Consider the following 57,369-nt stretch of genomic DNA (forward strand, 5'->3'; position numbering starts at 1 on the left):
GTTGCCGCCATCCTTGTTGCCGCCCTAGTCTCACTCTTTGAGGGCCCGGGCACACTCCCCCACCAGCTCGGGGCCTCGATAGATAAAGCCCGAATAGAGCTGCACCAGGTCCGCCCCCGCCTCGCGCTTGGCCAGCGCCGCCTCGCCGCTGTCGATGCCGCCAACGCCGATGATCGGCATCTCCGGCAGGCGACGACGCAGTTCGCGAATCACCGTGTTCGAGGCCTCGAAGACCGGTCGCCCGGAGAGCCCACCCTGCTCGTCGCCGTGCGCCAGCCCCGCCACCGCCTCCCGGGCGATGGTGGTATTGGTGGCGATCACCGCATCGATGGCGTTGTCGGCCAGGGCCTTGGCCACCAGCCCCACCTCGTCGACGCTCATGTCCGGAGCGATCTTCACCGCCAGCGGCACCCGACGGCCACTCGCCTCGTCCAGGCGCCGCCCCTCCTCACGCAGGGCGCCCAGCAGGGCATCCAACTGTTCGCCGAACTGCAGGTTGCGCAGCCCCGGCGTATTGGGCGAGGAGATATTGACGGTGATGTAGTGGGCATGGGCATGCACCTTGCCCAGGCAGGTCAGGTAGTCGTCCACCGCCTTCTCCACCGGGGTGGTGAGGTTCTTGCCGATATTGATGCCGATCACCCCGTCATAGCGGCTCGCCTTGACTCGCGCCACCAGGTGATCGACGCCGGCGTTATTGAACCCCATGCGATTGATGATGGCGCCGGCCTCGGGCAGGCGGAAAAGCCGCGGCCGGGGATTACCGTCCTGGGGCCTGGGGGTCACGGTGCCCACCTCGACGAAGCCGAAGCCCAAGGCTCCCAGGGCATCCAGGTGATCGGCATTCTTGTCGAGGCCCGCGGCCAGGCCCACCCGATTGGGAAAACGCAGCCCCATCAGCTCCACCGGGTCATCCACCCGTGTCCCGGCGAGGCGCCGGGCCAGCCCCAGGCCATTGGCCAGATCGAGCCCCTTGAGGGCCAGGCCATGGGCGGTTTCCGGATCGAGACGAAAGAGCAGCGAGCGGGCCAGGGCGTACATGGGAATCCTCGGGTGGATGAGCGGCGCCGCATTATAGCCCAAGGGACCCGAAAACGACGAACCCCGCCAGGGGGCGGGGTTCGTCGGGGTGGTGAACGATGACCGTCAGTCGTGACGACTCTCGGCCAGGTCGACCAGCTCACGGATGGCCACGGCGAACAGCGGGAAGCTAACCTGGCTGCCGGAGCGCACCTCACCGAGCAGGCCACACCAGCGACGATAGAGGCTATCGTGGCGCTGTACCCACTGCTCGACCCGGGCCTCCATCTCCCGCGGCGCATCCTCCAGTTGCAGCACCGCCACGGTGAGGGCCAGCTGCTGACGATCCAGGTCGTCGCGGAAGGTCTCGCGGGCCTGGGCCTGCCAGCCATCGCGGACCTCCAGGGCATTGATCTGCTCGATCATCCACGGCAGCTCGAGGCGGTGACCCACCTCGTAGTAGGCCTCGGCAACCCGCTGGATCTTCTCACCGGAGAGCTTGGCCGCCTCGATGATGCCGAGGCCGGCATAGAGGCTGTTGGCCGCCGCCACGGCACTGGCCAGGGCCTCGGGCACGCCGGCCGCCACCAGCTCGTCGCGGCGCGCCTGCCAGGCGGCCAGTTCATCGCCGCGCAGCCGCTTGCCGAGGCTCTCCTGGAGCTGGGCCAGGCGCGGTGCGAAGTGGGCGATGCTGTCCTTGGTGGTCATGCCGCTGCGCTGACGCAGGAACCAGCGGGTGGCGCGACGCAGCAGACGCATCAGGTCGATCATCATGGCGTACTGGACGCGGCTCGGCACCTGGTTGTCCAGGGCCTCCACCTGCTCCCAGAGGCCGCTCAGATTGAAGCTGTCCCGGGCGATGATATAGGCGCGGGCGATATCGGCGCGCTTGGCCCCGGTGGTATCCATCAACCGGCGTACGAAGACGATGCCCATATGATCCACCAGATCATTGGCGATCTGGGTGGCGACGATCTCGCGCTTCAGCTTGTGCTCGTACATGCTCTCCTTGAAGCGCTCCACCAGAACCGTCGGGAAGATCCGCTCCAGGTGCTGCTGGATATAGGGATCATCCGGCACCTCGGAATCGATCAGGTCCCCCTTGAGAACCATCTTGGAATAGGAGATCAGCACCGACAGCTCCGGCAGGGTCAGCCCCTCGTCGGCATTGGAGCGCTCCAGCAGGGTCTCGTCATCGGGCAGGAACTCCAGTTCCCGATCCAGTTGGCCGTTCGCTTCCAGCTCGGAGATAAAGCGCCGGTAGGGCCCCATGCCCTCCTTGGAGAGGATCTCGGCCAGGGAGAGCGCCTGGGTCTGCTGGTAGTTGTCGCGCAACACCAGACGCGAGACGTCCTCGGTCATCTCCGCCAACAGCTGATTGCGCTGCTTGTCGGTCATGTCGCCGCTCTTGACGATATCGTCGAGCAGGATCTTGATATTGACCTCGTGGTCGGAGCAGTTGACCCCGCCGGCGTTGTCGATGAAGTCGGTATTGACGCGTACCCCGGCCTTGGCGGCCTCCATGCGACCACGCTGGGTCAGGCCCAGGTTGCCGCCTTCGCCCACCACCCGGCAGCGCAGCTCGCCGCCATTGATGCGCAGGGCGTCGTTGGCCTTGTCGCCCACCTCGGCATCGCTCTCGCTGGCAGCCTTCACATAAGTACCGATGCCGCCGTTCCAGATCAGGTCCACTGGCGACTTGAGCATGGCGCGGATCAGGTCATTGGGTGCCAGCTTGTCTTCCGCGATGCCGAAGACCGCCTTCATTTCCGGGGTGATGGCGATGGACTTGGCGCTGCGCTTGAAGATGCCGCCGCCCTTGGAGATCAGGCTGGCGTCGTAATCTTCCCAGCTCGAGCGGGGCAGCGCGAAGAGGCGCTGACGCTCGGCGAAGGAGCTGGCCGCATCCGGGCTCGGGTCGACGAAGATATGCAGGTGGTTGAAGGCGCCCACCAGGCGAATCTTGTCGGAGAGCAGCATGCCGTTGCCGAAGACGTCGCCGCCCATGTCGCCGATGCCCACCACGCTGAACTCGTCGGCCTGGGTATTGACGCCCAGTTCGCGGAAGTGGCGCTTCACCGACTCCCAGGCGCCCTTGGCGGTGATGCCCATCTTCTTGTGGTCATAGCCATTGGCCCCGCCGGAGGCGAAGGCATCGCCCAGCCAGTGGCCATACTCGGCGGAGATCTCGTTGGCGATGTCCGAGAAGGTCGCGGTGCCCTTGTCGGCGGCCACCACCAGGTAGGGGTCGTCGTCATCGTGACGCACCACGTCCACGGGGGGCACGATCTCGGCGCCATCCAGGTTGTCGGTGACATCCAGCAGGGCGCGGATAAAGGTCTTGTAACAGGCGATGCCCTCGGCCTGGATGGCATCCCGGTCGCCCTCGGGCAGGCGCTTGCAGACGAAGCCGCCCTTGGCCCCCACCGGCACGATCACCGAGTTCTTGACCTGCTGGGCCTTGACCAGGCCGAGCACCTCGGTGCGGAAGTCCTCGCGGCGATCCGACCAGCGCAGCCCGCCCCGGGCGACCTTGCCACCGCGCAGGTGAACGCCCTCGACCCGCGGCGAGTAGACGAAGATCTCGAAGGCCGGACGCGGCTTGGGCATGTCCGGCACCTGGCTGGGATCCAGCTTGTAGGCGATGTACTCCTTGTAGTCGCCGTCGGCGCCGCGCTGATAATAGTTGGTGCGCAGGGTGGCCTGTATCAGGGCGATATAGCGACGCAGCAGCAGGTCGTCATTGAGGCTGGCCACGTCGTCCAGCAGTGCCTGGAGACGTGCCACGCAGGCCTCGCTCTCGCGCTCCCGCACTGCTTCCTGCTGCTCCGGGTCGAAGCGCAGTTCGAACAGGCTCACCAGCTCACGGGTGATCTCCGGGTAGCTGGCCAGGGTATTGGCGATATAGAACTGCGACAGGCCGAAGCGAATCTGTTTCAGGTAGCGGGCATAGGCGCGCAGCATGGCCACCTCGCGCCAGCTCAGGTTGGCGCCGATCACCAGGCGGTTGAAGGCGTCATTGTCGGCCTGCCCGTCCCAGATGCGCTTGAAGGCCTCGACGAAGGGCTCACGCATCTCCTGGAGATTGACCACTTCGCTGCCGTGATGCTCCAGGTTGAAGTCATGGATCCAGTAGTCGCCCTTGGGCGAGGCGATCTCGTAGGGGCGCTCGCCGATCACCCGCAGTCCCAGATTTTCCATCACCGGCAGCACGTCGGAAAGCGGGATCGGCTGGTCCTTGTGGAACAGCTTGAGGTTGACCCCGTCGACGTCCTCCTCCACCAGGCGATAGAGGGAAAGGGAGAGCGGTGCACCGCCCTCCACCTCACCGAGGTGATGGATATCGTAGACGGCGGTACGCGCGGAAAAATCCTCCCGATAGCTGGCCGGGAAAGCATCACGGTAGTCGTCCATCAGGCGGTTGGCCTGCTCCTCACCGAAGCCCTCCACCATGGCGGCCTGGAGGTCATCGTTCCAGCTGCGCGCCAGTTGGGTCACCTTCTGCTCCAGGCGCTCCAGATCATAGCCGACCGGCTCATCGCCATTGAAGCGCAGGATCAGCTGGATACGCGCCAGCACCGACTCGGAGAGGTGAGTATTGAAGTCGCCGAAGGTGGCGTCCAGCTCCTCGCAGAGCATGGTCTGGATGCGCACCCGCAGGTCGGTGGAGAAGACATCCCGCGGCACGAAGACCAGGCAGGAGTAGAACTTACCGAAGCGGTCCTCGCGGACGAAGAGGCGCACCCGGCGCCGCTCGCGGATATTGAGGATGCCCAGGGTGGTCCGGGTCAGCTCCTCGATACTGATCTGGAAGAGGTCGTCGCGGGGATAGACGTTGAGAATCTGGCGCAGCTGATGGCCATCGTGCGCCTTGGGATTGACCCCGGCGGCCTTCATCACCGCCCCGATCTTGCGTCGCAGCACCGGAATATGCCGCGGCGAGTCGTTGTAGACGGTGGCAGTAAACAGGCCCAGGAAACGGCGCTCACCGATCACCTTGCCCTGATCGTCGTAGCGATCGATGGAAATGTAATCCGGATAGGAGGGACGGTGCACCCGGGCATGGTAGGCACTCTTGGCGAAGGAGAGCAGCTCCGGGATCAGCACATAGTGATCGTCCTCGACGCCCTGATCGTTATGGATACGCTCCTGATAGCGAGGCGCATCGAGCCTGAAGACCCCCAGCTCGCTGCCCTTGCGCTTGGTCAGTTGCTCCTGCCCCTTCTTGCTGACCACCTCGTACTCGTCGCAGCCGAGGAAGGTGAAGTTGTCGTCCAGCAGCCACTCCAGGAAGGCGATGGCCTCCTGGTGATCGGCGGGATCGACCTGCTCGGGACGCGTCGCCTTGAGCTCCTCGAGGGCCGCACGCACCTGGTCGCGCATCGGCTCGAAGTCACCGACCGCGGTGCGCACGTCACGCAGCACCTCTTGCAGACCGGCCTCGATATCGGCCAGCAGCTCGGGATCGGAGTGGCGATCGATCTCGATGACGATCAGCGATTCGCGCCCTTCGGGGGCCTTGGCATCCTGAGGGTGCGCCAATCGCTTGACCTGATGCTTGGCGTCCCGTTCCACCGCCAGCACCAGGTTATGGATGGCATGCAGGGTAATGCCGCGGCGATTGAGCTCGATACGCACCGAGTCCACCAGGAAGGGCATGTCCTGGTGCAACACCCCGACCACGGTATGCAGGGACTGCCAGCCATGCTCCTGATAGTCGGGGTTGAAGACCCGCACCTTGGGAGCCTTGACGTCGTGCTCCTGGACGAAGTGCCAGGTCGACAGGGTCGCGCCGTAAAGGTCGTCGAGGCGCCGCTCGGCCAGGTCGGCGAAGGGCACATTGGCATAGAAGAGTTCGGCGAAATCGGCGATCACCGCCACCTTGTCTTCGGGGAGACGCTTGGTGAGCTGCTCCTTCAACTGAGCGAGAAATTCCTGTTTGCCATCGATCACGACGTGTTGCATCCATCACCTCGGCTGCTGTCGGCCTGGGGCCGTCGAATTAGGGTGAAACGCGGCATGCACCGCGTTTACCGAAGGGTACTGTAGCACCCGCCCCGCCCCTATCGAGTTGCACGTTTTCTCATGGAGCATGTCAGTTGCGCATCATGGCGACGGGCCTCTGCCCTTGACTTTAGTCGTCGATGCGCTCGAGCAGCACGCCACACTCACAATGGTGGGTCCACGGAAACTGATCGAAGAGCGCCATGCGGCGGATGCGGTGGGTTCGGCAGAGCCGCTCCAGATTCTGCTCCAGGGTGTCCGGGTTACAGGAAATATAGACGATGCGTTCATAGCCGCTGAGCTGGTCGCAACTGGCCTCGTCGAGGCCGGCCCGGGGCGGGTCCACCAGCACGGTGGAGAAGTCGTAATCGGCCAGGCCCATCTCGGTGACCCGGCGCCCGCCCTTGTCGCCCTTGAGGGCGGCGCTGAACTCCTCCGCCGACATGCGCCCCACGCTGGCGTTGGCGATGCCGTTGGCTTCCAGGTTGATGCGGGCCGAGGCCACCGAGGTACGCGAGATCTCGGTGGCCAGCACCCGCCGGAAATTCTCGGCCAGGGCGATGGTGAAATTGCCGTTACCACAGTAGAGCTCCACCAGGTCGCGGGCCTGGCTGCCACGGGTCACGTCCCGGGCCCAGCCGAGCATGGCGCGGCAGATCTCGGCATTGGGCTGGGTAAAGCTGTTCTCCACCTGCTGGTAGACGAAGTCGCGCCCCTCCACCGTGAGCCGCTCCCAGACATGGTCGCGCTCGAGCACCAGGCGCTGCTTGCGGGAGCGGCCGATGATCATCACGCCCAGGGTCTCCTGAAGGCGCCGCGCCTCGGCCTCCCAGGCCTCGTCCAGGGGGCGGTGATAGATCAGGGTCAGCAGCGCCTCGCCGCTGAGGGTGGTGAGAAATTCCACCTGGAACAGCTTGCGACGCAGCAGCGGCTCATCGCGAATGGCATCCAGCAGCGCCGGCATCAAGGCATTGATGCGCCGGCTGGCCACGGGGAAGTCGTCCAGGCGAACCACCGTTTTCTTCTTGGGGTCCTCGGGATCCACCTCGAACATGGCATAGAAGAGGTCATCGCCCTCATGCCAGAGGCGGAACTCGCAGCGCATGCGGTAGTGGCTGGACGGCGAGGCATGGACCTCCAGCTCGGGAGGCGCGAAACGCGCGAACTGCGCGGTGATGCGTTGACGCTTGGCCTCGAGCTGGTCGGCATAGCGCTCGGGGTCGACGACGGGTACGGCCACGGGGCCTCCTTTAACGGTGAAATCAAGATGGCGAGACGCTTAGCGTGCAGCGGCTTCGCTCGGATCGAGGCATTGCGGCGCGGCGAAGCCGACACCGGCCAGGGCGGCGGCGAGCCCCGGTGCCTCGGCGGTGACCCAGGCCGGCCCTGGCCCCTCGATGATCTGGGGCGCGGGCACCACCTGGGCGACCCGGCGGGCGATGGCCTCGCCAGAGTCGACCCAGGTCACCGGCCGCGGCGCCGCCCGGTTCAGGGCGTCCCGCAACAGCGGAAAGTGGGTGCAACCCAGCACCAGGGTGTCGAGTTCGGGATCCTCCCAGAGCGGGGCCAGGCAGGCGGCGATGACCTCCCGGTCCAGGGGCGCCCCGGCCAGATGGCGCTCGGCCTGCACCACCAGGGCATCGGCGGCCAGGCGGTGTACCCGACAGCCGGCGGCAAAATCGCGAATCAGGCCCAGAGTATAGGGGCGATCGATGGTGGCGGAGGTCGCCAGCAGGGCGATATGACCGCTATGGCTCAGGGCAGCGGCCGGCTTGATGGCCGGCACCGTGCCCACCACCGGGACCGATAGCGCTTCGCGCAACGCCGCCAGGGCCAGGGTACTGGCGGTGTTACAGGCCACCACCAGGGCGCTGGGTCGGGCGGCAGCCACGGCCGCCCGGCAGACCGCGACGATGCGCGCCACCAGCCAGGCGTCGGGCTTGGTGCCGTAGGGCAGCATGGCATTGTCACAGACATAGGCCAGGGCCGCCGTGGGCAGGCGGCGGCGAATCGCCGCCGCCACCGAGAGGCCACCGACCCCGGAGTCGAAGATCAGGATGGGACCGCTCACCCTCGCCCTCCCGCCGCTGATGCCTCGAAATAGGCCAGCAAGGCATCCACCAGGACCCGCAGGCGCGCCGGCATCAGCCGCCGCTCGGCATAGATCAGATGCACCTGCATGGGGGGCGGCGAATAGGCCTCCAGCAAGCGCACCAGACGCCCGCGACGCACCTCCGGCTCGCCGAGGAAAGTTGGCTTGAGCACCAGCCCCATACCGCGGGCCGCGGCCTCGATCAGCGCCCGCCCGTTATTGCAGGTCAGTACCGGCCGGAAGCGGACCCGTTCCAGGCGCCCCTCCACCAGGAAATGCCAGCCGGCGCCGCCCCGCTGCAGGCTGTAGTGCAGGCAGCGGTGACGGCTCAGATCGCGGGGGTGCTCGGGCATACCATGGCGCTCCAGGTAGCCGGGGGCGCCATAGAGATGAATCGGCATCGACATTAGCGGCCGGGCGATCAGGCTGGAGTCCTCCAGCTCGCCGATACGCACCACCAGATCGAAGTCTTCCGCCAGGGGATCGACGCGACGGTCTTCCAGCACCACCTCGAGCTCGACCGCCGGATGCGCCTCCTCGAAGGCCTGGAGAGCCGGCATCAGCTCGCGCACCCCGAAATCCAGGGGCGCCGAGAGGCGCAGGCGGCCGCGAATCTCGCCGCGCTGTTCGCCGAGGCTCGCCTCCAGTTCCTGGAGCTCGTCCAGCAGCCGACCGGCACCCTGCAGGTAGCGTTCGCCCTCGGCGGTCAGTTGCAGGCGACGCGTGGTGCGGGTCAGCAGTCGCACGCCGAGCTCGCCCTCCAGGCGTGCCACCTGCTTGCTGACCATGGCATTGGAGAGGTCCAGCTTGCGGGCGCCCCCGGCGAAGCTGCCCGCTTCCACCACGGCGCGAAAGATTTGCATGGCCTGGAGTCGATCCATCGGCGAGTTTCCCCTCCCCCCGGTTGGCATAGGGTTGGCATAGGGGAGGCATTCTACCCCAGCCGAGGCCGGGACTTAACGGCGTATTGCTCGGCCACGACAAACGCCCAGGCCAAGGCCTGGGCGTTTCGGCAACGAATCGTGGTATCAGCCCACCGGCTCGGGCGCACCGCGACATTCGGCATCATAAAGAGGCTCGGGATAAGCCCACCGGCTCGGGCGCGCCGCGACATTCGGCACCATAAAGAGGCTCGGGATCAGACCACCGGCTCGGGTGCGCCGCGAAATTCGGCATAGAGCTCTGGATAGGCCTCGTGGAGCTGTTCCAGACGGGCGGCCGCACCCTCCGGCAGGAGTTCGTCGAGTTGTGCCAGCTCCGTGTCGCTCAGGTGCTCGGCGATCAGCGGGAAGAGCTCCTCGCGCTCGTCACGCAGGTAGGCTCGATGCGCCTCCAGGTAGGCCTTGAGGTCGTCGGCGAAGCGGTCCATGGGCACCACGGCATCCATCAGGATCATGTCGATGTCCTGGGAGAGACGCATCAGGCGCTCGCGCAGCTGGCGATAGTCGTCGGCCAGACGACGGGTCAACCGCTCGGCCTGTGGCAGACTGGCCAGTAACTTCTCGCTGCACAGCCGCTCGAGAGGCTGGGTATACCCTTCCATATACTCGAGAATATAGTCGACGACCTCGCGTACCAGATTGAAATCGGGACGCTCGCCGTCGGCCAGGGTCTTGTGCTTGAGCTGCAGCACGTGCAACAGCCGCGCCATATTGGCATGATCCTGGCGCAGTTGAGTCAGCATGGGCATGGTCGGGCCTCCTCTGCTGTCCTGGCGTACCATTAACATTGGAGTCGCCAGCAAGACAGGGGTTCACCAACAGGATGCGCCTGGCGGGGCTACCGCAGGCATGGATGTTTAACCCTAGTGCCTGCGGGGCGATCCTGCCTATCGCCTAAAGTCGTAGTCGCATGGAGACAGCATGGATCTCTTCAGCCAGTCACACGCCGATGAGGCGGCCCCCCTCGCCTTCCGCATGCGCCCACGGCGCCTGGACGAATACCTCGGCCAGACCGCCCTGGTAGGCCCCGGCAAGCCACTGCGACGCATGGCCGAGACCGCCACCGTACGTTCGATGATCTTGTGGGGGCCGCCGGGAACCGGCAAGACGACCCTGGCGGAGATCCTGGCCCGGGAGTCCGGCGCCGAGCTGGAACATCTCTCGGCGGTGATGGCCGGCGTCAAGGAGATTCGCGCCACCGTGGAGCGGGCCCGGCTGAGTCAGGCCCAGGGGCGCCGCACCCTGCTCTTCCTGGACGAGATTCATCGCCTCAACAAGAGCCAGCAGGATGCCCTGCTGCCCCATGTGGAATCGGGGCTGCTGACGCTGATCGGCGCCACCACCGAGAACCCCTCCTTCGAGGTCAACTCGGCGCTGCTCTCCCGGGCCCGGGTCTATGTGCTCAAGCCACTGGACGAGGCGGCGCTGCTGAGGGTGCTGCGCCAGGCCCTGGAAGACTCGCATCGGGGGCTGGGCGAGCGCCACATCCAGGCCGACGATGAGGTGCTGCGGCTGCTGGCCCGGGCCGCCGGAGGCGATGCGCGTCGCGCCCTGGGGCTGCTGGAGACCGCCTGCGACTTCACCACCGCCGAGGCCGATGGCGAGCGCCTCGACGCCGAGGGGCTCGGCGAGGTACTGGGCCATCAGGCCAGTGCCTTCGACAAGCAGGGCGATCACTACTACGACCTGCTGTCGGCAATTCACAAGTCGGTACGCTCCTCCCGAGTCGATGCGGCCCTGCTCTATATGGCGCAATTTATCCAGGGAGGCGGCGACCCGCTGGACGTGATCCGACGCCTGGCGGCCATCGCCTCCGAGGACGTGGGCAATGCCGACCCCCGCGCCCTGCCCCTGGTGATGGCGGCCTGGGACGCCTACCTGCGCCTCGGCGACTACGAGGGGCAACGCGCCATCGCCCAGGCCCTGATTCACCTGGCGGTGGCCCCCAAGAGCAACGCCATCGACCAGGCCTGGAAACAGGCCAAGGCCCAGGCGGCGGCCCATCCGACCCTGGCGGTGCCCACCTACCTGCGCAACGCCCCAACCAAGCTGATGGAATCCCTGGGCCACGGCCAGGGCTACCGTTACGCCCACCACGAGCCCCATGGCTACCCCGCCGGCAGCCGCCACGACTGCTGGCCCGAAGGGTTGGCGCCCACCCGCCTCTACCAACCCAGCGACTACGGCCAGGAGGCGCGTTTCAAGCAACTGATGGAGTGGCGCGCCCAGCTCGACGCCGAGGCGGATGGCGGCGCCTAACGCCGAGCTGGAAGCCTATGATCCAATAGCCGTAGAGACAACACACCCCGCAGCCATGGTTGCGGGGTGTTGTTCTTCCAGCTTCGAGCTTCCTGGCGCGAAGCGCCGCTCTTCCGGCCTAGTGCGAATCGCGAATCACATCGGCTCCCTCGGGAATCACGAAGGTAAAGCGCTCGTCCGGGAGGCTCGGGTTAACCGCGACATCGCTGAAATAGATGGCGGTGCGCTGGCCGGTGCTGTCGGCCATCTGCAGCACTCCTAGTTGCTCGCCGTAGAAGGTCAGGGCCAGCTCCTCGAAGAGGGTATCGGCGGAGCGCGGCGTCAGGGTAAAGGTCTCGGCGGCGCCCTGTTGACGACGGCTAACCGCATAAGCCTCGGTCAGGTCGGCGACGCGACCGGAGAGCAGCAGGGCCGGGGTATGGGTTACCCGGGTATCCAGGGCCTGAACGGTCACCTGTTCCAGGTCGGGATCATGGAGGTAGACCTCCTCGCCATCGGAGACCACCACCTGGGCATAGGGTGCGTCCACCTCCCAGCGGAACTTGCCGGGCCGCGACAGCCACATGCGCCCCTCGGCCTGCTGGAGGCGCTGGCCACTGCCATCGAGGATCTGCTGCTCGAAGTCGGCACGATAGGTGTGCACCGGCTCCAGCAACTGGTTGAGGCGCTCGGCGGCCTCATCGGCCAGGGCGGCGGCCGGCAGGGCCAGGATCGCCCCCAGGGCCAGGGTCGTCAGGGTCTTGAACAGTCGCATCTTTCACTCCCGAAAGGATGGCAAGGCATGGCGATAGATGGACCCGGCCCCGGCGCGTAAGTGCCGGGACCGGGCGGGCTTTCATGGTTGCTGCAAGATTGTCGAACGCGACACCGCTTAGTCGCTCGCCGGCGGCGGGGCCAGGACCTCGCGGCCGCCATTGGTGCCCATGGTCGAGACCACGCCGGCCAGCTCCATGGCCTCGACCAGGCGCGCGGCCCGGTTATAGCCGATCTTGAAGCGGCGCTGTACCGCGGAGATGGAGGCACGGCGCGACTCGGTGACGAAGGCTACCGCCTCGTCGTAGAGGGCGTCCTGCTCGGCGTCGTCACCCTCGCCGCCGCCTTCGGCCTCGAGGCCGGCCAGGGCATCGGCGGAGACGCCACCGGAGAGGATCTCGTCGATATACTCCGGCTCGCCGCGACGCTTCCAGTCCTCCACTACCCGGTGCACCTCGTCATCATCGACGAAGGCGCCATGCACACGCATCGGCAGGCCCGCCCCGGGGGGCAGGTAGAGCATGTCGCCGTGGCCCAGCAGGTTCTCGGCGCCGCCCTGGTCGAGGATGGTCCGGGAGTCCACCTTGGAGGAGACCTGGAAGGCGATGCGGGTGGGAATATTGGCCTTGATCAGGCCGGTGACCACGTCCACCGAGGGGCGCTGGGTGGCGAGGATCAGGTGGATGCCGGCGGCCCGGGCCTTCTGGGCCAGGCGCGCGATCAGCTCCTCCACCTTCTTGCCGACGATCATAAACATGTCGGCGAATTCGTCGATCACCACCACGATATAGGGCAGCTTCTCCAGCACCGGCGGGTGCTCATGCATCTGCCAGGGCTGTGGCTCCCAGAGCGGATCCGCCACCTGGGCACCGGCACGGGCGGCCTCATCGAGCTTGGCATTGAAGCCGGCGATATTGCGTACCCCCATGGCGGCCATCAGCTTGTAGCGACGCTCCATCTCCGCCACGCACCAGCGCAGGCCGTTGGCGGCCTCCTTCATGTCGGTGACCACCGGCGCCAGCAGATGCGGGATGCCGTCGTAGACGGAGAGCTCGAGCATCTTGGGATCGACCATGATCAGGCGCAGTTCCTCCGGCGTGGCCTTGAGCAGCATGGAGATCAGCATGGCGTTGACCCCCACCGACTTGCCCGAGCCGGTGGTCCCCGCCACCAGCAGGTGGGGCATCTTGCCCAGGTTGGCCACCACCGGTGCCCCGCCGATATCCTGGCCCAGGGCCAGGGCCAGGGGCGAGGCCTCGTGAAGGTAACGGTCGGAGTCGAGCACCTCGCGCAGGCGAATCATGGCTCGCTTGGGATTGGGAATCTCGATACCCACCGTGGGGCGGCCGGGGATGATCTCCACCACCCGCACACTCTTGACCATCAGCGAGCGCGCCAGGTCCTTGGCCAGGTTGCTGATCTTGGAGACCTTGACCCCGGCCGCCGGCTTGATCTCGAAGCGGGTGATCACCGGGCCCGGCCAGGTCTCGACCACCTCGGCCTTGACGCCATATTCGCGCAGCCGCACCTCCAGCAGCTCGGCCATGCTGGCCAGCTGCTCCGGGGTGTAGTTGGGCTCATGGGCCTCGGGGGGCGTCAGCAGTCGCACCGAGGGCAGCTCCCCCTCCGGGTCGCCCAGGTCCTCGAAAAGCGGGCGCTGATTCTGCAGATGCTCCACGGTCCACAGGGCCGGTCCCTCGGCGGCGGCGGCGCGCCCCTGCTCGGCACTGGCCAGGCGCGGTGCCTCCTCCTCCAGCCCGGCCGGGGCGACGGGCAGATCCAGAGGCTCGGCCTCTTGGCCTGATGGCGCGTCGCCAATGGCCCGCGCTCCGGTGTCGACCTCCTCGTGGGCCCCTGTCCTCGCCTCGTCTTCGTCCCGCTGAGATGGCCCGGCCTGGCGGGACGACTCGGCCTCTTGGGACGGCTCGGTCTCCGTGGATGGCTCGGCGGCCCGCGGCTCGGTCACCTCGGAGCAGGCGATCGTCAGGGAGGGGGCGCTCGGCTCATCGTCCTCCCAGCCCGCCTCGCTCCAACTCACCAGGCTCGGTTCGCGCCGCGCCGGCGTCGCCTCCCGGGCGTCGCTCGCCGGGGTCGACGTTGCCGAGGGTGTCGGCGTGACATGGGGTGTTTTAGCGACGGGCGCCTCGGCCGACGGCCTGGGGTCCGCCGCGGGCTCATCCGCGCTCCGCGCCTCGGCGGGCGTCTCGGACGATGGCGCGGATTCCGCCGTGGGCTCGTCCAGGCTCCGCGTCTCGGCGGGCGCCTCGGGCGATGGCGCGGATTCCGCCGCGGGCTCGTCCGCGCTCAGCGCTTCGCCGGGCGCCTCGGACGATGGCGCCGCGGATCTGGTCGGCTCCTGCTCCTGGGGAGCCTCAGGCTCGGCCTGCAGGCGAATATCCGCCGCTAGCGGCGCCTCGGGCTCGTCGCGCCGGGCACTCAGCCTCGGCTCGGAAAGCGTCGCGACCGGCTCGGCGGACTCCTCAAGGCGGCGCGCATAGGCCGCCTCGGGGTCCTTGGCGGAAGGGGTGCGGGCGGGCACGTCCCAGGGGATCTCGGTGTCGCCCTCGAGGCTCGGCTCGGCGCGACGGGAGGCCGCCACACCAGAAGCCATGGCCAATTGGGGCGCCCCACGGCGGGGCAGCCAGCGTCGCCACCAGGGGCGCCCGGGGTCCTGGGGCGGTTCGTCTTCGGTGTCGGCCGGCTCCTTCGCCATGGGCGCCTCCGCCTCGGCCTCTTGCCCGCCGCCGATCCAGCGCCAGAGCCGCTTGCCCAGGCGCAGGGCTCGCAGCCCCAGCTCATCCATCAGCGCCAGCCAGGAGAGCCCACTGAACAGCGGCAGGCCGCAGAGCAGGGCCACCAGGGCCACCAGGGTGGTGCCGTGGCTCCCCACCAGCGGGGCCAGGCCCATCATCAGCCCCTCGCCGAGGATGCCCCCCACCGCATAAGGCAGGGTGCTGTCGGGGCTGAAGAAGTGCAAGGCGCCCAGGGTGGTGGTGCCCAGCAGCAGCAGCACCAGGCCGCCCAGGCGCACCGCCAGGGCCGTCGCGTCCCACTCCAGCTCCAGGCGCCGGGTGCGCAGTAAGCGCCAGGCGGCGAAACCCAGCATGCCGGGCCACCACAGGGCGCTGGCCCCGAACAATGAATAGAGCACATCGGCGAGCCAGGCGCCGATGGGCCCCATCCAGTTGGCGACCCCACGCTCCGGCCCGCTATGCGACCAGCCGGGGTCGCCCTGCTGATAGCTGAACAGCGCCAGCAGCAGGAATACGCAGCCGGCCAGCAGCAGAATCACCGCCCCCTCTCGGGAGGCCCCCTGCAGGCGCACGCCGAAACGCCGCGCCTGCTCCCTGGCCTGTTGTGTAGAGACACGACGACCCGTGGTCTTCTTGTCGACGCTCAAGTGGTCATCCCCCTTGTGTCTTGCCTCGCCCGGCGTGCCGCTCCGGGCATCTCATCAGCACTTTCGTGGCGCCATCATACCGAGCCTAGCGTGCCCCGACGAGGCTGCCTTGTCGAGGCCGGGAAAGCCGGTCACACTAGACGCCAGGGGCGGCCGTGCCGCCTGACTTCTTCCGCGATGATACGACCGCCCATGCTGCCTTGGCTCGCCCCCTTTCCGGTGCAGTTCCCCCCCCTGGATCAGGCCCTGCGCGATCCCGACGGCCTGCTGGCCGCCGGCGGCGCCCTGACCCCGGCCTGGCTGCTGGCCGCTTATCGGCGCGGCATCTTCCCCTGGTACAGCGACGATCAGCCGATCCTGTGGTGGAGTCCCGACCCGCGCATGGTGCTCTTTCCCGCGGAGCTCCGGGTGCGCCGCAGCCTGGCCAAGCGGCTGCGCAATGGCGGCTTTCGGGTCACCCGAGACCAGGCCTTCGACGCCGTGATCGAGCAGTGCGCGGCCAGCCGGGCGGCCCATGAGGGGACCTGGATCACCGCCGAGATGCGCGACGCCTACTGCCGCATGCATGCCCAGGGCCATGCCCATTCGCTAGAGGTCTGGCGAGATGACGACCTGGTGGGGGGGCTCTACGGCATGGCCCTGGGCCGGGTCTTCTTCGGCGAATCGATGTTCTCCCGGGTGTCGGATGCCTCCAAGGTGGCCCTGGTGCATCTCTGCCGCCACCTCGAGGCCCATGGCGGCGGCCTGATCGACTGCCAGATGCACACCGGCCACCTGGCCAGCCTGGGGGCCCGGGACATCGCCCGGGAGGCGTTCATCGGCTATCTTGAGCAGTATGTCGACCAGCCCAGTGGGGCCTGGGTGACCGGCGGCCGGACGCATCCGGAGCCTCCCGCTGCGCCCACCCTACCCTGACACCCGCGAGCCCGGAGGAGACGGCGACCGTGAGCAGTAATGCGCCGCAGCGACCGGTACGAGACCTGCGTTTCTTTCTGACCATCCCGCACCCCTGCAGCTACCTCAAGGAGCGGGAGGCCACTACCCTGTTCCTGGACCCCCAGGAGTCCCCGGGCCAGGGGGTCTATGACGCCCTCTCCCTGCTGGGCTTCCGGCGCAGCGGGCGCCACCTTTACCGGCCCCACTGCGAAGGCTGCCACGCCTGCATCTCGGTGCGCATCCCGGTGGCGGAGTTTCGCCCCAGCCGCACCCAGCGCAAGCTGCTGCACCGCAACACCGACCTGGTGATGTTCGAGCGCCCGGCGCGCTTCCACGAGGAGCACTATCGGCTCTACGACCGCTATATCCGCACCCGCCATGCCGATGGCGACATGTACCCGCCCAGCCACGAGCAGTACCGCACCTTCCTGACCCTCGATCATCCCTATGCGCGGCTGCTGGAGTTTCGCCTCGACGGTCGCCTGCTGGCGGTCTCCGCCATCGATCTGCTGAGTCACGGCATCTCGGCCATCTATACTTTCTTCGATCCGGACCCCGCCTTCGACCGCCGCTCCCTGGGCACCTATGCGGTGCTGCGTACCCTGCGCCTCGCCGAGGAACGGGAATTGCCCCATGTCTACCTGGGCTACTGGATCCGCGAGTGCCGCAAGATGAACTACAAGCAGGCCTTCCAGCCCCTGGAGTACCTGGATGGACGCACCTGGCGTCGACTGATCGCGCTGTGATTTTTGCCTTGACGCACGGCATGCGGCACAATATCGCGCTATCTTGATCAGCGACGGCCCGTTGGCCGTCAGTGTCGCGTCGCGACAGCCGAGTGACCATCAACGAGGAAGCGCCTATATGGCACGTGAAGACCATATCGAAATGGAAGGGGTCGTCGTCGACACCCTCCCCAACACCATGTTCCGCGTGGAGCTGGAGAACGGCCACGTCGTGACCGCCCACATCTCCGGCAAGATGCGCAAGAACTACATCCGCATCCTGACCGGCGACAAGGTCAAGGTCGAACTGACCCCCTACGACCTCTCCAAGGGACGCATCGTCTACCGCTCCCGCTGAGTCGAGCCTGACGGGCTCGCCCCTCCGCGCCACGCCGGCGCCACCCGAACCACCGGCCCGAACAGAACGACGCCCCGTCGAGAGACAGGGCGCCGGTCGGTGGTGGCCAGCCCGAAGGCCGGCCCGTGGGACATGACTCAGGCCACCTCGGCCTCGGTGGCCAGATGCAGTTCGTCGCTGCCCTCCTCCACGGTGACGTGGACCACGCCACCGTGTTCGGCCAGCTCGCCGAACAGGATCAGCTCCGCCAGCGGCTTCTTGAGCTTCTCCTGGATCAGCCGCGCCATGGGCCGCGCCCCCATCTCCGGGTCGTAGCCACGCTCGGCCAACCAGGCGCGGGCCGCCTCGTCCACGTCCAGCTGCACCCGTTTCTCGTCGAGCTGCGCCTGCAGCTCCACCAAGAACTTGTCCACCACGTTGCGCACCACCTTGGGATCCAGGCCATGGAACTGGATGATGCCGTCCAGGCGGTTGCGGAACTCCGGCGAGAAGGTCTTGCGGATCACCTCCATGCCATCGGTGGAGTGGTCCTGAGTCTGGAAGCCGATGGAACGGCGCGAGATCTGCTCGGCCCCGGCATTCGAGGTCATGATCAGGATCACATGGCGGAAGTCCGCCTCGCGGCCGTTATTATCGGTCAGGCGACCGTGATCCATCACCTGCAGCAGCAGGTTGAAGACCTCGGGATGCGCCTTCTCGATCTCGTCGAGCAGCAGCACGCAGTGGGGCTGCTTGGTGATCGCCTCGGTGAGCAACCCGCCCTGATCATAGCCCACATAACCCGGGGGCGCCCCGATCAGCCGCGACACCGTGTGGCGCTCCATGTACTCGGACATGTCGAAGCGCACCAGCTCGATGCCCATGATCTTGGAAAGCTGGCGCGCCACCTCGGTCTTGCCGACCCCGGTGGGACCGGAGAACAGGAAGCTGCCCACCGGCTTGTCCGGCGACTTGAGGCCGGCCCGAGAGAGCTTGATGGCGGCGGAGAGGCTCTGGATCGCCTCGTCCTGGCCGAACACCAGCATCTTCAGGTCGCGCTCCAGGTTGGAGAGCAGCTTGCGGTCGGAGCTGGAGACGCTCTTCGGCGGAATCCGCGCGATGGAGGCCACCACCGCCTCGACCTGATCCACGTCGATGGTATCGACCCGCACCTCCGGCGGCAGCAGCCGCTGGTGGGCACCGGCCTCGTCGATCACGTCGATGGCCTTGTCGGGCAGGTGGCGATCATTGATGTAACGATCCGCCAGGCGCACCGCGCTTTCCAGGGCCGCATCGGTGTACTTCAGCTTGTGGTGCTCCTCGAAGCGGCCGCGCAGCCCCCTGAGGATGCGGATGGTGTCGTCCACCGAGGGCGCCATCACATCGACCTTCTGGAAACGCCGCGCCAGGGCGCGATCCTTCTCGAAGATGCCGCGATACTCCTGGAAGGTGGTCGAGCCGATGCAGCGCAGCTCGCCGGAGGAGAGCAGCGGCTTGAGCAGGTTGGAGGCATCCATCACTCCGCCGGAGGCGGCCCCGGCACCGATCACGGTGTGGATCTCGTCGATAAAGAGGACCGCATTGGGCTGCTTGCGCAGCTCGGCGAGCAGCGCCTTGAGGCGCTTCTCGAAGTCGCCGCGGTACTTGGTGCCGGCCAGCAGGGCCCCCATGTCCAGGGAGTAGACCACGGCATCCTGGATGACGTCGGGCACGTCCTCCTCGACGATACGCTTGGCCAGCCCCTCGGCGATGGCGGTCTTGCCAACGCCGGCCTCGCCCACCAGCAGGGGGTTGTTCTTGCGCCGCCGGGCGAGGATCTGCACCACCCGCTCCAGTTCGTGATCGCGGCCGATCAGCGGATCGATCTTGCCGAGTCGCGCCTGCTCGTTGAGGTTGGTGGCATAGCTGGTCAGCGGATGGTTGCCGCCCTCGGCCACGCCCTCCTCGGACTCCTCGGCTTCCGGCGACTGGGGCGCCGCACTCTGGCCGTGACCGGCGACCTTGGAGATGCCGTGGGCGATGTAGTTGACCGCATCGACCCGCGCCACGTTCTGCTGCTTGAGGAAGTAGACCGCCTGACTCTCCTGCTCGGAGAAGATCGCCACCAGCACATTGGCGCCGGTCACCTCGCTCTTGCCGGAGGACTGCACGTGGAAGACGGCACGCTGCAGCACCCGCTGGAACCCCAGGGTCGGTTGGGTCTCGCGATCACTCTGATCCTCGGGGATCAGCGGCGTGGTGGAGTTGATGAAATCCTGCAGGTCGGACCGCAGCTTGTCGAGATTGGCCCCACAGGCCCTGAGCACATCCGCCGCGGAGGCGTTGTCCAGCAGGGCCAGCAGCAGATGCTCCACGGTCATGAACTCATGACGCTTGGAGCGCGCCACGGTAAAGGCCGTGTTCAGGGTCAGTTCAAGTTCTTTGCTCAGCATGGCAGTCCCCTTCTTGCCGCCTCGGGCTTCGACCGGTGGGCACCGGCAATTTCACCATCGGGCACTTTCACGACGTTGGCAACCCCCTGGGGCGTTGCCCGCGAGTGCGGTGGCCGCTCAATCGGCCTGGTCGATATCACACAGCAACGGGTGCTGGCACTCTCTGGCATATTGATTGACCTGGTGGCTTTTGGTTTCCGCGATATCACGCGTAAAGATGCCGCAGGTCGCCTTGCCCTGGGTATGCACCGCCAACATCACCTGCACCGCCTTCTCCTGATCCATATGAAAGAAGGTCTGCAGTACCTCCACCACGAACTCCATGGGGGTGAAGTCGTCGTTATGCAAGATCACCTTGTACATGGGGGGGCGGGCCAGCTCCGGGTCGGCGCTCTGCACCGCCAGGTCGCCATCGCCCTCCTCCTCGGGTCGGGTCATGCCGGCGATGGCACCCCGCCAGGGTTCTTCTGTCTTGAACATATGAAGCACTATCCATTTCTACAAGCCGACCGGCGCTGGGCGTCTCAACCCTGCTTGGACGCCCGCCCCGGTGGCGGGTTCATTTATCAAGATGCGGCCTGACGGACACGCATGCAAGCGCCGGACGCAAAAGGCCCCCGCCCGTCAGTCGGGCGGGGGCCACAGCGCTCGCGTGCCGAGAGCGAGCGAAGCCGCTTAGCCCTTGGCCACCAGGGCCAGGGCGGCGTTGAGGGTCTCGCTCGGGCGCATGACCCGCTCGGTCAGCTCGCCGTTGGGGTGGTAGTAGCCCTGGATATCCACGGCCTGCCCCTGTACCGCGTTGAGCTCCTCGACGATCACCGCCTCCTTGGCGTGGAACTCCTCGGCCAGCTTGCCGAACAGCGCCTTGAGCTCGGCGTCCTCGTCCTGGGCGGCCAGGGCCTCGGCCCAGTACATGGCCAGGTAGAAGTGGCTGCCGCGGTTGTCCAGCTCGCCGACCTTGCGCGACGGCGACTTGTTGCTGTCGAGGAACTTGCCATTGGCCTCGTCCAGCGCCTTGGCCAGCACCCGTGCTCGGGCATTGTCGAAGGTCTTGCCCAGGTGCTCGAGGGAAGCGGCCAGGGCCAGGAACTCGCCCAGGGAGTCCCAGCGCAGGTGATTCTCCTCGAGGAGCTGCTGGACGTGCTTGGGCGCGGAGCCGCCGGCACCGGTCTCGAACAGGCCACCACCGTTCATCAGCGGCACGATGGAGAGCATCTTGGCGCTGGTGCCCAGCTCCATGATCGGGAAGAGGTCGGTGAGGTAGTCGCGCAGCACGTTGCCGGTGACGGAGATGGTGTCCTCGCCGCGGCGGATGCGCTCCAGGGAGAGCTTCATGGCGTCCACCGGCGCCAGGATACGGATATCCAGGCCACTGGTGTCATGCTCGGCGAGGTAGGCCTCGACCTTGTTGATCAACTGGGCATCGTGGGCACGATTGGCGTCGAGCCAGAACACCGCCGGGGTCTCGCTGTCGCGAGCGCGAGTCACGGCGAGCTTGACCCAGTCCTTGATCGGTGCGTCCTTGGTCTGGCACATGCGCCAGATATCGCCCTTCTCCACGGCGTGCTCGAAGATCACCTCGCCGGCGTCGTTGGTGACGCGCACGGTGCCATCGGCGGGAATCTGGAAGGTCTTGTCGTGGGAGCCGTACTCCTCGGCCTTCTGAGCCATCAGGCCGACGTTGGGCACGCTGCCCATGGTGGTCGGATCGAAGGCGCCATTGGCCTTACAGTCGTCGATGGTGGCCTGATAGATGGTCGCGTAGCAGCGATCCGGGATCACCGCCTTGGCGTCGTGCAGCGCATCATCGGCGCCCCACATCTTGCCGGAGTCGCGGATCATCGCCGGCATGGAGGCGTCGATGATCACGTCGCTGGGCACGTGCAGGTTGGTGATGCCCTTGTGGGAGTTGACCATGGCCAGGCGCGGACGCTCGGCATAGAGGGCCTCGATATCGGCCTTGATCTCGTCCTGCTTGTCGGTGGGCAACTTGGCGATGGTGGCATAGAGGTCGCCGATGCCGTTGTTGGCATCGAAACCGACCTCGGACAGGGCCTCGGCGTGCTTCTCCAGCACCTCGCCGTAGAAGGCCTCGACCACGATGCCGAACATGATCGGGTCGGAGACCTTCATCATGGTGGCCTTGAGGTGCAGGGAGAAGAGCACGTCACGGGCCTTGGCGTCGGCCACCTGCTCCTTGATAAAGGCCGTGAGCGCCTGGTGGCTCATTACCGCGGCGTCGATCACCTCGCCGGCCAGGACCGGAGTCTTCTCCTTGAGCACGGTGGTGCTGCCGTCCTTGCCGATCAGCTCGATCTTCACCGCGCCCTCGGCGCTCATGGTGGCGGACCGCTCGCTGCCGTAGAAGTCGCCCTCGCTCATGCAAGCCACGTGGGACTGGGAGTCGGCGCTCCACTCGCCCATGCGGTGCGGGTACTTGCGGGCGTAGTTCTTCACCGACTTGGGGGCACGACGGTCGCTGTTGCCCTCACGCAGTACCGGGTTGACGGCGCTGCCCTTGACCCGGTCGTAGCGCGCCTTGATGTCGCGCTCCACGTCGCTGGTGGGCTCGTCCGGGTAGTCGGGCAGCTTGTAGCCCTGGCCCTGCAGCTCGCGAATGGCCGCCTTGAGCTGCGGCACCGAGGCGCTGATATTGGGCAGCTTGATGATATTGGCTTCGGGGGTCTTGGCCAGCTCGCCGAGCTCGGCCAGGTGATCGCCGAGCTGCTGCTCGTCGCTCAGGTATTCGGGGAACAGGCAGATGATGCGGCCAGCCAGGGAGATATCCCGGGTCTCAACGCTGATCCCGGCGGAGTCGGTGTAGGCATCGATGATCGGCAGCAGGGAATAGGTGGCCAGGGCCGGTGCTTCGTCGGTAAGCGTATAGATAATCTTCGGCGTTTTTGACATGTTGGCGTTGATCTCTCTGGTCACTGCGGTGGCATGAAACTGGATCGGTAGCGCGCGCTGACGATGTCCGCCTCGGGGGCTCTATGCGGCCCGCCCGGCAAGGCGATGAGACCGGGTCTTGCGAGGAACATCGGCGCCCGGCAGGTTGCTTGTAGCAGGCCCCGACGTATCGAGGGCGCTCCCGGCGAGCGGCGGCATTATACCAGCGCGCCCGGTTCGACGCATAAGCAATAAGGGTAAGGGCCTCTCCTCTCCCCCTGCCATCCCGCCCCGCTTGCCGGTAAGCTTGCCCTTATGAGCACCCTCTACCTACTCCACAAGCCCTATCGCATGCTTTCCCAGTTCACCGACCGCGCGGCCGGTGCGGAGCGCCGCGCCACCCTGGCCGATATCATCCGGGTGCCAGGCATCTATCCGGCGGGGCGCCTCGACCACGACTCCGAAGGCTTGCTGCTGCTCTCCGATGACGGCGAGCTGATCCATCGCATCAGCCACCCCCGCCACAAGCAGCCCAAGACCTATCGGGTCCAGGTCGAGGGCGTGCCCGATGACGCCGCCCTGGAGGCGCTGCGTCGCGGCGTCACCCTGGGCGACGGCCCCACCCGCCCCGCCAAGGTGCGTCGCCTGGACGCCTCTGGCCTGGCGGAGCGCGACCCGCCCCTGGACCCCAGGCGCCATCCGGTGACCACCTGGCTGGAGCTGACCATCAGCGAGGGGCGCAATCGCCAGGTGCGGCGCATGACCGCCCATGTGGGGCACCCCACCCTGCGCCTGGTGCGCATCGCCATCGGCCCCTGGCGCCTGGATGGCCTGGCTCCGGGGGAGTGGCGCCGCGAGACCCTGCATGCCTCGGTCAAGCCCCAGGGACGCCCCGCCAAGGGCGCTGGACGCGGCGGCAAGCCGGCGAGCCGGGGCCACGCCAAGCCGAGACGCGGCCGATGAGTCGCTGGAGCCCCCGGGTCACCGTGGCCTGTGTGGTGGAGCATGACGGCCGCTACCTGATGGTGGAAGAGGAGCGCGGCGGCCCCGCCACCCTCTTCAATCAGCCCGCCGGTCACCTGGAGCCGGACGAGCGCCTGGTCGAGGCGGTGTGTCGCGAGGCGCTCGAGGAGACCGCCTGGCGGGTCACTCCCCGGGCCTACCTGGGACTCTACTGCTTTCGCACCGATTCGGGGCTGACCTTCCACAGTCATGGCTTTGTCGCCCGGGCCGAGGTCCGCCTCGAACGCGCCCTCGATAGCGACATCCTCGCCTGCCACTGGCTGACCCTCGACGAACTGGAGGCCCTGGACCGGGACGGCCGCCTGCGTAGCCCCCTGGTGTTACGGCGCATCCATGACGCCGCGGCGGGGCGTCACTACCCGCTGGGCGTGATCCACGACCTCTAGGTCGCGCGCCCGGGGGTTCCGGCCACCCTTACCGCCGATCGGCTCCGTCGGGTATAATCCCCGCCTATTTGCCAGCCACGCCAATCCGAGAGCGTCTATGTCATCTTCGGGGTCATCTTCGGGCAAGGTCATCGTCGGCATGTCCGGCGGTGTCGATTCATCCGTGTCCGCCCTGCGGCTCCTCGAGCAGGGTTATCAGGTCGAAGGCCTGTTCATGAAGAACTGGGACGAGGACGACGGCACCGAGTACTGCACCGCCAAGGAGGACCTGGCGGATGCCCAGGCCGTGTGTGAGAAGCTGGGTATCAAGCTGCATACCGCCAACTTCGCTGCCGAGTACTGGGACAACGTCTTCGAGCACTTCCTGGCCGAGTACCGGGCCGGGCGCACGCCGAACCCGGACATCCTGTGTAACCGCGAAATCAAGTTCAAGGTGTTCCTAGACTACGCCGAGATGCTCGGCGCCGAGAAGATCGCCACCGGCCACTATGTGCGCCAGGGCGAAGTGCTCGGCCGCCTCGACGGCGAGACGCGGCCGCGGCTGCTCAAGGGGCTGGACCCCAACAAGGACCAGAGCTACTTCCTGCACGCCGTGCCGGAGGCCGCCATCGCTCGTACCCTCTTCCCGGTGGGCGAGCTGGAGAAGCCCGAGGTGCGCGCCATCGCCGAGCGTCACGACCTGGTGACCGCGCGCAAGAAGGACTCCACCGGCATCTGTTTCATCGGCGAGCGGCGCTTCCGCGACTTCCTGCAACAGTACCTGCCGGCCCAGCCGGGACGCATCGAGACCCCAGGAGGCGAGGTCATCGGCGAGCATCTGGGGCTGATGTACTACACCCTGGGCCAGCGTCAGGGGCTCGGCATCGGCGGCCTGCCCAACCACTCCGAGGCGCCCTGGTACGTGGCCGCCAAGGACCTGGAGCGCAACGTCCTGGTCGCCGTCCAGGGCAAGCACCACCCGCTGCTCTACAGCGACAGCCTGGCCACCGAGGCCATGGACTGGGTGGCCGGCAAGCCCCCCGCGGCCGAGGCGCGGCTCACCGCCAAGACCCGCTACCGCCAGTCCGATGTGCCCTGCGTGATGCACGCTCGCGACGACGGCGGCGTCGAGGTGCACTTCGATGAGCCGCAGCGGGCGGTGACCCCGGGCCAGTCCCTGGTGCTCTATGATGGCGAGATCTGCCTCGGCGGCGGGGTGATCCGTGCGACCTGGAATCGGGCGGAGGCCGCCTCATGACCCCGACGCCCATCCATCGCTCCGCCGATGACCCCACCACCCGCCAGGCCCTGGCCCTGGCGGGGGTCTTCCAGGCCGCCCGGGTGGTGGACGAGCTGGCCCGCACCGGCCAGGCCGACGAACGCGCCTGGAACCCCCTGCTCCACGCCACCCTGGACACCGACCCGGAGAGCTTCGAGGCGATCTATGGCGGTCACCCCAACCACCTGCGCCAGGGCCTCGAGGTGCTGGAGGCAGTGCTCGGTCGCCGCCAGCAGAACCCGGTGGTGCTGCGCTACGGCTTCTCGCTGCTGCTGCTGATGAACAAGCTGCGCAAGAACGACCGGATGATGGCCACCCTGGGCCAGGAACTGCCGCGCATCCAGGGCCAGGCCGAGCACTTCGGCGAACACCACGAGAACGTGGTGGCCAGCCTCGGTGAGCTCTACCAGCAGACCCTGTCGAACTTCAAGTACCGCATCGTGGTACAGGGCGACCCGGGGCTGCTGCAGAGCCGCGGCATGCCGGAGCGGGTGCGCGCCGCCCTGCTCACCGGCATTCGCTTCGCCCTGCTCTGGCACCAGCAGGGCGGGCGGCGCTGGAAGCTGATCTTCCAGCGCAAGGCCATGCAACGCGCCCTCGACGCCCTGAATTGACCCTTCACCCAGTACGGATCGAACCCATGCAACTCTCTGCCCTTACCGCCCTCTCCCCCGTCGATGGCCGCTATGCCGACAAGGCCACGGCCCTTCGTGAACACTTCAGCGAGTTCGGCCTGATCCGGGCCCGGGTCACCGTCGAGATCCGCTGGCTGCAGGCCCTGGCCGGTCACTCCCAGATCACCGAGGTACCGCCGCTCTCCGCCGAGGCGGTGGCCTTCCTGGAGGCCCTGGTGCGCGACTTCTCGGTACAGGACGCCGAGCGCATCAAGGAGATCGAGCGCACCACCAACCACGACGTCAAGGCGGTGGAGTACTTTATCAAGGAGAAGATCGAGGGCCAGCCGGAGCTGCACGCCATCACCGAGTTCGTGCACTTCGCCTGCACCAGCGAGGACATCAACAACCTCTCCCACGCGCTGATGCTCAAGGGCGGCCTCGACGAGCTGCTGCCGGTGATGCGCCGGGTCACCGGCGAGGTGGCGCGCCTGGCCGAGGCCCACGCCGACCAGCCGATGCTGTCGCGCACCCACGGCCAGACCGCCAGCCCCACCACCCTGGGCAAGGAGATGGCCAACGTCGCCTACCGCCTGCGTCGCCAGCTCGCGCAGGTCGAAAGCGTCGAACTGCTGGGCAAGATCAACGGTGCCGTGGGCAACTACAACGCCCACCTGGCCACCTACCCGGAGATCGACTGGGAGGCCCACGCCAAGGCCTTCGTGGAAGGGCTGGAGCTGACCTTCAACCCCTACACCACCCAGATCGAGCCCCACGATTATATCGCCGAGCTGTTCGACGCCGTGTGCCGCTTCAACACCATCCTGATCGACTTCGACCGGGACGTCTGGGGCTATATCTCCCTGGGCTACTTCAAGCAGCGCACCGTGGCCGGCGAGATCGGCTCCTCGACCATGCCCCACAAGGTCAACCCCATCGACTTCGAGAACTCCGAAGGCAACCTGGGGCTGGCTAATGCGGTGCTCGGCCACTTGGCCCAGAAGCTGCCCATCTCCCGCTGGCAGCGTGACCTCACCGACTCCACGGTGCTGCGCAACCTGGGCATGGGCCTGGCCTATGGCCTGATCGCCTACCAGGCGACCCTCAAGGGCATCGGCAAGCTGGAAGCCAACCCGGCGCGCCTGGCGGAAGACCTGGATGCCAGCTGGGAGGTGCTCGCCGAGCCGATCCAGACGGTGATGCGCCGCTACGGCATCGAGAAGCCCTACGAGAAGCTCAAGGAGCTGACCCGCGGCAAGCGCATCGATCAGGCCGGCTTCGCCGCCTTTATCGATACCCTGGCGCTGCCCGACGCGGTCAAGGCCGAGCTCAAGGCCCTGACCCCGGCCGGCTATATCGGCAACGCCGTCGAGCAGGCGCGTAAGCTCTAAGCTGAAAGCCAGCTGCCGCCTCCGGTCATAGGCGCCAGGGGCGGCTCCCGGCTTCACGCTATGGCCCGGTTGCTCCTCCATCCCATTCGAGTCCCAGGATCCCTATGTCGACCGATACGCCACTGCCCATGCTCGGCGGCCTCAGCGCCGCCGACTTCCTGCGCGACTACTGGCAGCGGAAGCCGCTGCTGATTCGCGGCGCCTTCCCCGATTTCCCGTGCCCCCTGGAGCCGGACGAGCTGGCCGGCCTGGCCTGCGAGGCCGGGGTGGAGGCACGCCTGGTGGAAGAACGCGGCCCCCAGGGCCCCTGGCAGGTCAGCCACGGCCCCTTCGATGAAACCGCCTTCGCCAGGCTTCCCGAGCGCGACTGGACCCTGCTGGTCCAGGCGGTGGATCACTATGTCCCCCAGGTGGCCGAGCTCCTCGAGGCCTTCGCCTTCCTGCCACGCTGGCGCCTGGATGACATCATGATCAGCTACGCCCCCCCGGGCGGCAGCGTCGGCCCCCATGTGGACCAGTACGATGTCTTCCTGCTCCAGGGCAGCGGCCAGCGCCGCTGGCAACTGGGTGGGCGCGTCCCCGACGACGCCCCCATCCTCGACGGCATCGACCTGCGTATCCTCGAGCGCTTCGAGGTGACGCCGGGAGAGGACTGGGTCCTGGAGCCGGGCGATATGCTCTATGTGCCGCCGGGTTGGGCCCACCACGGGGTCAGCCAGTCCGCGGACTGCATGACCCTCTCGGTGGGCTTCCGAGCGCCCTCCGCCGACGAGGCGGTGACCTCCTACGCCGACTACCTGGGCGAACAGCTACCCGCCTCGCTGCGCTACGCCGACACCGGCATGGCCCCGCCCGCCGACCCGGACGAGCTCGACGACGCGGCACTCGAGCGCATGCGCCGGCTGATCCTCGAGACCCTCGACGATCCCCAGCAGCTCGCCCAGTGGTTCGGCCGGGTGATGACCCAACCCAAGTACGTGGACCAACTGGTGCCCCAGGAGACGCCGCTGGCCGCCGACGAGCTTGTCGCCGAGCTACAGGACGGCGCCTGGCTGGAGCGCAGCCTGGGCTCGCGCTTCGCCTGGCGTCGGGAAGCCGACGGCCGCACCACCCTCTTCGTGGATGGCGACGGCCTGGCCTGCGACGCCGAGCTGGCCCGAACCCTGGCCTCGCGAGCCCCCCTGGATGCCCGCATCCTGACCTACCCCGGCGCCGCCGCCCTGCTGGTCGAGCTGCTCAATCGTGGCAGCCTCGCCTGGCCCCTGGACGAGGCGGCGCTCGATGACGAGGAGACTGACCATGAGTGATGCCATCACCATTCACCAGGGCGACTGGGAGGAGCTCGGTGAGACCGCCGGGCCCATCCGCCACCGGGTCTTCGTGGTGGAGCAGAAGGTGCCCGAGGAGGAGGAGTGGGACGGCCGCGACGCCATCAGCCTGCACTTCGTGGCCTATCGGGATGAGGTGGCGGTGGGCGCCGCCCGCCTGCTGCCGGACGCCCATATCGGCCGGGTGGCGGTGCTCGCCGAGGCCCGCGGCCAGGGCGTCGGCCAGCGCCTGGTGGCGGCGGCGGTGGAGGCCGCCCGCACCCAGGGCCACCCCAGCGTGGAGCTCTCCGCCCAGCTGCATGCCCTGCCCTTCTACGAGCAACTCGGCTTCGAAGCCTACGGCGACGACTTCCTCGACGCCGGAATCCCGCACCGCAACATGCGCCTATCCCTGGTGGATTGAGGGCGGATCGAGTCTCCACCCTCGCCATGTCCAAACGAAAAGTCACTACACAATGAGGGCCGCCCTAGGCCCTCTTGTAGTCATGCTACAACGCCTTCTTCCCCTAAGTGTCGATTGTTGAGCCCAGCAGCCATGGGCCATAGTGGTTAGCAAGCCCGGCAGAAAACATTCGTTTGATGACGACCTTGTAGTCAGAGATTAAACATTCGTTTTAAACCGGCGCCGCCTTCGACCAAGGCAGCAGAGACAAACCACCGACGCTGGTCGACCCTGAAAGTACTTCGCAGGTGCAGCATCGATCGATACCTGTGGGTCACCGGCAAGGCTCGATACCACTGAGGAAGGAAGGCCCCATGTCATACCAAGACGATATCAAGGCATTGACCCAACTGCGCGAGGCCATGGGCAGCAACTGGGCGAGCATCCGCCCCGAGAACGCCGCGCGCCTGCGTGCCCAGAACCGTTTCAAGACCGGCCTGGACATCGCCAAGTACACCGCCAAGATCATGCGCGAGGACATGGCCGCCTATGACGCCGACACCGCCCAGTACACTCAGTCGCTGGGCTGCTGGCACGGCTTCATCGGTCAGCAGAAGCTGATCTCCATCAAGAAGCACTTCGGGACCACCAAGCGCCGCTACCTCTACCTCTCCGGCTGGATGGTCGCCGCCCTGCGCTCCGAGTTCGGCCCTCTGCCCGACCAGTCCATGCACGAGAAGACCAGCGTGGCCGGGCTGATCGAGGAACTCTACACCTTCCTGCGCCAGGCCGATGCCTGGGAGCTCAACCACCTGTTCCGCGCCCTGGAAGAGGCCAAGGCCGCCGGCGACGCCGCCAAGGTGGCCGAGCTCGAGGCCCAGATCGACAACCACGAGACCCATGTGGTGCCGATCATCGCCGATATCGACGCCGGTTTCGGCAACGCCGAGGCCACCTACCTGCTGGCCAAGAAGATGATCGAGGCAGGCGCCTGCTGCATCCAGATCGAAAACCAGGTCTCCGACGAGAAGCAGTGCGGCCATCAGGACGGCAAGGTCACCGTGCCCCACGAGGACTTCCTGGCCAAGATCAATGCCGTGCGCTACGCCTTCCTGGAACTGGGCGTGGACGATGGCGTTATCGTCGCCCGCACCGACTCCCTGGGCGCCGGCCTGACCCAGAAGATCGCCGTGACCAAGGAGCCCGGCGACCTGGGCGACCAGTACAACGCCTTCCTGGACGGCGACGAGATCACCTCGGCCTCCGACATCGACAACGGCGACGTGGTCATCAAGCAGAACGGCAAGCTGGTCAAGGTCAAGCGCCTGGCCTCCGGCCTCTACCAGTTCAAGCCGGGCACCGGCGAGGATCGGGTGGTGCTGGACTGCATCACCAGCCTGCAGAACGGCGCCGACCTGCTGTGGATCGAGACCGAGAAGCCCCACGTCGGCCAGATCGCCGGCATGGTCAACCGCATCCGCCAGGTGGTGCCGGACGCCAAGCTGGTCTACAACAACTCGCCCTCCTTCAACTGGACCCTCAACTTCCGTCAGCAGGTGTTCGATGCCTGGGAGGCCGAAGGCAAGGACGTCGGCGCCTACGATCGCGCCAACCTGATGAGCGCCGAGTACGACGCCACCGAACTGGGCCGCCTCGCCGACGAGTGGACCCAGAACTTCCAGCGTGATGCGGCGCGGGAGGCGGGGATCTTCCACCACCTGATCACCCTGCCCACCTACCACACCGCGGCCCTGTCCACCGACAACCTGGCCAAGGGCTACTTCGGCGACGAAGGCATGCTGGCCTATGTGGCCGGGGTTCAGCGCCGCGAGATTCGCGAGGGCATCGCCACGGTCAAGCACCAGGACATGGCCGGCTCCAATATCGGCGATGATCACAAGGAGTTCTTCCACGGCGATGCGGCCCTCAAGGCCGGTGGCAAGGACAACACCATGAATCAGTTCTGATCATGGCGCCAAGGTGAAACTGGAATTGGGGGAGGCGAAAGCCTCCCCTTTTTTGGTCTGTGCGGCTCGCTATACGGCCACGACCGTGCGCGACCTGATGCGTAAGCACTGAGATACGCAAGAGAGAAAGGCGGTAGGGGCTATCGCATCTTGGCGCGAATAGCAGCGGAGAACTCGGCGATCCGGCGTCTGAGATTCCTACGCGACGGGGGCTCTTCGCTAGGGAGGGATGGGCCTCCAGGCATACAGGTATCGCAAGGCAATGATCCAGCATGGTAAGCCGAGACTCCGTTGGGTTTCCGTCGCCGATAGAAAGCAACATGCTCTCCCTGTGGCGTCTACTCTCCACACATAGCGGCAACGAACAGGAGCGAGGAACGAGAGGGAACAAGAAGTAAGCGGCAGGGAGAGACAGACGCCAAGGGATGAGTAGCCCACAAAAAAAAGGTTCTTCGCAGATCAGCGGGAAGGCCTGGTTGGCCACTGGTGTTGTGGGAGTCCGGCTGTGCCGGACGATTGGGCGACGCAGTCGCCCTTGATGCCGGCTAGGGTCGCCCTTCGGGCGATATCGCGCGGAATCCGCGCTCCCACAAAAACCGCGGCAGCGGCTTGAAGGGCGACATAGAATCTCCCACGGAAACCATGGTGGCGGCACTGAAAAGGAGCATGGAATCTCCCGCGACAGGATTCACGCCAAGGTGTGATGAACTAAAAAAACGCCCCCCTTGCCGATGGCAAGGGGGGCGAAGTTGATGGCCAGGCTAGGAGACTTACTCCTCGTCAACGGCGGCCATGCGGGTCTCCCCGGCATGCACCTCTTCCCAGGCCTCGTCGAGGGTGTAGCCCAGGCGAGTATCGATGGTGTCGATCACCTCGAGAGCATCTTGCAGGGACTCGCCCTTGCCCTTCAGGGCGACCACTAGCCGGGCCAGGTCCTTCTTGCTGAAGCTGCTGGCAATAAGGTCGGCTTGTTGGCTCAGTTCGGTGCAGTTCATGGTGTCGTTCCTCTTGTAAGGTCATCACTGCCCTGGACGCTTTTCTCGGGCAGCCATCTGCGATGGTGATTGGTGCCTTAGCTACGCTTTCCGGGCCGGGTAAGCGCCCGGTACTGCAACTGCGATGGGTCACAAGCTTGGAAAGACCTTCGCCACTGGCGCCCGGATCAAGGGAAAATGGCGCCTGGGTCGTAGCCGAGTCCAGGTCGGTGAATCGGGGGTAACGATCCCCTGCCCTGAACCATGACTTCACTATGGTGCAGTGCAAGAAACCTCACAATGCACCATTGGGCGCAGCGCGGGTTGTAGCCGGACTACATCGGTGTCGACGGGAAGCACTGCCGGTAATTGACTTACCGGAAGGGGAGAGAAGACCAACCAGCCCGCAGCGGTAGGCGTCGCCGAGTGGCCGACGGTATTGAACCCCTAGCGTCCCGGCGGCACCATCCTTCTTTCGCCTACCCCCGGGGCCGGCATACGCTCCGGGACATTTCCGTCTAGACTGGACGGCACACGGCCGGCCAAGACTGGTCAAAGCTTCCAAGCAAGGATAGAATCCAGTTAACAAACAGTGTTCAATAACCTGTTCACCCGCATTCGACAGGATGTCCCGGGCCTCGCCCCGACCGACTGCCTCAGGAGGTTCACCATGAAACGTCTGCTTCCCATCCTCGCCATCGGCGCCCTGACCCTGGCCGGCTGCGCCAATACGGCTCCCTATGGCGGCAACGTCTATCGGGGCAACCAGGCCCAGACCGCCCAGAGCGTTACCTTCGGCACCATCACCGCCCTGCGTCAGGTGCAGATCCAGGCCGACAGCCCCTCCGGCAATGCCCTGGGCACGGTGGGTGGCGCCGTGATCGGTGGCCTGCTGGGCAACCAGGTGGGCGGCGGCTCCGGCCGTCAACTGGCCACCGCCGCCGGGGCCATCGGCGGGGCCATGGCCGGCTCGCGTGTCGAGGACTCGGTCAACCGCACCGCCGCCTGGGAGATCGAGGTACGCAAGGACAACGGCCAGAGCGTGGTGGTCGTGCAGAAGGCCGACCAACCCTTCCAGGTCGGCCAACGGGTACGCCTGATCGGCAGCGGCGCCAATCTCAGCGTCGCCCCCTACTAAATCTCAGCGTCGCCTTCCTTCTAATAACCACCACGCAAAAGCCCGCGGCCAAGGCCGCGGGCTTTTGCTATTGGTCTATCGGGCCCGGAAACCGGGCGCCTCGACTCAGTGCAGCTTGGCCTTGCTCATGGCCCAGCACACCAGCTTGCCGCCGATGGTGACCACCAGGGTGATCACGATCAGGGTCAGCAGCACGTCCACGGGCCGCACGACAAAGGTGGCCCCTAGCACCGCCAGGGCCGGGCACCAGACCCAACGTTCGTCGGTGCCGGTGCGTAGCACCTCGGGCAGCTTCTTCTCGAAGACGCCACCGAGGCCATGCTCCCAGCGCTTGAGGCTCAAAAACAGGATAATCGCAAAGCTGATCAGCCAGATCAGGGTCAGGGTCATGGTCGCTCTCCGCCAGCATTCGGTCACGGGTCAGGATGAAGAAAGGGTGAAGCTAGGGTAGCCCTGGCATTCGGGCCGCGCAACCGCCACGCAGCGGCTTGAATCAACGTCATACGCGGAGCCCGAAAGCTGAAAAAAATCCCTATCCCCCTGACAGCCCCCGACCCGCCACGTTACCATTGTCAGGACATGCACTCATCGAAAGGTTCCTCAATGCAAATTGCACAAAATGCCGTGGTCGCGTTCCACTACACCCTGACCAACGATGCGGGTGAAGTGCTGGACAGCTCCGAAGGCCGCGACCCGCTCACCTATCTCCACGGCGCCGGGAACATCATCCCCGGGCTGGAGAAGGAGCTGGAGGGACGCGAAGCCGGCGAGAAGCTGCAGGTCACCGTGGCCCCCGCCGAAGGTTATGGCGAGCTCCAGCCGGCACTGGTGCAGGAAGTCCCCCGCGATGCCTTCCAGGGCGTCGAGGAAGTGCAGCCGGGCATGCAGTTCCAGGCCCAGACCCAGGGTGGTCCGCTGATGGTCACCGTGACCAAGGTGGAAGGCGATACCGTGACCGTGGATGGCAACCATCCGCTGGCCGGCCAGACCCTGAACTTCGACGTCGAGATCGCTTCCGTGCGTGAAGCCAGCGACGAAGAAGCCGAGCACGGCCATGTGCATGGCGAGGGCGGCGTCGAGCACTAAGCTCTCGACATACGCCGACCGCATCGAAAGGGGGCAGCCACTGGCTGCCCCCTTTTGCGTCTATCGACGGCTCACCCCGCGGGAGGCCCCTGGCGAAGAGGCCACGCCCTCTCCGCGGCCACGCCGCCGCCAGGCGAAGTAGCGCCGCAACCCGGCCAGCAGGCGCTCGGGCTTGTGGGCATTCTTCCAGGCCCCGGCACTGGCCTTGGCCGCCTCGGAGAAGGTCGGGTAGGGATGGATGGTCCCCAGTAGCTTGTTGAGGCCGATACCCTGGGTCATGGCCAGGGTGAACTCGCCGAGCAGCTCCCCCGCCCCGTGGCCGACGATGCTGGCGCCGAGGATGCGATCCCGGCCCGGCACCGTCAGCACCTTGATAAAGCCCCGGGTCTGGCCATCGGCGATGGCGCGATCCAGCTCGCTGAAGTCATAGCGGGTCACCTCATAAGCGATCCCCTCGTGTCGCGCCTGACGCTCGTTGAGGCCCACCCGGGCCACCTCGGGGTCGCAGAAGGTCACCGCCGGCAGGTTGCGATACTTGACCCGAAAGCGCTTCACCTCGCCGAACAGGGCATTCACCGTGGCATGCCAGGCCTGATGGGCGCTGGCATGGGTCAGTTGGTAGGGCCCCGCCACATCGCCGCAGGCCCATACATTGGGCAACAGGCTGCGCAGGGTCTCGTCCACCGCCAGGGTGCCATCGGCGCGGGTCTCGATGCCCAGCGCCTCCAGCCCCAGGCCCTCGACCCGCGCCTCGCGCCCCGTCGCCACCAGCAGGCGATCGAAGACCAGTCGCTGCCGCTCGGGGCCCTGGTCGCCGTCGCGCTCGATGACCAGCACCTTGCCCGCATCGCCGTGGCTGGGGCCGGCCTCGATGGCCACCGCCCGCCAGCCCAGGTGGAGCGATACCCCCTCCTCGCGGAGCTGCCCGGCCAGCACCTCGGTCACATCCTCATCTTCCCGGGGCAGCAGTTGGGGCCGGCGCTGCACCAGGCTGACGCGACTGCCCAGGCGCGCGAAGCTCTGGCCCAGTTCACAGCCGATGGGGCCGCCACCCAACACCACCAGGCGCTCGGGGAGCGACTCGAGTTGCCAGAGGTTATCGGAGGTCAGCGGTTCGATGGTCTCCAGGCCCGGCAGCATCGGCAGCCGCGGCCGGGCCCCACTGGCGATGATCACATGCCGCGTGGTCAGGGTGCGCGGGCCGACGCTGACCTCCCAGGGCGTCGTCAACCGCGCCTCCCCCTGGATCACCTCGACGCCCAGCCCCCGGTAGCGCTCGGGGCTGTCGTGGGGCTCGACCCGACGAATGGCGTCATGCACATGCGCCATCACCGCCGTGAAATCGACCCGCGGCTCGCCGGCCTCGATACCGAAACGCGGCGCCTGGCGTACCTCCTGGGCCAGGCGAGCCGCACGGATCAGCGCCTTGGAGGGCACGCAGCCGGTGTTGAGGCAGTCGCCGCCCATCTTGTCGCGTTCCACCAGGGCCACCCGGGCCTTGACCGCCGCGGCGATATAGCTGGCCACCAGGCCCGCCGAGCCGGCGCCGATCACCACGATGTCGTAATCGAAGCCCCGCGGCCTGGCGTAGCGAGCCGCCAGGCGACGCCGTTTGAGCAGGGCCACCAGGCCCCGGGCCAGCCAGGGGAAGAGGCCGATCAACACGAAGGAGGCGATCAGGCTCGGCGAGAGGATGCCGGACAGCGACTCCAGTTGCCCCAGCTCGCGGCCGGCATTCACATAGACCAGGGTGCCCGGCAGCATGCCCAGTTGGCTGACCCAGTAGAAGGTACGCACCGGCAGGCGGGTCAGCCCCATCACCAGGTTGATGACGAAGAAGGGAAAGAGGGGAATCAGGCGCAGGGTAAAGAGATAGAAGGCCCCTTCGCGGCGAATGCCGGCATTGATGCGCTCCAGCTGCCCGGCGAAGCGCCGCTCCAGGGGGGCCTGGGCCAGGGTCCGGGCGATCAGGAAGGCCAGGGTCGCGCCCAGGCTGCTGGCGAAGGAGACGATCATCAGCCCCCAGCCGAGCCCGAACAGCGCCCCGCTCAATAGCGTCATCAGCGCCGCACCGGGCAGCGAGAATGCCGCCATCAGCACATAGAGAACGAAGAAGCCGCCGCCCACCCGCCAGGGCTGTTCGGCGAACCAGGCCTGGAAGTCGGCCTGCTCGGCCTGGAGGTTCGCCAGGGTCAGGAACTCATGGGCTCCACTGAGGAAGAAGGTCGCCACGGCGATGGCTACCAAGGCAAGCAGGAAAAGACGGCGCCGCTGCATCACGAGAGTCTCCAAGACGAGAAAAGGGGCCAGGCAAGCTTGCCTGCACTTGTGCCTTGAGTCACCCGGCGGCGGCCTTTCCTTACACCCCCTGGCGGGGAACCCTGGGCGGCACGACGGGTCTCCTAGACACCCCCCAGCGACAAGGATTCCCCATGCGCCCCCTTTCTCTGCTCCTGTCGACTCCCCTGCTGCTGCTCGGCGCCATTGCCCAGGCCCAGGAACCGGCCCGCGCGGTCTTCGCCGGGGGCTGCTTCTGGTGCGTCGAGGAGGCCTATGACAAGGTCGACGGCGTGCTCGCGACGACGTCCGGCTTCAGCGGCGGCCAGGTGGAGGCCCCCAGCTACCAGCGGGTGGTGGCCGGCGGTACCGGCCATGCCGAAGTGGTGGAGGTAACCTACGACCCCGACCTGGTCGACTACCAGGACCTGTTGCATGTGTTCTGGCGCAATATCGACCCCTTCGCGGTGGATCGCCAGTTCTGCGATGCCGGCGACTCCTACCGCAGCGCCCTCTTCCCGATGAATGCCGAGCAGCGCGAGCTGGCCGAAGCCAGCCTGGCCGCCGTGGAGGAGCGTTTCGGTCGCGAAGTAGCCACCGAGATCAGCGACTTCGAGGCCTTCTATCCCGCCGAGGCCTATCACCAGGATTACTACCAGAAGAATCCGCTACGCTACCGCTTCTACAAGTCCGCCTGTGGTCGCGATGATCGCCTGGCGGAGGTCTGGGGCAACGAGGCCGGCGGCCTGCCGCTGCCCTGACGCGGCCGGTCGCTGTCTCGGCGCCCCAGGGCGAGGGCGATGCCCAGGGGCACCAGCAGCAGGGCCAGCGAGGCCGCCACCACCCCGGGCCACTGCCAGAGCCGCCAGAAGGGTTCCAGATACAGGGTGCCGAGGCTGGCCCCCAGGTAGTAGCAGACCAGGTAGAGCGCCGAGGCGCTGCCCCGCGCGCCACGGGCGTGCAGCCCCACCCAGGCCGAGGCGGTGGCATGGGCCAGGAAGAAGCCGAAGGCATTGAGGGTCAGGGCGGCGAGAATCCCCGTCAGGGAGCCACCCAGGGTCCCCAGGCTGCCCAGCATCAGCAGGCCAATACCCGTTGCCATCACCCGGGGCTGGGCGAAGCGCCGCGTGATCCGCCCCGATAGCGCGGCCCCCAGGGTCCCGCCCAGATAGGTCAGGAACAACATCCCCAGCCAGCGCGACGAGAGGCCGTGGGGCGCCTCGCTCAGGCGAAACGTCAGGTAGCTGTACTGGTTGATAAAGACCAGGAAGCTGAGCCCGCCGATCAGATAGGCCCCCACCAGCGGCGGGTGGCGTAGCTGGGCGGCCAGCCCGGCGGCGATGGTCCGCGGCGACAGGGGGGCGGGCCGGAAGTGCCGCGCCCGGGGCAGCAGCCACCAGAACAGCGCCACCGCGACCAGGCTGAGCCCGCCGATCAGCAGGAAGGCGGCCTCCAGGCCCCACCACTCCCCCGCGGCGCCGCCCAGCAGGCGCCCGCCGATGCCACCCAGGGTATTGGCCCCGATATAGAGCCCCACCGCCGCACTCAGCGCCCGGGGCTCGAACTCGTCACCCATCCAGGCAATGGCCACCGCCGGTAGCCCTCCCAACATCAAGCCCTGGAGCACCCGCAGCAGCAACAGCCCCTCGAAGCCGGGCACCAGGGCGAGGCCCAGGCTGGCCAGGGCACTGAACAGCAGGGTCAGGCGCATGATGGCTCCGCGTCCCAGGGCGTCGGAGAGGGGCCCGAAGAGCAGCAGGGCCAGGGCCACCGCCAGGGTCGCCGCGGACATCACCAGGCCCGCGGCCAGGGTCGAGACGCCATGCCACTCACGCAACGCCGGCAGCAGCGGCTGGGGCGCATAGAGGTTGACGAAGACGATGATGGATCCCAGGCAGAGGGCCAGGGTGGCGCGCCACCAGGCGCGGCTGTGCAATGCAATCATGATGGGCTCCGACTTGGCAGCCTAGGATCGCCGCCCCACAATGATAAGTGAAACCGTTTATCTAGATCGCATCCATCGGAATAGCTTATGACCCTACCCTTCGACCTGCGCGGCCTGGAGGTCTTCCTGGCGGTCGCCGAGTCGGGTGGCTTCAGTGCCGCCGGGCGCCGCCTGCATATGGCCCAGTCGGCGGTCAGCCAGCGCATCGCCACCCTGGAGCGGCGCCTGGGCCTGACGCTCCTGCACCGCCACGAGCGGCGCGTCAGCCTGACTCCCGAGGGCGAGGTGCTGTGCCGCCAGGCCCGGGAGCTGCTGGCCCAGGCTCAGGGAACCGCGCTGGCCATGCGCGAGCTGCACGACCTGGTCAGGGGCGAGCTGCGCCTGGGGCTGCCTTCCATGCTCGGCTCCTACTACCTGCCACCGCTGCTGATGGGTTTCAAGGCGCGCTACCCCGGCATTCGCATGACGGTGGTGGAGGGCGGCACCCGCAGCCTGCAGCGGCGTATCCAGGAGGGCGAGCTGGACCTGGGGGTGGTAATGGACGACGCGCGTGGCGATACCGCCCTGACGCGCCGGTCCCTGCTGCGGGAGGAGATGGTGGTCTGCGTGGCGCGCGATCACCCCTTCGCCCACTGCGAGGCCATCGCCCCGGCGGCCTTCTTCGGCGAGCCCCTGGTGCTCTTCCAGGCCGGCTACTTTCATCGCGAGTTCGTGGAAGGACTGGCTCGACGGCACCGCTGCGAGCCGAAGGTCGATTTCGAATCGAACCTGATCCCGCTGACCAAGGCGATCGTCCGTCAGGGCTTCGGCATCACCACCTTCCTGCGTCGGGTGGTGGACGACCCGGCCCTGGTGGCGGTGCCCTTCTCGCCACCGGCCTGGCTCGACCTGGCCCTGGCCTGGAAGGCCGGCACCCGCCTCTCACGCGCCGAGCAGGCCTTCGTCGACTATGCCCTGGCCCATCGACAGCAGTTATAGCGATCTAGGCGCCGAGCAGGCCTTCGTCGACTACACCCTGGCCCATCGGCAGCAGTTATAGCGGGAAGCCATGCAGGCTTAGGAATCGAACCAGGTGGTGCGCTGGGCCAGCTGGGTAGGCTCCATGGGGCGCCGGGCCTGCCAGTAATGGCGTCGCCAGTAGACATTGTCCAGTTCGGAGAGGATCACCCCCTGGGAGGTGGAGGCGTGGAGGAAGAAGCCTTCCCCCACGTAGATGCCGACGTGGTGGTAGGCGCCGGGGGGACGGAAGAAGACCAGGTCGCCCACCAGCAGCTCGTCCCGGGCCACCGGGGTACCCTCCTGGACCTGCGCCCGGGTGGTGCGCGGCAGCTCGATGCGGAAGTTCTCCGCGAAGACCCGCTGGACCAGCGCCGAGCAGTCGATGCCCCGGAAGGACTCCCCGCCCAGACGGTAGGGGGTGCCCACCCAACGCTCGTGGGCATCCAGCAGCGCCTGACGCACCCGGGCCAGGGCCGGGTTGGAGAAGTCCAGGGAGGCGCCATCCTCGCGGGGCGACATCAAGGCGCCCTCGGCTAGGGAGGGCAGAGGGCGCTCGAAGTAGGCGACATCGTCGGGGGGGATGGCCTCCCGGGGGGCCGAGGCACAGCCGGCGAGTGTCACCAGCAGCAGGCCCACCCCGGCGATACGCCGGGCATCCCGGCGTATCGCGCCCCTTTCGTTCCTTGAAATCACGCCTCGAACTCCCTTCTTGCGGCTCTTGCCCTGTCAAAAATCCTTCACGACTATAGTCGATTCTTCGAATGCCTGGGAAGCCTCGGCTCAATGCAGGGTACGCGCATCCCCGGGCAGGGTATCGATATGCATGGGCGCCCAGTGGCGGGGCCGTCCCCCGGGAAAGTCGAGGCTCGCCCAGCTACCGGCCAACGGCGGGGCCCCGCTGAGCCAGGCCACCAGGGCCTCGCGGAAGCTGGTCAGGTACTGCTCCCGTTCCTCGGTCTCGCCCATGAAGAAGGCGAAACCGGCATAGAGGCCACGCGCATAGCTCTCCCAGCCCGAGTAGTGGGCCTGGGCCAGGGTCAGGGCGCGGTCGAGCACCGCGGCGAAGGCCTCGGCCTCCAGCCATCCCAGCTGACGCCCGGCGATGGCCAGGTCCACCGCCTGGGCGACATCCCAGGCGGTCATGTCCACCTCGTTGCAGCCGGCGTCGTTGTCGCGCACCCGTTGCAGGCGCAGTAGGTGGTTGCGCTCCTCCTCGCCGCAATCCCCGGACTCGAGGATGGCGATTTCCGCCTCCAGGCGCTGGGGATTCAGGGTGTAGGGCGCATAGTTGATCTGGTACTCCTGGCGATCTCCGGAGGCGAGCAGGAAGTCGAGGAAGTCGCGCAGCCCCTCGGCCCCCTGCAGGCCGTAGTGACCATCGATCCACTCGCGGATCGCCGCCACCTCCCGGGGGCTCTCCGGCAAGGGATCGCTCCAGGCCCCGGCATTCAAGGGCCCCACCAGTCCCAGGGCGGTAAAGCGGGTCAGGTCGGGGCGCGGTCCCGGCTCCTGCCAGGCCGACGCCTGCCAGTCCAGGTAGTGGAAGGGACTGCCGGGATCCTCCAGGTGCCAACGGATCTCGTGGCGCATGGGCGGCTGTCCCTCCTCCGGCAGCGCCTGCTCCCATTGGGCCCAGGCCTCCAACAGGCGCCGCGGCGTGGGATAGAAGCGACACAGCACGCTGCGCAGCGCCTCCGCCAACTCGGCCAGCCCCGCGGCCGCGAAGTCGCCGCTGTCCATGGCCATCTGCAGATAGAAGGCGTACTTCTCGGCCATATGGATAGTCGCGGCGTGGCGACTGCAGCCCTTGAGGCGCTCGCGCAGCGTCACCGCCTCCGCCGCCGGGCGGCCGAAGGGCGTCTCCAGGGCCGGCAGCGCCCGGTGCTGGGCGTCCGCCGCCAACTGGTTGAGGTGGTGCGCCTGGGCGGGCAGCCAGTAGCGGGCCAGGCCCGCCACGCCATCTTCCGGGTAGAGCCCCAGGCTCTCGCGCAGGTAGTGGCGGGCATCCTCCCGGCGACTCTCGTCCAGGGCGAGATCGAGCCCCTGACGGAACATCAGGTCGGGCTCGCGCACCGCCGCCAGGCTCAGCACCCAGTGGCGCGGGTCGCGGCGCCAGGCGCGCAGCGCCGCCGCGGCGGCCCGCTGCTGGTCGTCGCTGACCAGCTGGTGCATATCGAAGCGCCAGGGACTGCCCGGCGAATGCAACAGTAGGCCCCAGTCCCGCTCCAGTTCGTCCATGCCGTCGCGCCCCTCGTAGAGGCTGCGCCCGCGCTGGTAGGCGCTGACCAGGGCCAGCCAGTCGCTGTAGCGATGGTGGAGGAGATCGGCGGCATGCACGGCGAAGCCCTCGGCCTCCTCGGCGCTGAGCCACTCCAGGCTCCAGCCCACATAGGCCAGGTCGATCAAGCGCATCCAGTCCCAGGCCGCCCACTCCAGGGGTTCGCCGCGGGTCAGGAAGCCCAGCAACACCTGGCCATAGGGGCGCCCCTCGCCGAGGCCATCGAGCCACTGGCGACGCGCCTCGGGGGCCTGGTCGAGCAGCTTGCCGGCATCCAGGTCCCAGCCATAGCGATCGCCCTGGGCGCTCAGCCACAGCATCAGACGCAGCAGGTCGTCACGGTTCTCGACCTTCCACACCTCGCGCAGCCAGGCCTGGGCCTCGGGCCAGTCGATCCCCGCCACTGGCGGCAGGGCCACCACCGGCGAGAAGGCGGCCCGCAGCCGCCATACCGCCTCCCCGGGGGCATCCGGCCACAGCGAGGTCGAGGGCGCGCGACGCCCCAGGGCCTCGGCGAGGCGCTCCCAGGTGATGCCCTCGCCCTGGTGCTCCAGCAGCGCCAGGGCCTCGCAGGCCTCGAACAGGCCGTCGTCGCCGCGCACCCAGCCCTCGGCGCTTCGCGCATGCATCACCGCCTGCAGCCAGTCGTCGAGGCGGCCGTGGTGGGCGCTGATGCTCTCCGCCAGGCAGCGCACCCAGGCCCGGGCCCGGGCCTCGGGCAGCCAGCCGGCGGCGCTGGCCAGCGCCAGCAGCTCCAGGGCGGCCAGCTGCTCGGCGGCATTCTCCGCCCCGGGCACCAGGGCGGCCACCAGGCGCCAGCCCAGCTCGCCACGATCGGCACAGCCCAGTTCGACGAGACGCGTCGCCGCCATGTCGGCATCCACGACGGTGGGATCGGGCTCGAAGGCCCAACCGCATAACACCAGCTGCTGGGCCCACCAGGCGTTCAGGGGATCAACCAAGGCTCACCTCGACACTCATATGCAATCGCAATCGGCGCCTAGTGTAGCGGAAAGCGGCGGCGGCGCCGATGGCTGTCGAGCCTGCTCGGTAGCAATCCTTGCCCACCGTCGCCGGCCTGGAAATATTCCCGTGGGAAGGGCTTGGCGAGACGTTTTAAATAATGCACACTGCGTTAAATATGATGACAACACCCCCTGGAGGAGCCATGTCCGTCCTGCCCGACTTCCTGATTCCCAAGGCCTATATCGGTGGCCAGTGGCGCGACGCCGAGCGGCGTTTCGCCGTGACCAACCCCGCCACCGGCGAGCTGCTCGCCGAGGTGCCGGACCTGGGCGCCGACGAGGCCCGCGAGGCGGTGGCCGCCGCCGAAGCCAGCTGGGCCGACTGGCGCCAGCGTCCGGTCAAGGAGCGTGCCGCCCTGCTGCGCGCCTGGTACGAGGCCATCATGGCCAACCAGGAGGCCCTGGCTCAGCTGATGACCCAGGAGCAGGGCAAGCCGCTGGCCGAGTCCCGCGGCGAGGTGGCCTATGGCGCCTCCTTCGTGGAGTTCTACGCCGAGGAAGCCAAGCGCATGGCCGGCGAGACCCTGCCCAGCCATGGCGTCGACAAGCGCATCCTGGTGCTGCGCGAGCCGATCGGCGTGGTGGCCGCCATCACCCCCTGGAACTTCCCGCTGGCGATGATCACCCGCAAGTGCGCCCCGGCGCTGGCCGCCGGCTGCCCGGTGGTGATCAAGCCCGCCGAGGCCACCCCGCTGACCGCCCTGGCCCTGGTGCGCCTGGGCGAGCAGGTCGGCCTGCCCGCCGGCGTGCTCAACGTGGTCACCGGCGAGAAGCCGGCCGCCATCGGCGAGGTGCTGACCACCGACCCGCGGGTGCGCAAGGTCTCCTTCACCGGCTCCACCCCGGTGGGCAAGATGCTGCTGGCCCAGTGCGCCGGCACCGTCAAGAAGGCCGCCATGGAGCTGGGCGGCAACGCGCCCTTTATCGTCTTCGACGACGCCGATCTGGACGCCGCCGTGGAGGGCGCCGTGGCCTCCAAGTACCGCAACTCCGGTCAGACCTGCGTGTGCACCAACCGCCTGCTGGTGCAGTCCGGCGTCTACGAGGCCTTCCTCGAGAAGCTGGCGGCCCGGGTCGCTCAGCTCAAGGTCGGCAACGGCCTGGAGGACGGCGTCTCCCAGGGCCCGCTGATCAACCAGGCCGCCGTCGAGAAGGTGCAAAGCCATGTGCGCGATGCCCTCGACAAGGGCGGTCGCCTGATCTGCGGCGGCGAGCCCCACGAGCTGGGCGGCACCTTCTTCCAGCCCACCGTGGTCGCCGACGTGACCACCGAGATGAAGGTCGCCACCGAGGAGACCTTCGGCCCCCTGGCGCCGGTGTTCCGCTTCGACAGCGACGAGGAAGCCATCGCCATGGCCAACGCCACCGAATTCGGCCTGGCCGCCTACTTCTATGCCCGCGACTATCGTCGCATCTGGCATGTGATGGAGGGGCTGGAGTACGGCATGGTGGCGGTCAACGAGGGCATCCTCTCCACCGAGCTGGCGCCCTTCGGCGGCGTCAAGGAATCGGGCCTGGGTCGCGAAGGCTCGCGGCACGGTCTCGAGGACTTTACTGAACTAAAGTATGTGTGTATCGGCGGCCTGTAAGCGCACGCCCCATCGACCCAAAGGAGGCTTTCTCATGAATAACGCTCAACTCAACGAGCTCAAGCAGCGCTACGTGGCCAAGGGTGCCGCCAGCCCCTCTCCTCAGTTCGTCGAGCGTGCCGAAAACGCCGAGCTGTGGGATGTCGAAGGCAAGCGCTACATCGACTTCGCCGGCGGCATCGGCGTGCTCAACCTGGGCCACCGTCACCCCAGGGTGGTCGAGGCGGTCAAGGCCCAGCTCGACAAGCTGATGCACACCTGCCAGACCGTGATCTCCTACGCCCCCTACGTGCAGCTGGCCGAGAAGCTCTGCCAACTGACCCCGGTCAAGGGCGAGGCCAAGACCATGATGGTCAACACCGGCGCCGAGGCGCTGGAGAACGCCGTCAAGATCGCCCGCGCCGCCACCGGCCGCAGCGGCGTGATCTGCTTCGACGGCAGCTTCCACGGTCGTACCTTCATGACCCTGGCCATGACCGGCAAGGTGCTGCCCTACAAGAACGACTTCGGCCCCATGCCGGGCGACGTCTTCCGCGCCCCCTTCCCGGTGCCCTACCACGGCATCAGCGAAGAGGACTCCCTCAAGGCCCTGAAGACCCTCTTCAAGACCGATATCGCGCCGCATCGCACCGCCGCCATCGTCATCGAGCCGGTGCAGGGCGAAGGGGGCTTCTATGCCGCCTCCCCTGCCTTCCTCAAGGCCCTGCGTGAACTGTGCGACGAGCACGGCATCCTGCTGATCGCCGACGAGGTGCAGTCCGGCTTCGGTCGTACCGGCAAGCTGTTCGCCCTGGAGCACAGCGGCATCGAGGCCGACATCATGACCATGGCCAAGTCCATGGCCGACGGCATGCCGCTCTCCGCGGTGGTGGGCACCGCCGAGGTGATGGACGCCTCCGGCCCCAACTCCCTGGGCGGCACCTACAGCGGTAACCCCCTGGCCTGCGCCGCGGCCCTGGCGGTGATCGAGGCCATCGAGGCCGAGAATATCCTCGAGAAGAGCGCCGCCCTGGGCAACAAGCTGGCCCAGCGCTTCGCCAAGTGGCAGGGCGACTTCGAGGCCGTGGACAACTGCCGTAACCTCGGCTCCATGGCCGCCTTCGAGCTGGTCACCGACAAGGCCTCGCGCACCCCGGCCCCGGAACTGGCCGCCAAGCTGTGCCAGAAGGCCAAGGAGAAGGGCCTGATCCTGCTCTCCTGCGGCTTCTGGAGCAACTCCATCCGCTTCCTGATGCCGGTCACCATCGAGGACGCCGTCCTCGAAGAGGGCCTGGACATCGTCGAGCAAGCCCTCGAGGAAGTGGTCGGCAGCAAGGCCTCCGCCACCGCCTGAGCGATGACGGTAGCACGCTGAAAACAAACCGCCCGGCCAACTGGCCGGGCGGTTTGTTATGCGCCGAGAGAGATGGTGCTACTTCTTGAGCATATTGATGCCCCAGAGCAGCACCACGGCACCGATGACCGCGGTCACCAGGGAGCCGATCACACTGCCGGCCTCCAGGCCCAGCAGGCCGAACAGGAAGCCGCCGATCACCGCCCCCAGGATGCCCACCCCGATATTGCCGAACAGCCCGAAGCCGCCGCCACGCATCACGTGTCCGGCGATCCAGCCCGCCAGTCCTCCGATAATCAACCAGCCGATCAAGCCCATGGGCGACTCCTTGTCTCTCGCTGTGGGAAGGGTACTCGGGCAGTCTACCCGAGTTCAGAAAGAGGAGCCCGGTTCCTCGAGGAAGGCCAGCTCCTGCGGCGTGGATTCCCGCCCCAGGATGGCATTGCGGTGCGGGTAACGCCCGAAGCGCACGATGATCTCCCGATGGCGATGCTCGAAACGCAGGTTCTCCTCCAGCCCCGGCTGATCGAAGAGCCGCACGGCCTGGTCATGGATCGCCAGCGACTCGCTATGCATATAGGGCATATAGAGAAAGGCCCGCCAGGGCGCCGACAGATGGCGATCCGCGCCCTGGGCCACCGCCTCCTGGGCCAGCACCAGCGCCAGGGGATCCTGGGCGAAGGCCCCCGGGGCGTCCCGGTGAATATTGCGCGAGAATTGATCCAGCACCAGGATCTCCGCCAGGCGTCCCTCGGCGGTCTCTCGCCACGTCCAGAATTCGCCGCGACCGGCCGCCGCCAGGGTGGCGCCGAAGGCCTCGGCGATGCGCCGATCCAGGGCCGCGTCCTTGGCGAACCACTGGCGTGGCGTCAGGGTCTCGAACCAGAAACTCAGTACTGTCTGTGGCGATTCCGGCGCCATCGTCTGCTCCTTCGCTCGGGGCCCCGCGGGGCGATGGTCTCCAGCATAGGCGATACCGGCCCCGCTTTATTTCAACGATGTAACAAAACCAATAATTCACCAATAAAATCTCGACCTTCGTCTAATGAGGCGCGACAGGTCTGGCCGTAGAATCCGAGCCACTTAGTAAAATTACATAAACCACGCCCTCCGGGGGGCAGTTCAACGGCAAGGATCTTCCTATGCACGCCCTGACCCTAGTCTCCTTCCTGTTCTTCACCGGCCTGGTGGCCCTGATCACCTGGTGGCTGACCCGCCGCGACGACCACGAGAGCACCCGCGGCTACTTCCTGGCCGGCCGCAGCCTGACCTTCCCGCTGATCGCCGGCTCGTTGCTGATGACCAACCTCTCCACCGAGCAGATGGTGGGCCTCAACGGGGCCGCCTTCGCCGATGGCCTGAGCGTCATGGCCTGGGAGGTGATCGCGGTGATCGCCCTGGTGGCCCTGGCGCTATTCTTCCTGCCGCGCTTCTTGAGAAGCGGTATCGCCACCCTGCCCCAGCTGCTGGAGATCCGCTTCGACCGGGGTACCCAACTGATCTGCAACATCATCTTCCTGATCGCCTATGCGGTGATCCTGCTGCCGATCATCCTCTACTCCGGCGCCATGGGCCTGCAGGGCATGCTCGACCTGCCCGGCCTCACCGGCATCGAGTCCCCCACCGCCCTGCTGTGGCTGACGGTATGGGTCGTCGGCCTGATCGGCGCCGTCTACGCCCTGTTCGGCGGCCTGCGCACCGTGGCGGTCTCCGACACCCTCAACGGCGTGGGCCTGCTAATCGGCGGCTTCGTGATCGTCTACTTCGGCCTCCAGGCGGTCAGCGGCGGCGACGGCGTGTTGGCAGGCTGGGAACTGCTCAAGGCCAGCGACCCGCAGAAGCTCGACTCCATCGGCGGCCCGGAGCAGCAGGTGCCCTTCGCCACCGTCTTCACCGGCGTGCTGCTGCTGCACCTCTTCTACTGGACCACCAACCAGCAGATCATCCAGCGCACCTTCGCCGCCAAGAACCTGGCCGAGGGCCAGAAGGGCGTGCTGCTCACCGGCGCCTTCAAGCTGCTCGGCCCCCTCTACCTGGTGCTGCCGGGCATCATCGCCTACCACCTCTACGCCGATCAGGGCGTGCGCGCCGACGAGGCCTATGGCCAGTTGGTGTTCAATGTCCTGCCCCCCTACCTCACCGGCTTTTTCGCCGCGGTGATGGTGGGTGCCATCCTCTCTTCCTTCAACTCGGCGCTCAACAGCACCACCACCATCTTCAGCCTGGGCATCTACAAGGGCGTGCTCAAGAAGGACGCCAGCGAGGAGCAGGTGGTGGCGTCGGGCAAGATTTTCGGCTGGATCATGGCCATCGTCACCATGATCATCGCCCCGCTGCTGGCCGGCCAGGAGAGCCTGTTCGGCTACCTGCAGAAGATGAACGCCATCTACTTCATTCCCATCCTGGCGGTGGTGATCGTCGGCCTGCTCACCAAGCGGGTGCCGCCGATGGCCGCCAAGGTGGCCCTGGTGGGCGGCTGCCTGCTGATCGCCGCCGGCTACTTCGTGCCGCCCTTCGACAAGCTGCCGATGATCATGCACGAGTTCCACTTCGTGGCGGCGGTCTTCGTGCTGCTGGTGGCGGTGATGCTGCTGATCGGCAAGCTGCGGCCGCGGCCCACCCCCTGGGTCCACGAGGACAGCGGCGAGGTGGACCTGACTCCCTGGAAGGGCGCCGTGCCCGTGGGGATCGTCCTGGTGCTGCTGGTGATCCTTATCTACGCCGCCTTTGCCGGCTAGGCCAAGGCCCGGCATCGCCCCGCCACCGACTGGCCCCGCCCCGTGCGGGGCCAGGTCGTTTCCGACCCTTGTGGCGCTCGGCCAGGAAGGCCAGACTAGGAGTCTTAGCACGCAAAGGAATGTCGTCATGCCACTTACCGTGACCCTGCTGTCGCTCTGCCAGGCCCTGCTGATCAGCGGCAATATCCTCTTGATCGCCGTCTCGCCGTTGATCGGTGCCGCCTTGGCGCCGAGCCCCACCTGGGCCACGGCGCCGGTGGCCACCCAGTGGCTGGGGCTGATGTGCGCCACCATCCCCGCCTCCCTGCTGATGGCCAAGCTGGGGCGCAAGCGCGGCTTCGTGCTCGGCAACCTGATCGGCCTGGGCGGCGTCGCCGTCGCCGCCCAGGCCCTGGTGAGCGAACACTTCCTGCTCTTTATGCTGGGCACCTGGCTGATCGGCATCGGCATCGGCTTCGGTCAGCTCTACCGCTTCGCCGCCGTAGAGGCGGCCCCGGCGGCGCTGCGCGACCGCGCCATCGGCCTGGTGATGGGCGGCGGGGTGCTGGCGGCCTTCTTCGGCCCCTGGCTGGCCCGCACCAGTCGCGAGCTGGCCGATACCCCCTTCCTGGGCAGCTTCCTCGGCCTCGGCGTCCTCTACCTGCTGGCCCTGGCGCTGATCGCCCTGCTGCGTCTGCCGCCGCCGGCGGCCACCCATGGCGAGGGCCCCGCCCGGCCACTGGGCACCATCCTGCGCCAGCCCACCTTCGTCGTCGCCGTGACCGCCGCGCTGATCGGTTACGGGGTGATGAACCTGGCCATGACCGCCACACCCCTGGCCATGGCCGGCGCCGGCCACCATTTCGATCATGTCGCCACCACCATCCAGTGGCACGTGGTGGCGATGTTCCTGCCCTCCTTCGTTACCGGTCGCCTCACCGCCCGCTTCGGGGCGGCGCGGATGATCCTCGCCGGCTGCCTGCTGCTCGCCGCCAGCGCCCTGGTGGCTCAGCTGGAGATGGGCGTCATGGGCTTCCACCTGGGGCTGATCCTGCTGGGGCTGGGCTGGAACTTCACCTTCCTGCCCGCCACCGGCCTGCTCACCGAGACCTATCGCCCCGCCGAGAAGGCCCGCACCCAGGCCGCCAACGAGTTCCTGGTCTTCTCCACCGTGACCCTCACCGCGCTGCTGGCCGGCCCCCTGGTCAGCGCCCTGGGCTGGGCGGCGCTGAACACCTGGCTGCTGCCGCTGTGCCTGCTGCCGATGGCGGCCCTGGCCTGGCAACGGCTTGCCAAGCCGGCCCTGGATCCCCACATTAGTGACTGACCCCACCACGCCCAGCCACGAGAACGCCCATGCGACCGCCCCTGGCCCGCGACGTTCAGGACCTACTCGAACGCGGCCGTGACCGCCAGCTGCGACTGGCGGTAACCGGCCTCTCCCGCGCCGGCAAGACCGCCTTCCTTACCTCCCTGGTCAACCAACTGCGCCATGCCGGCCTGGAGGCGCGCCTCGACCTGCTGCCCGCCGCCCGGGAGGGCCGCCTGCTGGGCGCCCGCCGGGTCGATCAGGGCGACCTCTCGGTGCCCCGCTTCCCCTACGATCCGGCCATGGCGGCGCTCACCGAGACGCCGCCGCGCTGGCCGGAGCCGACCCGGGGCATCAGCGAGCTGCGCCTGCTGATCCGCTACCGTCCCACCCGGCGCGGCCTGCTGGGCGGCGAGACCCGCCAACTGACCCTGGACCTGTTCGACTACCCCGGCGAGTGGCTGCTCGACCTGCCGTTGCTGGGTCATGACTACGCCAGCTGGAGCCGGGCCCAGTGGCAGGGCCTGGGGCCGGCCCGGCGCGAGCACTTCGCCGACTGGCTGGCGGCGGTGAGCACACTCGACCCGGCGGCCCCCGCCGACGAGGCGCAGCTGGCGGCGCTCGCCGAGCGCTATGCCGAGGGCCTGCGCTCGGCCCGGGAGGCGGGCTTCGCCGACCTGCAGCCGGGGCGCTTCCTGCTCCCCGGGGACCTGGAGGGCGCCCCGGTGCTGCAGTTCTTCCCGCTGCCCGGCCTCGAGGCGCAGCCCGCCGGCCGGCCGGCGCCGGAGAGCAACCTGGCCACCCTGACCCGCCGCTTTCGCCACTACCAGCAGCGGGTCGTCAAGCCCTTCTACCGGGAGCACTTCCGCCGCTTCGATCGCCAGATCGTGCTGGTCGACCTGCTCGGCGCCCTGGCCGCCGGCCCGGAGCGCTTCGACGACCTGGCCCGGGCGCTGGGTACCCTGATGCAGAGTTTCGACTACGGCAAACGTAGCCTGCTCAACCGCCTCTTCGCGCCGCGCATCGACCGCCTGGCCATCGCCGCCACCAAGGCCGACCATGTCACCCCGGAGCAGCACCCGCGGCTGATCGGCCTGCTGGAGGCACTGCTGGCGGAGCCCCTCAAGGAGCTGCGCTTCGCCGATGTGCCGGTCAAGGCCCTCTCCCTGGCAGCCATCCGCGCCACCGAGGCCCGAACGGTGAACGCGGAGGGCACCACCAGTCCCGCCCTGCGCGGCACCCTGCTGGGCGGCGAGGAGGCGCTGCTGTTTCCCGGCGAGGTGCCGGAGCGCCTGCCGGCGCGGGACTTCTGGCGGCGCCAGGGCTTCGACTTCCCGGCCTTTCGTCCGCCACCGATCGACGGCGGCGTCCTGCCGCATATTCGCCTCGATGCCGCCCTGGAGTGGCTATTGGGCGATAAGCTGACCTAGCGAACCGACCGAGAGAATCTCGATGACCGACCCGCGCCCCGGGAAACGCTTCTCCCTCGACGAGCCGCCCCCCGCCCAGGACGATCCGCGTCCCGGGCAGCGCTTCGACGCCGCCCAGGCCAGCCGCCCCCTGGACGAGGAGGCCGAGGCGGACCGAGCCATGGCAACGCTCGACGCCGACCTGTCCCGCCCCCGCAGGCGCCGCTGGGGGCTGCTGACCCTGCTCGGCGGTGCCCTGGGCCTGGGGGCCCTGGAGGGCGCCATGACCCTCTATCGAGCCGCCCTCGGCGGCGACTGGCTGGCCGGCGGCTGGAGCCTCTTGCTGTTGCTGGCCCTGGGCCTGGGAGGCATGGCCCTGGGCCGCGAGCTCTGGCGACTCAGGCGGCTGCGCGGTCATGACCGACTCCGCGAGGCCCTGGCGGCGCTGCCCCAGGCAACGCCGAGCGAGGCCCAGGCCCTGGCGGAGCGGCTGCGTGGCCGGCTCGGCCTCGACGACGATCACCCCCACTGGCGCGGCTACCTGGCCGCCCGGGCGCCCCACCACGACGGCGCCGAGACCGCCGTGCTGCTGGCCCACCACCTGCTGGCGCCCCGCGACCGAGAGGCGCGACGGCTGATCTCGCGGATGTCCGGCGATACCGCGGTGATGGTGGCCCTGAGCCCCCTGACCCTGGTGGACATGGCCCTGGTCGCCTGGCGCCACCTGGCCCTGGTGAATCGCCTGGCCCGGCTCTACGGCCTGGAGCTGGGCTATGCCAGCCGCCTGCGCCTGCTGCGGGCGGTGCTCTACCAGATGGCCTTCGCCGGCGCCAGCGAACTGGCCAGCGAGGCGGGCATGGAGCTGCTATCGATGAACCTGGCCGGGCGCCTCTCGACACGCGGCGCCCAGGGGCTGGGGATCGGCCTGCTGGGAGCCCGACTCGGCCTGCGCACCCAGCGCCTGGCCCGTCCCCTGCCCTTCGCCGAGGGCGAGGCGCCACGCCTCAGGGACCTGCGCCAGGATGTCTGGCAGCGCCTGCGACGCCTGGAGGCCAGCGACGAGTCGCCGCGAGCTTGATCCCGGTCAAGCCGCGATGACACAGATGGCCTAGGATGGAAGGCGAGCGCCGATAATGGCGAAGTCCCCGACGAGAAAGGAGAAGTTCCATGTATCAATCACTGCTGGTCGCCGTGGATGGTTCCGAGAACGGCAAGAAGGCCCTGGAGCTGGCCTGTCGCCTGGCCCAGGGGGAGGCCACCCTGCATATCCTGCATATCCCCGAATCCCTGGCCCATGAGACCACCCTGGTATGGGGCATCGGCGCCGTCTCCCTGGAGGCCAGCCGCCAGGACCTGGAGGCCGCCGGCAAGCAGGTGATCGAGCGGGCCGAGGCCCAGGCCAGGGAACTCGGCGTGGCCAAGGTGGAGACCCACCTGGGCCAGGGCGAACCGGCGCGCACCATCCTCGACAAGGCCAAGCACCTGAAGGTCGACGCCATCGTACTGGGCAGCCGCGGCCTGGGCGACCTGGCCGGGCTGGTGATGGGCAGCGTCTCCCACAAGGTGATGCACAGTGCCAAGTGCGGCGTGATCACCGTCCGCTGACGCTCCTCGGCTGGCGAGGGCTCTGACGTGGCCGGGCCCCAAGGGGATGCCGGCCACGCTCAGGGAAGCGCGTGGGCCAGGCTGACCAGGCGCCGCGCCGCCTCCTCGGGGGAGATCGTCGGATCATTGAAGTAGCGGCTGACGATATCCATCCAGGCCCGCTGCGCCTCCCCGCCCAGCGCCATGCCATGGGCCAGGCTGGGCACCAGGGCATCCCCCGCCTCGGCGGCCTGAAAATCATCGATGGCCAGGCGAGCGCAGGCATCGAAGGCCGCGACCGCCAGGTCGCGACGGGCGGGAATCGAGCCCTTGGCCCGATTGAAGGCGACCTGCACCTGAGGCGACAGCGCCAGCCGCGCCAGGTCGCGCTGGGCGGCCAGATCCTCGGCCTCGGCGACCCGGAACATGGCCAGGCTGTCGATGGTGAAACCGAAGGCACCCTCGGTGCCCGGCGCCGGGGCGCAGAGGTAGTCCTCGCCGGCGACCAGGCCGGCGGCGGCGAACTCCCCCTTGACCCAGTCCCCCATCAGCTGCATCGCGGCCTCGCCCTCGATCACCATGGCGCTGGCCAGGTGCCAGTCGCGCCCCGGCACGCCCTCGTCCATCAGCCCGCGCAAGCGCCTGAAGGTGGTGAGTGCCTGGATCATGGTGTCGCTGCCCAGGGCCTGCGGGTCGAGGGCCACCAGGGCGCGGCGGTAGAAGTCGGCGCCGGCCTCCGCCAGCACCACCGTCTCGAAGAGGGTGGCGTCCTGCCAGGGCTGGCCGCCATGGGCCAGGGGCACGACACCCGCCGCGCGGAGCGCCTCGCCGGCCGCGAAGAGCTCGTCGAGGCTCGTCGGCATGGCGACACCGGCGGCCGCCAGGACCTCGGGATTGCCCCATAGCCAGTTGATGCGGTGAATATTCATCGGTACCGCCACATAGTGGCCGTCGTGGCGCATCCGCGCCGCCACCCGGGGCGGCAGCAAGGCGTCCCAGTCCTGCGCCTCGGCCACCGCGTCCAGCTCGCCGAGCAGCCCCAGCTCGCCCCACTCCTGGATCTCCGGTCCCTTGAGCTGAGCCGCCGAGGGCGGATTGCCCGACAGCGCCCGGGACTTGAGCACCGTCATGGCGCCCTCGCCGCCGCCCCCCGCCACGGCGAACTCCCGCCAGCGGTGCCCTTCGGCCTCGACCCGCTCGCGCAGCCGCGCCGCGGCCTGGGCCTCGCCGCCGCTGGTCCACCAGTGCAGCACCTCCACCTCGCCGGCCTCTAGCCCGGGCGCGGTCCCCAGGGCGATCAGCAGGCTCAGTCGACGAAGCCGCGGGCCGAACATCAGCGCCCGCCGGGGCCGTCGCGGCGGGGCAGGCTCAGGCGCACCACCAGGCCCCCCACGGGATGATTGGCGAGCGTCAGGGAGCCGCCCTGGGCGCGCACGATATGCCGGGCAATGCCCAGCCCCAGGCCGCTGCCGCCGGTGTGCCGGCTGCGCGAGGGCTCCAGCCGCACGAAGGGCTCGAAGACCCGCTCACGCTGTGCCTCGGGGATGCCCGGGCCATGATCGCGCAGGGTGATCGCCAGCGCCTCGGGGCCATCGGCCAGGCGCACCTCGGCACGGCCCCCGTAGAAGACGGCGTTCTCCAGCAGGTTGCCCAGGCAGCGTTTCAGGGCCAGGGGCTTGGCCGGCAGCGGTGCCGCCGTCCCCGTCACCACCACCTCGCCCCCCTGCAGGCGCAGCTCGGCGGCGAGCGCCTCCAGCAACGCCACCACGTCCACCGCCACCACCGCCTCGTGGAGATCGAGCCCCTTCACCGAGGCCAGGGCCCCCTTGACCAGCAAGTCCAGCTCGTCGAGGGAGGCACAGAAGCGCTCCCGCTGGTGGGGATCGTCGAGCATCTCGGCGCGCAGGCGCAGCCGGGTAATCGGGGTCTTGAGGTCGTGGGAGATCGCCGCGAAGAGGCGCTCGCGCTCCTCGACCTGGGCACGGATGCGCTCCTGCATGCGGTTGAAGGCCCGGGTCGTCTCGCGGGTCTCCCGAGGGCCCCGCTCCGGCAAAGGCGGCGCGTCCAGGTCATCGCCCAGCTGGCGGGCGGCGCCGGCCAGCTTCGCCAGGGGCCGGGTCACGCCGCGGATGCCAAGCCAGGAGAGCCCCACCACGGTAAGCAGCACGATCAGCACCGCGAAGAGCCGATCCCCGGCCAGCCAGCGGCCACCGGCGAAGAGCTCCGGCACCGGCAACAGGGTCGCCACGTAGAGCCATTCCTGCGGCGCCAGGGCCAGCTGGACCACCAGGATGGGCGGCGACAGGGGCTCCATCAGCAGGCTGTGCTGTCCCCAGCGCGGCGGCAGGTCGTGGAGCAGCACCTCGTTGTTGAGCAGGCGCAGGGTCTCGGCGCGGGAGAACTCGACCCGGGCATCGCGGATGCCCAGTTCCTCGCCGAGAATCCGCCGGAAGTTGCCCACCACCAGGGCCTGCTCGCGGCCCTGGCCGATCTCCTCCACCGGGATGCGGTGATCGTTGATGCTGACGAAGAAGCGGGTCCCGCCCATGCTGCGCAGCTGATCCAGGACGATATGCCGGTAGTCATGGGGCAGCGAGCGGAAGAAGCGCACCGTGGAGGCGACGCTGTAGGCCACGTTGCGGGAGAGCTCGTCGAGCTGCTCGAGCCGACTGGCCCGGGCCTGGGCGGTCCAGATGGCATAGCTGGCGAGCTGGGCGCTGAGCACGCCAGTGATCATGATCAGCACGAAGCGACCACGCAGGGTCCGCGGCAGCAGCCGATGCAGTCGCCGCCAGGCCCCCGCCACCATGCTAGGCGAGGGCCTCGACCCGGGTGGTCAGCACATAACCGGCGCCGCGCACGGTACGGATCAGCTGGGAGTGCTGGGCATCCTCGCCCAGGCGCTGGCGCAGCCGGCACACATGCACATCGATGGAGCGATCCAGGGGCGGCGCCGGCCGCCCCCGGGTCAGCTCGAAGAGCGCCTCCCGGGAGAGCACCTCCTCCGGGTGGTCGAGGAACACCTGCAGTAGCTGGAAGTCGGCCCCGGAGAGGGGCAGGCGCGCCTCGTCGGCATCGATCAGCTCGCGGGTCACCCGATCCAGGCGCCAGTCGCCGAAGGCCACCAGCCGCGCCTGGGCGGGGCGAGGCGGGACCAGCGCCCGGGTGCGACGCAGCACCGCCTTGATGCGGGCCAGCAGCTCGCGGGGATTGAAGGGCTTGCCCAGGTAATCGTCGGCGCCCAGCTCCAGGCCGAGGATGCGGTCGGTCTCGTCGGCGCTGGCGGTCAGCATGATGATCGGCACCTCGCTGTCGCGGCGCAGCTCGCGACAGAGGGTGAAGCCGTCGTCGCCGGGCAGCATCAGGTCGACGATCAGCAGGTCCGGGGTCTCCCGGGCCAGCAGGGCGCGCAGGGCCTCGCCATCCTCGGCGGTCAGGGCCCGGTAGCCGTGGCGACCCAGGTAGTCGGCCAGCAGCTCGCGGATCTCGGGGTCGTCATCGACCACGATCAGGGTGGCAGGCGTCGTCGTCATGGCGGGTATCCCGCGCTGAGGGGTATGGGAGTCTCGATCATGGGCGAGGGCCGGGGTAGCGACAAGACGAGTGCGACCATGGTCGCGGCCTCAGAGGGCGAAGCGCTCGCTCAGCCACTCGGCCACCGCCGCCTCGCCGTGGTGGCCGATGCGCCGCGCCTCGGGCACCCGGCCGGCGAGCTCCGGGTGGGCATTGGCCATCACCTGGGCCTCGCCGGCGAGGCCGAGCATCTCGGTGTCATTGAGGTTGTCGCCGAAGGCCAGGCAGGCCTCGGGGGCCAGTCCCAGGCGCTCGAGCAGGGCCGTCAGGGCACTGCCCTTGTTGACCCCGCCGGCCATGATCTCCAGGGCATTGGCGGTGGAATAGGTGATATGCAGGGCCTCCCCATGGTGCGCCAGGGCCTGGGCCTCGAGACGCGCCAGATGATCGGGGTCGCCGATATAGAGCACCTTGCCGACGCGTTCGCCGTCCAGGGCGTCGGGCGCCACCACCCGATAGCCGAAGCCGGTGGCGGCATGCAGCGCCAGCAGGCGCGGCGCCTCGGCATCGATCAGCCAGTCGTCGTCCCGGTAGAGGTTGAGGCGCACCTCGGCGGGGCGCTCCAGGGCGATCAGCGCCCGGGCCCGGGCCGCGTCCAGGTGGCGGGCCGCCAGCAGGCGTCCGGCCGGGTCGTGGAGATAGGCGCCGTTGGTGCTGATCAGGTGCACCGGCACCCCAAGCCGATCCCGATAGGCCAGCATGTCCCGGTAGTGGCGCCCGGAGGCGAAGGCCAGGTGGTGGCCCCGCTCGGCCAGGGCCCGCAGCACCTCGACGGTGCGCGGGGCCAGGTCATGGTCGGCGCCCAGCAGGGTGCCATCCAGGTCGGAGACGATCAGGCGTGGGGTCATGGGGGCTCCCGGCAGCAGGGCGTCCCAGCTTAACCGATTCACCCCGGCGACTCCTAGTCGCAGCGGGGCTGGGTGGCTATCGCAATTGACACGCTTTCTGCTCACCGGCACGGGGCTACCCTGGGGGCAGGTCTTCGCAAAGACGCTG

The 57,369-nt window shown here is 67.9% G+C and carries 46 protein-coding genes; 23 read left to right on the forward strand and 23 right to left on the reverse strand.

Features of this window, described 5'->3' with window-relative positions; translation table 11 throughout:
• Positions 1–30: 30 nt before the first annotated feature.
• The 6 genes from HPA02_RS02825 to HPA02_RS02850 form a co-directional block, all read right to left on the reverse strand.
• Entirely contained in the window at positions 31–1,041 is a 1,011-nt protein-coding gene (locus HPA02_RS02825; RefSeq protein WP_146801566.1) for a quinone-dependent dihydroorotate dehydrogenase, read from the reverse strand.
• A 105-nt stretch (positions 1,042–1,146) separates the two neighbouring features.
• Positions 1,147–5,985 (reverse strand): NAD-glutamate dehydrogenase, encoded by a 4,839-nt coding sequence (locus HPA02_RS02830; protein WP_146801567.1) that lies wholly within the window; start codon positions 5,983–5,985, stop codon positions 1,147–1,149.
• Between the two features lie 169 nt (positions 5,986–6,154).
• Positions 6,155–7,264 carry a tRNA (uridine(54)-C5)-methyltransferase TrmA gene (gene trmA, locus HPA02_RS02835; RefSeq protein WP_146801568.1) on the reverse strand — a complete coding sequence of 370 codons (1,110 nt, stop codon included), beginning with the start codon at positions 7,262–7,264 and terminating at the stop codon, positions 6,155–6,157.
• A gap of 39 nt (positions 7,265–7,303) precedes the next feature.
• Positions 7,304–8,095 carry a glutamate racemase gene (gene murI / locus HPA02_RS02840; protein ID WP_146801569.1) on the reverse strand — a complete coding sequence of 264 codons (792 nt, stop codon included), beginning with the start codon at positions 8,093–8,095 and terminating at the stop codon, positions 7,304–7,306.
• Positions 8,092–8,997, reverse strand: coding sequence for a LysR family transcriptional regulator (locus tag HPA02_RS02845; RefSeq protein WP_146801570.1), 906 nt, complete (start codon positions 8,995–8,997; stop codon positions 8,092–8,094). The genes murI and HPA02_RS02845 overlap by 4 nt, the downstream gene beginning before the upstream one ends.
• A gap of 257 nt (positions 8,998–9,254) precedes the next feature.
• Positions 9,255–9,800, reverse strand: coding sequence for a hemerythrin domain-containing protein (locus HPA02_RS02850; protein ID WP_146801671.1), 546 nt, complete (start codon positions 9,798–9,800; stop codon positions 9,255–9,257).
• Positions 9,801–9,978: 178 nt separating this feature from the next.
• On the opposite strand from HPA02_RS02850, the gene HPA02_RS02855 reads away from it, so the two are divergent.
• Complete coding sequence (locus HPA02_RS02855; protein ID WP_146801571.1) at positions 9,979–11,316, forward strand: replication-associated recombination protein A; 1,338 nt, start codon at positions 9,979–9,981, stop codon at positions 11,314–11,316.
• 118 nt (positions 11,317–11,434) lie between these two features.
• Here HPA02_RS02855 and lolA read toward each other — a convergent pair whose 3' ends face one another.
• Both lolA and HPA02_RS02865 read right to left on the reverse strand, forming a co-directional pair.
• A complete protein-coding gene (gene lolA / locus HPA02_RS02860) occupies positions 11,435–12,070 on the reverse strand; it encodes an outer membrane lipoprotein periplasmic chaperone LolA (RefSeq protein WP_146801572.1) in 636 nt (211 codons plus the stop codon).
• A 117-nt stretch (positions 12,071–12,187) separates the two neighbouring features.
• Entirely contained in the window at positions 12,188–15,469 is a 3,282-nt protein-coding gene (locus HPA02_RS02865) for a DNA translocase FtsK (RefSeq protein ID WP_146801573.1), read from the reverse strand.
• A 192-nt stretch (positions 15,470–15,661) separates the two neighbouring features.
• Here HPA02_RS02865 and aat point away from each other — a divergent pair, with 192 nt between their 5' ends.
• The 3 genes from aat (at position 15,662) to infA (ending at position 17,488) form a co-directional block, all read left to right on the forward strand.
• A complete protein-coding gene (aat, locus tag HPA02_RS02870; RefSeq protein ID WP_146801574.1) occupies positions 15,662–16,384 on the forward strand; it encodes a leucyl/phenylalanyl-tRNA--protein transferase in 723 nt (240 codons plus the stop codon).
• 29 nt (positions 16,385–16,413) lie between these two features.
• Positions 16,414–17,151, forward strand: coding sequence for an arginyltransferase (locus tag HPA02_RS02875; RefSeq protein WP_146801575.1), 738 nt, complete (start codon positions 16,414–16,416; stop codon positions 17,149–17,151).
• Between the two features lie 118 nt (positions 17,152–17,269).
• A complete protein-coding gene (gene infA / locus HPA02_RS02880) occupies positions 17,270–17,488 on the forward strand; it encodes a translation initiation factor IF-1 (RefSeq protein WP_013332816.1) in 219 nt (72 codons plus the stop codon).
• 137 nt (positions 17,489–17,625) lie between these two features.
• On the opposite strand, the gene clpA is transcribed toward infA, so the two are convergent.
• The 3 genes from clpA to HPA02_RS02895 all read right to left on the reverse strand — a co-directional run bounded on the left by clpA (position 17,626) and on the right by HPA02_RS02895 (position 22,809).
• The gene (gene clpA / locus HPA02_RS02885; RefSeq protein WP_146801576.1) at positions 17,626–19,899 is read right to left on the reverse strand and encodes an ATP-dependent Clp protease ATP-binding subunit ClpA; all 2,274 of its coding nucleotides are present in this window, start codon (positions 19,897–19,899) and stop codon (positions 17,626–17,628) included.
• Between the two features lie 117 nt (positions 19,900–20,016).
• Complete coding sequence (gene clpS, locus HPA02_RS02890; protein WP_146801577.1) at positions 20,017–20,379, reverse strand: ATP-dependent Clp protease adapter ClpS; 363 nt, start codon at positions 20,377–20,379, stop codon at positions 20,017–20,019.
• A gap of 195 nt (positions 20,380–20,574) precedes the next feature.
• Complete coding sequence (locus HPA02_RS02895; RefSeq protein ID WP_146801578.1) at positions 20,575–22,809, reverse strand: NADP-dependent isocitrate dehydrogenase; 2,235 nt, start codon at positions 22,807–22,809, stop codon at positions 20,575–20,577.
• 294 nt (positions 22,810–23,103) lie between these two features.
• Between HPA02_RS02895 and HPA02_RS02900 the strand changes: the two genes are divergently transcribed.
• From HPA02_RS02900 to HPA02_RS02935, 8 genes are all read left to right on the forward strand, one after another.
• Complete coding sequence (locus HPA02_RS02900) at positions 23,104–23,751, forward strand: pseudouridine synthase (RefSeq protein WP_146801579.1); 648 nt, start codon at positions 23,104–23,106, stop codon at positions 23,749–23,751.
• Positions 23,748–24,197, forward strand: coding sequence for an NUDIX hydrolase (locus HPA02_RS02905; protein ID WP_146801580.1), 450 nt, complete (start codon positions 23,748–23,750; stop codon positions 24,195–24,197). The genes HPA02_RS02900 and HPA02_RS02905 overlap by 4 nt, the downstream gene beginning before the upstream one ends.
• A gap of 97 nt (positions 24,198–24,294) precedes the next feature.
• Positions 24,295–25,434, forward strand: a complete 1,140-nt coding sequence (gene mnmA, locus HPA02_RS02910; protein WP_146801581.1) for a tRNA 2-thiouridine(34) synthase MnmA — start codon at positions 24,295–24,297, stop codon at positions 25,432–25,434.
• The gene (gene hflD / locus HPA02_RS02915; RefSeq protein WP_146801582.1) at positions 25,431–26,069 is read left to right on the forward strand and encodes a high frequency lysogenization protein HflD; all 639 of its coding nucleotides are present in this window, start codon (positions 25,431–25,433) and stop codon (positions 26,067–26,069) included. Before mnmA ends, hflD begins: the two co-directional genes overlap by 4 nt.
• Positions 26,070–26,095: 26 nt before the next feature.
• The gene (gene purB, locus HPA02_RS02920) at positions 26,096–27,460 is read left to right on the forward strand and encodes an adenylosuccinate lyase (protein ID WP_146801583.1); all 1,365 of its coding nucleotides are present in this window, start codon (positions 26,096–26,098) and stop codon (positions 27,458–27,460) included.
• 104 nt (positions 27,461–27,564) lie between these two features.
• Positions 27,565–28,767 carry a cupin domain-containing protein gene (locus HPA02_RS02925; protein ID WP_146801584.1) on the forward strand — a complete coding sequence of 401 codons (1,203 nt, stop codon included), beginning with the start codon at positions 27,565–27,567 and terminating at the stop codon, positions 28,765–28,767.
• On the forward strand, positions 28,760–29,191 hold the full coding sequence (locus HPA02_RS02930; protein WP_146801585.1) for a GNAT family N-acetyltransferase: 432 nt from the start codon (positions 28,760–28,762) through the stop codon (positions 29,189–29,191). The genes HPA02_RS02925 and HPA02_RS02930 overlap by 8 nt, the downstream gene beginning before the upstream one ends.
• Positions 29,192–29,544: 353 nt before the next feature.
• On the forward strand, positions 29,545–31,137 hold the full coding sequence (locus HPA02_RS02935) for an isocitrate lyase (RefSeq protein WP_146801586.1): 1,593 nt from the start codon (positions 29,545–29,547) through the stop codon (positions 31,135–31,137).
• 770 nt (positions 31,138–31,907) lie between these two features.
• Here the strand turns inward: HPA02_RS02935 and HPA02_RS02940 are convergent.
• Positions 31,908–32,132: a hypothetical protein gene (locus HPA02_RS02940; RefSeq protein ID WP_146801587.1), complete on the reverse strand. Its 225-nt coding sequence runs from the start codon at positions 32,130–32,132 to the stop codon at positions 31,908–31,910.
• Between the two features lie 649 nt (positions 32,133–32,781).
• Here HPA02_RS02940 and HPA02_RS02945 point away from each other — a divergent pair.
• A complete protein-coding gene (locus HPA02_RS02945; RefSeq protein ID WP_146801588.1) occupies positions 32,782–33,249 on the forward strand; it encodes an outer membrane lipoprotein in 468 nt (155 codons plus the stop codon).
• Positions 33,250–33,354: 105 nt separating this feature from the next.
• Here the strand turns inward: HPA02_RS02945 and HPA02_RS02950 are convergent, their stop codons facing one another.
• Positions 33,355–33,639, reverse strand: a complete 285-nt coding sequence (locus HPA02_RS02950; RefSeq protein ID WP_146801589.1) for a hypothetical protein — start codon at positions 33,637–33,639, stop codon at positions 33,355–33,357.
• A gap of 213 nt (positions 33,640–33,852) precedes the next feature.
• Between HPA02_RS02950 and HPA02_RS02955 the strand changes: the two genes are divergently transcribed.
• On the forward strand, positions 33,853–34,335 hold the full coding sequence (locus HPA02_RS02955; protein ID WP_146801590.1) for an FKBP-type peptidyl-prolyl cis-trans isomerase: 483 nt from the start codon (positions 33,853–33,855) through the stop codon (positions 34,333–34,335).
• A gap of 60 nt (positions 34,336–34,395) precedes the next feature.
• On the opposite strand, the gene HPA02_RS02960 is transcribed toward HPA02_RS02955, so the two are convergent.
• Complete coding sequence (locus HPA02_RS02960; RefSeq protein ID WP_146801591.1) at positions 34,396–36,612, reverse strand: dihydrolipoyl dehydrogenase family protein; 2,217 nt, start codon at positions 36,610–36,612, stop codon at positions 34,396–34,398.
• A gap of 155 nt (positions 36,613–36,767) precedes the next feature.
• On the opposite strand from HPA02_RS02960, the gene msrA reads away from it, so the two are divergent.
• On the forward strand, positions 36,768–37,373 hold the full coding sequence (gene msrA, locus HPA02_RS02965) for a peptide-methionine (S)-S-oxide reductase MsrA (RefSeq protein WP_146801592.1): 606 nt from the start codon (positions 36,768–36,770) through the stop codon (positions 37,371–37,373).
• Here the strand turns inward: msrA and HPA02_RS02970 are convergent.
• Positions 37,295–38,557: an MFS transporter gene (locus HPA02_RS02970; protein WP_146801593.1), complete on the reverse strand. Its 1,263-nt coding sequence runs from the start codon at positions 38,555–38,557 to the stop codon at positions 37,295–37,297. The two genes, msrA and HPA02_RS02970, sit on opposite strands and share 79 nt — an antisense overlap.
• A gap of 87 nt (positions 38,558–38,644) precedes the next feature.
• On the opposite strand from HPA02_RS02970, the gene HPA02_RS02975 reads away from it, so the two are divergent.
• Positions 38,645–39,535 (forward strand): LysR family transcriptional regulator, encoded by an 891-nt coding sequence (locus tag HPA02_RS02975; RefSeq protein ID WP_146801594.1) that lies wholly within the window; start codon positions 38,645–38,647, stop codon positions 39,533–39,535.
• Positions 39,536–39,613: 78 nt separating this feature from the next.
• Here HPA02_RS02975 and HPA02_RS02980 read toward each other — a convergent pair whose 3' ends face one another.
• Complete coding sequence (locus HPA02_RS02980; protein ID WP_371832415.1) at positions 39,614–40,249, reverse strand: C40 family peptidase; 636 nt, start codon at positions 40,247–40,249, stop codon at positions 39,614–39,616.
• 87 nt (positions 40,250–40,336) lie between these two features.
• The gene (locus HPA02_RS02985) at positions 40,337–42,796 is read right to left on the reverse strand and encodes a DUF1266 domain-containing protein (protein ID WP_146801595.1); all 2,460 of its coding nucleotides are present in this window, start codon (positions 42,794–42,796) and stop codon (positions 40,337–40,339) included.
• Between the two features lie 206 nt (positions 42,797–43,002).
• Between HPA02_RS02985 and HPA02_RS02990 the strand changes: the two genes are divergently transcribed.
• Together HPA02_RS02990 and gabT are read left to right on the forward strand one after the other, a co-directional pair.
• Positions 43,003–44,448, forward strand: a complete 1,446-nt coding sequence (locus HPA02_RS02990; protein WP_146801596.1) for an NAD-dependent succinate-semialdehyde dehydrogenase — start codon at positions 43,003–43,005, stop codon at positions 44,446–44,448.
• A gap of 34 nt (positions 44,449–44,482) precedes the next feature.
• Entirely contained in the window at positions 44,483–45,781 is a 1,299-nt protein-coding gene (gene gabT, locus HPA02_RS02995; protein WP_146801597.1) for a 4-aminobutyrate--2-oxoglutarate transaminase, read from the forward strand.
• Positions 45,782–45,859: 78 nt separating this feature from the next.
• Here the strand turns inward: gabT and HPA02_RS03000 are convergent, their stop codons facing one another.
• Positions 45,860–46,099 (reverse strand): GlsB/YeaQ/YmgE family stress response membrane protein, encoded by a 240-nt coding sequence (locus tag HPA02_RS03000; RefSeq protein ID WP_146801598.1) that lies wholly within the window; start codon positions 46,097–46,099, stop codon positions 45,860–45,862.
• A 54-nt stretch (positions 46,100–46,153) separates the two neighbouring features.
• Positions 46,154–46,702, reverse strand: coding sequence for a DUF924 family protein (locus HPA02_RS03005; RefSeq protein ID WP_146801599.1), 549 nt, complete (start codon positions 46,700–46,702; stop codon positions 46,154–46,156).
• A 221-nt stretch (positions 46,703–46,923) separates the two neighbouring features.
• Here HPA02_RS03005 and HPA02_RS03010 point away from each other — a divergent pair, with 221 nt between their 5' ends.
• The 5 genes from HPA02_RS03010 (at position 46,924) to HPA02_RS03030 (ending at position 52,821) form a co-directional block, all read left to right on the forward strand.
• A complete protein-coding gene (locus tag HPA02_RS03010; RefSeq protein WP_146801600.1) occupies positions 46,924–48,519 on the forward strand; it encodes a solute:sodium symporter family transporter in 1,596 nt (531 codons plus the stop codon).
• A 127-nt stretch (positions 48,520–48,646) separates the two neighbouring features.
• A complete protein-coding gene (locus HPA02_RS03015) occupies positions 48,647–49,825 on the forward strand; it encodes an MFS transporter (protein ID WP_146801601.1) in 1,179 nt (392 codons plus the stop codon).
• A 29-nt stretch (positions 49,826–49,854) separates the two neighbouring features.
• Positions 49,855–51,237, forward strand: coding sequence for a YcjX family GTP-binding protein (locus HPA02_RS03020; protein WP_146801602.1), 1,383 nt, complete (start codon positions 49,855–49,857; stop codon positions 51,235–51,237).
• Positions 51,238–51,259: 22 nt separating this feature from the next.
• Complete coding sequence (locus HPA02_RS03025; protein WP_146801603.1) at positions 51,260–52,294, forward strand: TIGR01620 family protein; 1,035 nt, start codon at positions 51,260–51,262, stop codon at positions 52,292–52,294.
• Between the two features lie 89 nt (positions 52,295–52,383).
• Positions 52,384–52,821 carry a universal stress protein gene (locus HPA02_RS03030; protein WP_146801604.1) on the forward strand — a complete coding sequence of 146 codons (438 nt, stop codon included), beginning with the start codon at positions 52,384–52,386 and terminating at the stop codon, positions 52,819–52,821.
• 59 nt (positions 52,822–52,880) lie between these two features.
• Here HPA02_RS03030 and HPA02_RS03035 read toward each other — a convergent pair whose 3' ends face one another.
• The 4 genes from HPA02_RS03035 to HPA02_RS03050 form a co-directional block, all read right to left on the reverse strand.
• Positions 52,881–54,134: an ABC transporter substrate-binding protein gene (locus HPA02_RS03035; protein WP_146801605.1), complete on the reverse strand. Its 1,254-nt coding sequence runs from the start codon at positions 54,132–54,134 to the stop codon at positions 52,881–52,883.
• Positions 54,134–55,609, reverse strand: a complete 1,476-nt coding sequence (locus tag HPA02_RS03040) for an ATP-binding protein (RefSeq protein ID WP_146801606.1) — start codon at positions 55,607–55,609, stop codon at positions 54,134–54,136. The genes HPA02_RS03035 and HPA02_RS03040 overlap by 1 nt, the downstream gene beginning before the upstream one ends.
• A 1-nt stretch (position 55,610) precedes the next feature.
• Complete coding sequence (locus HPA02_RS03045) at positions 55,611–56,333, reverse strand: response regulator (protein ID WP_146801607.1); 723 nt, start codon at positions 56,331–56,333, stop codon at positions 55,611–55,613.
• Positions 56,334–56,423: 90 nt separating this feature from the next.
• Entirely contained in the window at positions 56,424–57,221 is a 798-nt protein-coding gene (locus HPA02_RS03050; protein WP_146801673.1) for a Cof-type HAD-IIB family hydrolase, read from the reverse strand.
• Positions 57,222–57,369: the final 148 nt, after the last annotated feature.

The organism is Bisbaumannia pacifica (assembly GCF_007989625.1).
Classification (GTDB): domain Bacteria; phylum Pseudomonadota; class Gammaproteobacteria; order Pseudomonadales; family Halomonadaceae; genus Bisbaumannia; species Bisbaumannia pacifica.

Excerpts from the sequence above, each read along its gene's own strand:
- HPA02_RS02825 (WP_146801566.1), bottom strand. The coding sequence starts at position 1,041 with ATGTACGCCCTGGCCCGCTCGCTGCTCTTTCGTCTCGATCCGGAAACC.
- HPA02_RS02830 (WP_146801567.1), bottom strand. The coding sequence starts at position 5,985 with ATGCAACACGTCGTGATCGATGGCAAACAGGAATTTCTCGCTCAGTTG.
- HPA02_RS02845 (WP_146801570.1), bottom strand. The coding sequence starts at position 8,997 with ATGGATCGACTCCAGGCCATGCAAATCTTTCGCGCCGTGGTGGAAGCG.
- HPA02_RS02850 (WP_146801671.1), bottom strand. The coding sequence starts at position 9,800 with ATGCTGACTCAACTGCGCCAGGATCATGCCAATATGGCGCGGCTGTTG.
- HPA02_RS02855 (WP_146801571.1), top strand. The coding sequence starts at position 9,979 with ATGGATCTCTTCAGCCAGTCACACGCCGATGAGGCGGCCCCCCTCGCC.
- lolA (WP_146801572.1), bottom strand. The coding sequence starts at position 12,070 with ATGCGACTGTTCAAGACCCTGACGACCCTGGCCCTGGGGGCGATCCTG.
- aat (WP_146801574.1), top strand. The coding sequence starts at position 15,662 with ATGCTGCCTTGGCTCGCCCCCTTTCCGGTGCAGTTCCCCCCCCTGGAT.
- infA (WP_013332816.1), top strand. The coding sequence starts at position 17,270 with ATGGCACGTGAAGACCATATCGAAATGGAAGGGGTCGTCGTCGACACC.
- clpA (WP_146801576.1), bottom strand. The coding sequence starts at position 19,899 with ATGCTGAGCAAAGAACTTGAACTGACCCTGAACACGGCCTTTACCGTG.
- clpS (WP_146801577.1), bottom strand. The coding sequence starts at position 20,379 with ATGTTCAAGACAGAAGAACCCTGGCGGGGTGCCATCGCCGGCATGACC.
- HPA02_RS02895 (WP_146801578.1), bottom strand. The coding sequence starts at position 22,809 with ATGTCAAAAACGCCGAAGATTATCTATACGCTTACCGACGAAGCACCG.
- HPA02_RS02900 (WP_146801579.1), top strand. The coding sequence starts at position 23,104 with ATGAGCACCCTCTACCTACTCCACAAGCCCTATCGCATGCTTTCCCAG.
- HPA02_RS02905 (WP_146801580.1), top strand. The coding sequence starts at position 23,748 with ATGAGTCGCTGGAGCCCCCGGGTCACCGTGGCCTGTGTGGTGGAGCAT.
- mnmA (WP_146801581.1), top strand. The coding sequence starts at position 24,295 with ATGTCATCTTCGGGGTCATCTTCGGGCAAGGTCATCGTCGGCATGTCC.
- hflD (WP_146801582.1), top strand. The coding sequence starts at position 25,431 with ATGACCCCGACGCCCATCCATCGCTCCGCCGATGACCCCACCACCCGC.
- purB (WP_146801583.1), top strand. The coding sequence starts at position 26,096 with ATGCAACTCTCTGCCCTTACCGCCCTCTCCCCCGTCGATGGCCGCTAT.
- HPA02_RS02925 (WP_146801584.1), top strand. The coding sequence starts at position 27,565 with ATGTCGACCGATACGCCACTGCCCATGCTCGGCGGCCTCAGCGCCGCC.
- HPA02_RS02930 (WP_146801585.1), top strand. The coding sequence starts at position 28,760 with ATGAGTGATGCCATCACCATTCACCAGGGCGACTGGGAGGAGCTCGGT.
- HPA02_RS02935 (WP_146801586.1), top strand. The coding sequence starts at position 29,545 with ATGTCATACCAAGACGATATCAAGGCATTGACCCAACTGCGCGAGGCC.
- HPA02_RS02940 (WP_146801587.1), bottom strand. The coding sequence starts at position 32,132 with ATGAACTGCACCGAACTGAGCCAACAAGCCGACCTTATTGCCAGCAGC.
- HPA02_RS02945 (WP_146801588.1), top strand. The coding sequence starts at position 32,782 with ATGAAACGTCTGCTTCCCATCCTCGCCATCGGCGCCCTGACCCTGGCC.
- HPA02_RS02950 (WP_146801589.1), bottom strand. The coding sequence starts at position 33,639 with ATGACCCTGACCCTGATCTGGCTGATCAGCTTTGCGATTATCCTGTTT.
- HPA02_RS02955 (WP_146801590.1), top strand. The coding sequence starts at position 33,853 with ATGCAAATTGCACAAAATGCCGTGGTCGCGTTCCACTACACCCTGACC.
- HPA02_RS02960 (WP_146801591.1), bottom strand. The coding sequence starts at position 36,612 with ATGCAGCGGCGCCGTCTTTTCCTGCTTGCCTTGGTAGCCATCGCCGTG.
- msrA (WP_146801592.1), top strand. The coding sequence starts at position 36,768 with ATGCGCCCCCTTTCTCTGCTCCTGTCGACTCCCCTGCTGCTGCTCGGC.
- HPA02_RS02970 (WP_146801593.1), bottom strand. The coding sequence starts at position 38,557 with ATGATTGCATTGCACAGCCGCGCCTGGTGGCGCGCCACCCTGGCCCTC.
- HPA02_RS02975 (WP_146801594.1), top strand. The coding sequence starts at position 38,645 with ATGACCCTACCCTTCGACCTGCGCGGCCTGGAGGTCTTCCTGGCGGTC.
- HPA02_RS02990 (WP_146801596.1), top strand. The coding sequence starts at position 43,003 with ATGTCCGTCCTGCCCGACTTCCTGATTCCCAAGGCCTATATCGGTGGC.
- gabT (WP_146801597.1), top strand. The coding sequence starts at position 44,483 with ATGAATAACGCTCAACTCAACGAGCTCAAGCAGCGCTACGTGGCCAAG.
- HPA02_RS03000 (WP_146801598.1), bottom strand. The coding sequence starts at position 46,099 with ATGGGCTTGATCGGCTGGTTGATTATCGGAGGACTGGCGGGCTGGATC.
- HPA02_RS03005 (WP_146801599.1), bottom strand. The coding sequence starts at position 46,702 with ATGGCGCCGGAATCGCCACAGACAGTACTGAGTTTCTGGTTCGAGACC.
- HPA02_RS03010 (WP_146801600.1), top strand. The coding sequence starts at position 46,924 with ATGCACGCCCTGACCCTAGTCTCCTTCCTGTTCTTCACCGGCCTGGTG.
- HPA02_RS03015 (WP_146801601.1), top strand. The coding sequence starts at position 48,647 with ATGCCACTTACCGTGACCCTGCTGTCGCTCTGCCAGGCCCTGCTGATC.
- HPA02_RS03020 (WP_146801602.1), top strand. The coding sequence starts at position 49,855 with ATGCGACCGCCCCTGGCCCGCGACGTTCAGGACCTACTCGAACGCGGC.
- HPA02_RS03025 (WP_146801603.1), top strand. The coding sequence starts at position 51,260 with ATGACCGACCCGCGCCCCGGGAAACGCTTCTCCCTCGACGAGCCGCCC.
- HPA02_RS03030 (WP_146801604.1), top strand. The coding sequence starts at position 52,384 with ATGTATCAATCACTGCTGGTCGCCGTGGATGGTTCCGAGAACGGCAAG.
- HPA02_RS03035 (WP_146801605.1), bottom strand. The coding sequence starts at position 54,134 with ATGTTCGGCCCGCGGCTTCGTCGACTGAGCCTGCTGATCGCCCTGGGG.
- HPA02_RS03040 (WP_146801606.1), bottom strand. The coding sequence starts at position 55,609 with ATGGTGGCGGGGGCCTGGCGGCGACTGCATCGGCTGCTGCCGCGGACC.
- HPA02_RS03045 (WP_146801607.1), bottom strand. The coding sequence starts at position 56,333 with ATGACGACGACGCCTGCCACCCTGATCGTGGTCGATGACGACCCCGAG.
- HPA02_RS03050 (WP_146801673.1), bottom strand. The coding sequence starts at position 57,221 with ATGACCCCACGCCTGATCGTCTCCGACCTGGATGGCACCCTGCTGGGC.